Raw genomic sequence first — 56,352 nt, forward strand, 5'->3', positions numbered from 1 at the left:
AACCCGCTCGGAATGTTCAGCCCGACGAACCCGGACGTGAAATGCGACAACTATCCGTTTCCGATGCCTGAGCAGCCGACCAAGATGGTGCCGGGGCCAATGTAATAGCGGCCGGGCTGCGATCCGAGCTTGCGAGGAAAGGCAGCCGGACTTCAATGGCGTTATCCCAGAGGACGCTTCTGGGATAACGTCCAACCAAAAGTCCGTTCCCGGAACTTCGGACTCGTTTTGCCGTTTGGCAACGACGGCACGAGACTGCCGCGAATTCACGAAGGCGTTCCAAGGAGCCGACCCGCGAAACGACGGAGGACCAAGTGAAAAGTCTGATCCAGACAGGATTGTCCGCAGCCGGTTCGGGTACGATCGTCAGCTTCGCCACGACAGCTGCGCTGGCCCTGCTTGCAAGGCGGGAAGGCAAAGGCGCCCTGCAGCCCACGAATGCGACCAGCCACTGGCTCTACGGCGAACAGGCCGCGTCCGTGCGGCGCGGTGACGTGGCGCACACGCTCGTCGGCTATGGCACGCATCACGCTTCCTCCATCTTCTGGGCATTCCTTTTCGAACTATGGCTCGCCTCGAGGCCGCCGCGTCCGTCGCTTCTGATATTTCGCGATGCGTTGGCGGCAGCGGCCATTGCCGCGGCAACAGATTATGGCTTCGTGCCGAAGCGGTTGACGCCAGGTTGGGAGACGGTGCTGCCGAAGCGATCTATCGCGGCGACTTTTGCGGTGATGGCGGTCGGTCTAGCGATGGGCGGCATGATCAACAAGGAATTGCGCCGGCAGCATTAGGGACAGGGATTTGAGACAGATGCTTCGCACGGCGCGTTCACATCATCGCGACGGGCGGATCGTCGCGCTCGTCCCATTCTGCGGCATCTCCACCTCATCGGGAACCTTTCTCAAGGGACATGGTTCCGAATGTGCGGCGAAAGCGTGCTGCTCATTCCTGCTATCGCCAAGGAGATTCGACCATGAAGCTTCGCGAGTTGTTGGATCAAGTAAAGGACCTGCCGCCGGACACCTTGGTCTGTGCCGCCGAAATCGATGAAGCCTTTGCAGTCAACGTTGTTGGCGTTGAAGCTGTCGAGAGCGCCAGAATCCAAAGCCGCAAACCGGATGGCACCGAAGCTGTCGAACTCGCTAACGGGACCGACAAAGTCATCGTGATCCGCTGGTGAAAACCGGGGAAGTTGCGTTCAACAGCATGATGTTCCGCTCCACTGTGGGGTGCTGAATTGCGAATGCTGGCAGCGTATCGATGGCGGCGGTCGCCTATGGCTTGGCGGGCATGGCTTGGACGAAAGCCGCCATCTGGCGTTCGAGCGCTTTGAACGCGCTGCCGCGCCAGCTCTCGGCCATGGAGGCCGATTTCGGATCAGGGAAGATTTCCTCCTCCCCTCGCGCCATGCCGTCCAGGATACCTTTCGCGACGCTCTCCGCGGAGCTCTTCGGTATATCGGCGTCTCTGCTCATGTCGGTGTCTATGGGACCGGACAGGACTGCATGAACGCTCACGCCACGAGCGCCGGCGAGAGCACGCAGCGATTGCGTCATGGAAAACGCGGCGGCCTTCGATAGTGAGTAAGACGGAATAATCGGGAAGGGAACGAGAGCCGCTTCCGACAGGATGTTGACCACGGCGCCGCGCGAATTCGTGAGCAGCGGCAGGAATGCGTGGGTTACGCCATGCACGCCGAGCAGGTTGACGGCGAGGTGTCGCTCGAGCGCAGCACGATCGCCAAGATCGTCGTAGAGCCCGATGCCGGCGTTGTTGATGAGGATATCGAGAGACCCGATCCGCTCGACAGCCGCCCCAATCTGCACCGCATCGGTCACGTCCAGGATCAGCGGCGTGACGCGCCGATCCGCGTGGGCGAGCGGTTTGCGCGCGCCGGCATAGACGCGCTTGGCACCCCGCCTCAATATTTCCTCGACCAGCGCCTTGCCGAGGCCGCGATTGGCCCCGGTCACGAGAACGGCTTTGTTTGTGACTTCCATCGATTTCGGCACGGCGATCTCTCTTCCTCTTGCATGAATGCAAGCCATTCGTTCTTGCATCATGCAAGTAGGCTATGGTTTTCTGTTCCCACGCTTGGACGCCGTCTGCCCCGTTGCATTGCTCCAGGGCAGCCGGCGCCGTGACCGGGCGAACCTTGCAACTAGGACCCGACTTCCAACGTCGTGTAGGAGATCGGCGAAGGCCGCTCCAGGAAGGCGCCGGTTATGGCCGAAACGAAATTCTTCGCGTCCGCCGAGCGTAGAAAAGCGTCGCGCTCCTGCTTCGATGCCCAGCGCTCGACGCAGATGGTAACGTTGGGCTCTGCCTCCGAGCGAAAGACGCTATAGTCGATGCACCCGCTTTGCTTGCGGGCCGCCCCCGCCACGTCCCGCAGGGCATTCCGCACCTTGCTTTCGATGCCGGGCTTCGCCGCTGCCGTCGTCATGACGATCATCTCGGCGCCATCGCCTGCCGCCTTGCGCTCGACGGCGCCGAGGTCCTCGTTTTGCGGCACAACCGTTGGGTTGGCGTTCTCTTCGCCCTTGTTGGGTTGCCCCTTGCCCGTCGAAATCAGGTCGCGGAGACTCGCGACATAGAAGCGCCACGAGTCATGGCAGACATCGTAGCATTCTTCACTCGGCGTCAGCCCGACATGGGTGAAACGCAGCTCGGTCCCCTTTTCGGTCGGCGCGATCTCGAAGACCACGTCCGTGCCGGTCCACTCGGTCGCATCCTTGACGAAGTTGAAGTAGTTCTGGACGACGTGCCAGACGACCTTCTTGCCAGGCACAAGCTCCGTGACCTTGAATGTGCCGCGGTGGATATCCTTGAAATGATAGTAGAATATCGCACCGAGCTTGTTGGTATCGCCATCTATATCTTCCGACCACCAGGCTCGCGGATTGACAACCGCGGCAAAAACCTCTTCGGGGCTTTGCTTAACGACGAATGACGTCGTGTAATCTTCTTCCTTTTTCATAACATATCTCCTGTCTGGATCTGATTGGTTGATGGACACCCGAAATCTCGGGCGATGAAGTGGAGCGACACTCTCTCGACCTCTGTCGCTTGCATCATGCAAGCACAATGCGTACTTGCATGATGCAAGTCAATAGGGTATGTTCACACCATGCTTGGTCGTCTCTATGAAAAACAAAACTGCTCGGCCTCACGCGCCCTGGAACTGGTCGGCGAGCGCTGGAGCCTGTTGATCCTGCGCGACGCGATATTCGGCGGCTGCACGCGCTTTTCGCAATTCCAGAAGAGCCTGGGGATCGCCACCAACATCCTGGCCAAGCGCCTCGAGGATTTCGTCGAGGCCGGCCTGATGGACCGTCGCCCGGGTGCCGCCGGCGAGCAGGCCGACTACGTCCTGACCCGGAAGGGGCTGGAATTCAAAACGGTCATTATCGCGCTGACCGAGTGGGGCGACAAATGGGTGCGGCCCGGACCCATCGTCTACTGCGACCAATCCGACGGCAAGCCGGTCGAGGTGCAATTGCGTCGCGCCGGCAATGGCAAGCGGGCCGACTTCGCCGACGTCGTGGCGGCCCTGCGCTAGGCACGGCGGCGGCTCCGGCCCGCAGCACGATCCAAGACGAAGCTGTTTCGCATCGTGCCATAATGCCCGCATATCTCACCTCCCGAGGTTGCATCCGTGGGCCGGGTCTGGTGGGTAGTTCGCGGGAGGAAACATGTCCGTCGGGCAGCGATCGACTTTGCGGCAACGTCTTCTTGCGGGACCGCGGCACGCCTGATCGCGTGCGGTGAGGAACGCCAGATTGCACTTGGGGCTGGTCCGCGCACCGTTCAGCGGAAGCTTGGGCAGCTTGCGGCAACAGGCAAGACGCAACCATTCGGTGGCCGTCGAGGGCGTCGTGGACGATCCCACCCATGCCATTAGGTTCAATAAGAAGTGGGTGGGAATTTAAAAAGTGGTGCCCCTAGCCAGGATCGAACCAGCACTCCTTGCGGAACTCGATTTTGAGCGACCGGATATGGCCTATCCTAACTTTATCCGGCGGTATCCAATTGTACGATAACCGATTGTAGCCACTAGCTTTTTCGGCCCGTCCAATCATCCATACCTAACCGGACATACGCCACGGTTTGATTTCTGGCTGCACCCATCCTGCACCTGAAATCAATGTCGAGGTCTCTCCATTCGTTTGCCCTTCGATCTTCGATCCAAACCTGCCGATGTCAAAGCACACTTATTACCTGGGGTGGAAGCGCATCCTCGAACGGGCGGGCGTGCCACATACCGGCGGCGCCCGGCCCCTCAGACGCGACACGCGTTAGCTAGGACGCTCGTTGCTCTCGGTCGATTCCCGAAAGCCATGTCATTGGACCTAGCCGCAGCCTCGCTTCGATCGCCGTCGCGAAGCGACATGACATCGCTCTGGCCGACGCTGTCGGCAGGACGTCACGAAGCGGACGCGGCGATTTTGGGGCGTCCGAACTCGACGTCCCAGCTGCGCTCCTGGGGTGCGGCTTCGCCACTCAGGCCGAGTTTGGGGAAAAGCAATTCGGCGACGTTAAACGCCTCTTCCAGATGCGGATAGCCGGACGCGATGATGGTTTCGATGCCGATCGCCTGATACTCGCGAATGCGCGCGGCAACATTGTCGGGATTGCCGACCAAGGCCGTTCCCGCACCTCCGCGCACCAGCCCCGGTCCCGCCCATAGATTCGGGCCGACGACCAGCCGGTCGCGCCGGCCCTGATGGAGCGCCGACATGCGCTTTTGGCCAACGGATTCCGAGATGTGGACAAATCCCTTCTGGGCTTCGGCGATCAGGTCGTCGGTGACGTGGCTGATCAGCCGGTCGGCCGCCGCCCACGCCTCATCCTCCGTTTCGCGTACGATCAGATGAATGCGAAGGCCGAAGCGCATCATGCGGCCTTGCGCCGCTGCGGCTTCCCTGACGCGGGCGATCTTTTCGACAAGCTGGTCCACCGGTTCACCCCAGCTCAGATAGGTGTCCACGTGCTTGGCGGCGATCGCGATGCCGGCATCCGAAGAGCCTCCGAACCAGAGTGGCGGATGCGGCCGCTGAACCGGCGGGAAGGAAATGTCGGTGCCATGGGCGGAAAGATATTTGCCGTCGAAATCCGCCGGCTCACCCGAAAGGATTCGCCGCCAGATCGTCAGGAACTCGTCGGTCTGTGCATAGCGCTCGTCATGACTGAGCTTGTTGCCGTCGCCGGCGAGATCGGCCGGTTCGGCACCGGTGACGACATTGAGCAGGACGCGGCCACCGGAAATGCGGTCCAGAGTGGCCGCATGACGCGCAAACAGCGCCGGTGTTCCGCTGCCCGGCCGAAGTGCCACGAGGAACTTCAGCCGTTCGGTGAGCGGGATCAGCCCGGCCGCCACGATCCAGGCGTCTTCACAACGCGTTCCTGTCGGCAGGAGCACACCCTTGAAGCCAAGCCGGTCCGCAGCCTGGGCGATCTCCCTGAGATAGCCGAAGGTTGCCGGGCGGTGCCGCTCGTCCGTGCCGAGATACGGTCCGTCGCCATGGGTCGGCAGATACCAGTAGAGGTCGAGCGGACGGGTGTTGCTGGACATCGGATTGTTTCCTTCAGCGATTGCGGAATGTCTAGGCAAGCGTCAGATCTTGCCCTTCCAGGGGATGAGGCGATGCTCCAGCCAGCGCATGCCGCTGGTAAAGGCGAAGGCAAGGATGGCGATGACGATGAGGCCGACGAAGACGACGTCGGTGGCGAGGAAATTGGCCGCCGACATGATCATATAGCCAAGGCCCGACTGGGCCGCGATCAGCTCGGCCGCTACCAGCGTGGACAATCCGGCGCCGATGGCAATCTTCAGGCCGGTCATGATTTCCGGCAACGCGGACGGCAGGATGATGCTGGTGAAAAGTTGCAGCCGGCTCGCACCGAGCGACAGCGCGGCATTGATGCGTTCGGCCGGCACCGACCGGACCCCGGCCTGTGCGGCAAAACAGATCGGGGCGAAGGTCGACAGCGACAGGAGCACGATCTTGGAAGTTTCGCCGATGCCCAGCCAGATGATCAGCAGCGGCAGGTAGGCCAAAGGCGGCAGACCCCAGTAGAGATCGATCGGAACGCTGAAGATGCCCTTGACCCACCGATTGAGTCCCATCAGCAGGCCGAGCGGAATGCCCAGGAAAATGCCGACACCGAGCGCCGCGGCGATGCGGCCGAGGCTGGCCAGTGTGTGCTCGAGCAGCGTACCGTTGGCATAGCCATCGGCCCAGACGGCGCTGAACTGGGTCAGTACCTCGGCGGGCGACGGCAGGAACAGCGGCGACGCCCAGCCGAAGCGCGTGGCCAAAAACCACAAGGCGATGAGCGACGCCAGCGTGACCAGGCTGATGCCGAGCGTGCTTGTCGAAGCGGACCGGCGCGTCTTGGGAGACGGCGCGCGCTGAGCTATCGAAGACGAAAAAGAGGTTCCGGAATTGGCGGCGAGCGTCATTGCAAGGTTCCTGTGCGGGCGCCTTCCGGCTGGTGGATGAGCGAGCGGATTTCCTGCCGCAGTTCGATGAAACGCGGGTGGGACTGGATCGGCCCGATGTCGCCGCTCTCAGCGAAGTCGCGAACGAAGTCGGCGTCGAACCGGGCAACGATGCGGCCTGGTCGAGGCGACATCACAACGATGGTGGTGCCGAGCGTGAGGGCTTCCTCGATCGAATGGGTAATGAACAGGATCTGCTTGCCGGTCTTGGCCCAGACCGAGGCCAGAAGCTGCTGCATCGTCTCGCGCGTCAGGCTGTCGAGGGCGCCGAACGGCTCGTCCATCAGCAGGATCTTCGGATCGGTGGCCAGCGCCCGCGCGATGCCGACTCGCTGGCGCATGCCGCCGGACAGTTCATAGGGCGGCTTTTCGGCGAAATCGGCGAGCCCGACCAGTTCCAGCAGACGCCTCGATCGCTCATGGCGTTCGCCGCGCCGCACGCCCCGGTATTTCAGGCCGAGAGCGACATTGTCCAGCACATTGGCCCAGGGCAGCAAGGTATCTTTCTGGAAGACGACGCCACGATCGCCGCCGGGCGCGACAATTTCTTTTCCGTCCAGTGTGATCGTGCCTTCGGTGAGCGGCAGGAAGCCGGCGATCGCGTTGAGCAATGTCGACTTGCCGCATCCGGAAGCACCAACCGCGACAACGATGGAATCTGGAGCGATATCGAGCGAGACGTGATCAAGCGCGTGCACGTCCTGGCCATCCGAGGCCGGAAAGGTCACGCTGGCATCGCGGATTCGAAGCATGGTGGGCCTCCAAGCAGTCTGGCTGGCGAGAATTCCGCCAGCCGGAACCTGAATGTCGTCAGGTGATTTCTAGTTCGAGGCCTTGGCAGCGTCTGCGTATTCCGGATCGGCGAACGCGGCGTAGCTGTCCTTGATGGCGGTGATCTTGTGCTGGTCCTTCAGGAAGCCTGCGGTGTCCTTGAGGATTTTCGCAACGGCGCTCTTGTCGCCACCGCCCAGCCATTTGTCGGACACCTGCTCGTCGAGCGGCGGAACCACAGTCGTCTTCAACTGCTCCGAATTCTCGGCCGCCGTGCCGCCCTGCAGACCGGCGACCAGCTTGGCGCTCTCTGAGTCCGGTCCCCATGCGGCCGGGTTGCTCAGGTAGGCCGTGTTGTAGCCGTCGATCAGCCGGACATACTGGCCGAGGAAGTCGGGATTGGCCTTGGCGAAATCGCCGGTCACGACCAGCGCGCTGAAGGTCGGCGCGCCACGGTCGGCGACCTGGCCGGCTGTGAGCAGAACCTTGCCGTCCTTTTTGAGTTCAGAGAGTGCCGGATCCCAGACGAAGGCCCCGTCAATGTCGCCGCGCTTCCAGGCAGCAACGATTTCGGGCTGCGGAATGGCGATGACCTGGGTTTCCTTCTCCGAAATGCCTTCCTGCTTGAGGACGGCGAGAAGCTGGTAATGATCCGTCGATACCGGCGCGGCCGCGAGCTTCTTGCCCCGCAGGTCGGCCGGCGACTTGATATCGGGCCGCACCACCAGGGCTTCTCCGTCACGGGAGACCGAGGAGATGTAGAAGGCCTTCACGTCGATGCCCCTGCTGACGGCTGCGGCGAACGGGCTTGATCCGACATCGCCGATCTGGACGTCGCCGGATGCGATGGCAGCAAAGATGTCAGCACCGGAATTGAAGCGGCGGTATTCGATGTTCCAGCCGGTTTTCTTGGCAAGATCGCCGTTGGCAATGCCGAGATTGTAGGGATTGGCACCGGTCTGGTAGGCGATGACGACTTTCTTGTCGTCGGCATGCGCTGCAGCGGATGTGGCCGCTATGGCAAGCCCGATAAGGGCGGCGGAAATAAGCTTTCGCATGGAGCCTTAATCCTTTTGAACAGAGGGCAAACCCCTCGACTGCCCGCCCTATTCAAAGAGCGTTGGATTAAAGTCCACTGATATTATAGACTTAGATAGCAATGGAATTCTTAAAATCAGCTCGCGCTTAAAAAAGAATTCGGATTTAGACGGCACGCTGTCGCCCGCGGGATTATTCAGGCGCAAAATGCGGAGTGCTTACGGGCCGCGCCTTGGCTATATATCGCCTATCAGGCACTTGCCTTGGCACTTTATCCGTCAGGCCGAAGCCGCCCGGACCGGTTGGCTCTTCGGCTGGCGCGGTGAAAGCAGGGCAACGAATTGATCCACGGCCTGCCCGGCCCGCGCCAGAACCAGCGAATCTACGAGCTTGCCGTCGGCAAAGTCGCTGTCACTGCCATAGACGGCGCTCGGCACCGTCAGGGCGGAGTAAAAGCCAAACAGCGAGCGAAGCTGATGTTCGACTACCAGCGCGTGGCGCTGGCCACCACCCGTCGCGCCGATCAGGACCGGCCGGTCGACGAGCGCCAGTGGATCGATGAGGTCGAACAGATGCTTGAACAGGCCAGCATAGGAGCCGTTGTAGACCGGCGTCGTGACGATCAGCGCGTCGGCCTGTTCGACCGCGTTTACCACATTCAGCGCCTCCGGCGTCAATTCCTTTCGAGTAAACGCAGCACCCAGACCACGGCCGGCATCGACAAGATCGAGGAAATTTACTGTGACAGACAATCTTTCGCGCAGCGCCTCGCCGAGATGATGCGCCAGCGTCCGGGACTTCGACGGCCTGTGGGTGTTGCCCGAAAGCACGACGATGTTCTGGCGCAGCCGTTCGACGTGGAAATTCATGGGCTCTCTCATCTGTCCAAAGCAATTGGAAACGGGGGCGGGGCGCCGGCCCCGCCATTTCGTCGGCGACCGTCAGGCGGCGCGCAGAGGCCGTGTCAGCGGGATCGGCGCGGCCGGCTCCGAACGCGGCACGCGGCCTTCGACCGGATGGCTCGGATCATTGAACCCATGCGTTGAGGCATGGCCGGCGGTGACGAGGCGGTCGACAAAGGCCTCGTCCTCGGCGCTCAGCCTGAAGTCCAGCGCCTTCGCATAGCTGTCCCACTGTTCCTCGGTGCGCGGGCCGGCGATCGCCGCCGTGATCAGCCGGTTGTTCAACACCCAGGCCAGCGCGAAATCGGCGGCCGAGACGCCGCGTGACTTTGCGTGCGCCGCGATCTGCCTGGCGATCTCAATCGATTCCGGGCGCCACTCGGTCTCGGCGATGCGCTTGTCGCCACGGCCGGCCCGCGTGTCGGCGGCAGGCGCCTGGTTCGGCTCGTATTTGCCGGTCAGCACGCCGCGCGCCAGCGGGCTGTAGGAGACGACGCCAAGACCGTAATAGGCGGCCGCCGGCAGCTGTTCGGCCTCGGCGGTGCGGTTGACGATGTTGTAGAGCGGCTGGCTGGCCACCGGCCGGTCGATGCCAAGTTCATCGGCCAGATGCGCGACTTCGGCGATGCGCCAGCCACGAAAGTTGGACACGCCGAAATAGCGTAGCTTACCTTGGCGGATCAGGTCGGCGATCGCCCGCACCGGCTCCTCCAGCGGCGCATCGAAGACGGCACGATGGAAGTAGAACAGGTCGATATAGTCTGTTCCAAGGCGGCGCAGGCTGTTCTCGACGGTCTGGATCACCCATTTGCGCGAATGGCCGCCGAGATTGGGACCTTTGTCGTGGGAGTTGACGAATTTGGTCGCCACGACCCAATGATCGCGCGTCGCCTTGATGCCGCGACCGACGACTTCCTCGGACTTGCCGTTGTGGTAGACGTCGGCGGTGTCAATGAAGTTGATGCCTTGCTCGCGCGCCTTGTCGATGATGCGATGCGCGACCGTCTCCTCGGTCGGCCCGCCGAACATCATCGTGCCCAGGCTGAGCGGCGAAACCTTCAGGGCGCTGCGGCCAAGATAACGGTAATCGGACATTTTTCTGCTCCGTTGAACTTTCAATTGAGGGTTGGTTCGGCGTAGTGGCAGGCGACGTGGTGTCCGGGCGAGATCGCCCGGAATGCCGGCTCTTGCGAACGGCATAGATCCGTCGCCAGCGGGCAGCGCGTGTGAAAGCGGCAACCGTTCGGGATGTTCTGCGGGCTCGGCAGATCGCCATGGATCGGCGCGGCCTGGCGGCGCCGCGACGGGTCCGGCACGGCATCCATCAGCGCGCGCGTGTAGGGATGCTGGGGCGAGGTCCACAGCGTCGAATTGTCGGCGCTTTCGACGATGCGGCCGAGATACATGACCAGCACCCGGTCGGCGAAATAGCGGACGACTGATAGATCGTGCGAAATGAAGAGATAGGACAGCCCGAGCTGACGTTTCATGTCGACCAACAGGTTGAGGATCTGCGCCTGGATCGAAAGGTCGAGCGCCGACACCGGCTCGTCGCAGACGACCAGTTCCGGATTGAGGATCAGCGCCCGGGCGATGCCGATGCGCTGGCGTTGCCCGCCGGAAAATTCATGCGGGTAGCGGCCGAGAGCATCTACAGGCAATCCTACACGCTGGACTATGTCCTCGACAATTTTCCGCCGCTCGGCCTTGTTGCCAATGCCATGGACCTTCAGGGGTGCTGTCAGGATGTCGCCGATCATGTGGCGCGGATTGAGCGATGCGAACGGATCCTGGAAGATCATCTGGATATTACGGCGCGCCGCCTTCAGCCGGCGCGCGTCGAGAACGGTGATGTCGGTGCCGTTGAACTCGATCCTGCCGCTAGTCGGGTCGACCAGCCGCATGATGGTCTTGCCTAGCGTCGATTTTCCGCAACCGCTTTCGCCGACGAGACCAACCGTCTCGCCGCGTCCGACTTCGAGGGATACACCATCGACGGCGCGCAGCGTGCCGCCCTGGGCGTGGAAATGGGTGGAAAGGTCAGAGACCGAGAGCAGTGCCATGCGCAACCTCCGGAATGAAGCTGTAGGGGCAGGCGACTAGACGATCCTCGCTCACTTCGACGAGGGCGGGTACGAAATGGGCGCAGCTGTCGCGCGCCACCGCGCAGCGCGGGCGGAACGGGCAGCCCTTTTCGCCGGCGGCCGAGACGATACTGCCGGGAATCTCCGTCAGCCTGGCGTCGCGGTAGTGGAGATTGGTCTTCAGCCGCGGCGACGCCGCCAGCAGGCCGCGCGTATAGGGGTGAAGGGGTGTTCTGAACAGCACGCCGGGCAGCGCCTGTTCAACCTTGCGGCCGGCATACATGACGACGACCTTGTCGGCCCATTGTGCGACGACACCAAGATCGTGGGTGATGAGCACGACAGCCATCGACAGTTCGCGGCGCAGCGTATCGAGCAGGTCGAGCACCTGCGCCTGGATGGTCACGTCGAGCGCCGTCGTCGGTTCGTCGGCAATCAGCAGGCGCGGTCGGCAGGCAACGGCGATGGCAATCATGACGCGCTGGCGCATGCCGCCGGAAAGCTGGTGCGGATAGTCGTCGATACGCCGCTGCGGATCGGGAATGCGAACCAGATTGAGAAGCTCGATGGCACGGTTCCCCGCTGCCTTGCCGCGTATGCCTTCGTGCAGCGTCAGCACCTCGGTGATCTGCCGGCCGATGGTCAGCACCGGATTGAGCGACGTCATCGGCTCCTGGAAGATCATGGCGATCTCGCGTCCGCGCAGGTTCCGCATAGCCTTCTGGTCGAGACCGAGCAGGTCCTTGCCGGCGAATTCGATCCTGCCATTGGGGATTTTCGCCGAGCGCGGCAGAAGCTGCATCAGGGCGAGCGCGGTCAGCGACTTGCCGGAGCCTGATTCACCAACGATCGCCAGCGTCTCGCCCTCACCGACCTCGAAGCTCAGCCGGCTGACCGGCTCGGCGGTCGGGAAGCGAACCGTCAGATTGTCGATCCTGAGCAAAGGAGCGGCCATCTCTATCGCTCCTGCGAGAAGCGCGGGTTGAGCGCGTCGTTGAGGCCGTCACCGATCAGGTTCAGCGCCAGCACGGTAAAGACGATCGCCAGTCCCGGAAGCGCTGTCAGATACCAAGCGGTGCGGATCAATTCCCTGCCCGCTCCGATCATCGAGCCCCAGCTGACGACGTTGGGATCGCCGAGGCCCATGAAGGACAGCGCCGATTCCATCAGGATCGCGGTCGCCACCATCACCGACGAGGTCACGATCAACGGCGGCAGCGCATTGGGCAGGATCTCGCGGAAGATAATGCGGACATGGCCGTAGCCGAGGCTGCGGGCGGCCATGACGAAATCCTTCTCGCGGATGGCCCGGAACTCGGCGCGGGTCAACCGCGCCACCGTCGGCCAGGTGATGACGGCGATCGCCACTGTCACGACAGGCGCGGTCGGCTGCGCGATCGCCACCATGACGACCAGCAGCACGAAGCTCGGTATGGTCTGAAAGATCTCGATCAGGCGCACCAGCAGGTCGTCGATCCAGCCGCCGAAGTAGCCGGCGGCGGCGCCGACCAGGATGCCGAAGCTGAGGCCGAGCGCGGTCGCCACCAGGCCGACGAACAGCGAAATCCGCGCGCCATGCAGAATGCCGGAAAGCACATCGCGGCCCATGGAGTCCGTGCCCAGTGGGAAGGCTGGGTTCTGGCCCGGCCACAGGAAGGGCCGCGCCACCATCGATAGCGGATCGGCCGGATAGAGGACTGGTGCTAGCAGTGCGGCCAGCACGACCAACGACAGGAACACCACGCCGAACATGGCGTTGGGATTACTCAGGAAAACCTTCAGCGCACGCCCTCCAACGGCTATCGGCACCGACGCTGCCGAAGCGGAGCGTGCGTCGGGCGCGTGGAGATTGCTCCAGCTCTTTGCCTCGGGCTCAGGCGGTGCCGCGGGCCCGCGGGCATCGGCATGGAGACGGCGGGAACGGGCATCGCCGGCTGCGAAATCGGTGGAAGCCATCAGCGTACTCCGACGCGGGGATCAAGCCAGGCGTGCAGAAGATCGACGGTCGCGTTGGCGACGATGACCAGCAGCGACGACAACAGGAGGATGCCGAGCAGCACCGTGAAATCGCGACCCATGACCGCCTCGAATGCAAGGCGCCCGAGGCCGGGCCAGGAATAGACGGTCTCGACAACCACGGCGCCGCCGAGCATGCCGCCAACATGCATGCCGGCCATGGTGGTGATGGGGATCAGCGCATTGCGCAGGACATGTCTGATGGTGATGACGGTCGGCGACAGGCCCTTGGCGGCTGCGGTGCGCACGTAGTCCTGCGACTGGACCTCCAGCATCGCCGCTCGTGTCAGCCGCGCATAGATCGCCACGTAGAACAGCGCCAGCGACAGTGCCGGCAGGATCATGTAGCGCGCCCTGTCCCAGAGCCCGGCAAGGCCGGTCAGGTTGCTGCCGATGGTTCCCGAGCCGCCGCTCGGCAGCCAGCCGAGCTTGACCGAAAACAACACGATCAGCATCAAGCCGATCCAGAAACCCGGGATTGAATAGAACAGCAGCGAAATAACGGAGAGCAGACGATCCGGCAGGCGCCCGGCAAACACCGCCATCACCGATCCAAGGGCGAGGCCGAGCACAATGGCGACGGCCAGAGCCACCGCCATCAGCACCAGCGTGCCGGGCAGCCGCTGGCCGATCAGGTCGGCGACTGGCATGCCGTAGCGCGGCGAAAAGCCGAGGCTGAAATGCGCCAGATTGTAGAGATAGTTGAACAGCTGGACGAGCAGCGGATTGTCGAGCCCAAAGCGCTGGCGCAGTGCCGCCATGGTCTCCACCGTGGCCGAACCAGCCTCGCCAGCCATGACGTCGGCCGCATCGCCCGGCGCGAGCTGCAGCAGAAAGAAATTCAGGATCACGATGCCCAGAACGGTCGGCACCGCCTGTATCGCGGTGCGTCGAAACGTTCTGCCAATGCGCGTCAGGGTCGACATCGTTTTCGCTATCCCGGCTGTGGCTGACGATGCGGGTTTGCTGTTTCCCGGAAAGTTTCGTGCTTTTTAGTTGACAAAATTTATAGACATTGTCAAACCTGATTTAAGAAATTTTATCCTGCAAATGGCGACTTTGCAGAATAGAATTTTATTTCATGCTACGAAATTAGCGGTTTGAGGCATGAAATCTTAAGCGCGGGAGCGGGTCGGCCAAATCTTTTCGCAAACGGGCCCGCTCTTGGAACAATAGATTTTTAACTCGGTGGCCGAGGATCGGCCGATCGGGGGCGGCAGCAAAAAAGGACTAGGGCGCGATGTCTCATTTCCTCATTCCGAACCGCCGCAGGTTCCTCGGCATCTCGGCAGCCGCACTCGGAGCGACGCTGTTGCCTGCATCGCGCAGCGCCTACGCCGCCGAGCCGAAACAGGGTGGAATGGCGACGCTGGTGCTCTCGGCTGAGCCGCCTGTGCTGACGACCATCGCCCACACGGCATTCAATTCGGTCTACGTCTCGGCAAAGACCACCGAGGGCCTGCTGACCTATGATTTCGATCTCACGCCGCGCCCATCCCTGGCCAGACAATGGTCGGTCAGTGACGATGGGCTGCAATACACCTTCAAGCTGCGCGAAGGCGTGAAGTGGCATGATGGCCAGCCGTTCACCGCCGCCGACGTCGCCTATTCGATCACCACGATCAGAGAGGTTCATCCGCGCGGCCGCAACACCTTCCTCAACCTTGTAGACATCCAGACGCCGGATCCGCTGACGGTGACGCTGGTTCTGTCGAGGCCGGCGCCTTACCTGATCACGGCCTTGGCCGCGGCCGAAACGCCGATCGTGCCGAAGCACCTCTATGACGGCACAAAGGCAGCCGAAAATCCGGTCAACGTCGCTCCGGTCGGCACCGGCCCTTTCGTCTTCAAGGAATGGCTGCGCGGCAGCCACATCGTCTACGAACGTAATCCCGACTATTGGGACGCGCCGCGCCCCTACCTTGACCGGCTGATTGTCCGTTTCATCCCTGACGCTTCGGCGCGCGCATTGGCGCTGGAGACCGGCGAGATCGATCTGGCGCCGGCCACGCCGATTCCGTACAGCGATTTGCAGCGCTTCGAAACGCTGCCGCATATCGGCTTCGAGAAGCAGGGTTATCAGTATTCCAATGGCATCAGCCGGGTCGAGTTCAACCTGGAGAAACCCTATTTCCAGGATGTTCGCGTCCGCCGTGCCTTCGCCCATGTTATCGACCGCAACGTCATCCGCGAGACGATCAACTATGGCTATGGCGCGACCATTCCAGGCCCGATCAACCCCAATCTGAAGAAGTGGTACGTCGCCGACCTGAAGACCTATCCGGTCGACATTGCCACTGCCGAGAAACTGCTCGACGAAGCAGGCTTGCCGCGCGACGCCAACGGTACCCGGCTCAAGCTTGTCCACGACTATGTCCCGAGCGGCGAAACCTACAAGCGCGGCGCCGACTACATCAAGCAGGCATTGGCCGCGGTCGGGATCGAGGTCACCGTGCGCAGCCAGGATTTTGCCACCTACACCAAGCGCATCTACACCGACCGCGATTTCGACTTCACCTTCAACGGCATGAGCAATCTGTTCGACCCGACGGTAGGCGTACAGCGGCTCTACTGGTCGAAGAACTTCAAGCCCGGCGTGCCGTTCTCCAACGGTTCGAAATACAGCAATGCCAAGGTCGACGAACTTCTTGAAGCGGCCGCCGTCGAGGTCGACCACGAAAAGCGCTTCGAGCAATGGGCCGCGATCCAGCAGATCCTTGTCGAGGACCTGCCCGACATCGGCATCGTCAGCCAACCGGAAATCACCCTCTACAACAGGCGCATAGCCGGTCACACGGTGGGCGCCGAGGGCAATGCCGGCTCCCTCGCAACCGCCCATATCGTCGCCTGAGCCTGACCCGTGCGCGGTCCTTCGCACGGGTTCCCTTCCTCCACCCGAGAAAGTTCGCCATGACGCTCGCCCACAAGCCTGGTTCCATCGTCGGCACGCCCTTCTTCAAGGCGCCGACCGACTATCCGGACAGCCCGCTGTCGAAAGCACTTCAGCAGCCGGTGCTGCTCGGGCTGTTCCTGCCGATCCAGGCCGGTGGCTGGACCAACTCGACGCTGCCGCGCTCGACCGACTGGCGCTTCGACTACAATCGCGATCTGACGTTGAAGGCCGAGGAGCTTGGCTTCGACCTCGTCTTCGCGCTCAGTCAATGGCTGCCCAAGGGCGGCTATGGCGGCGTTTTCAACGGCCAGGCGCTGGACAGTTTTGTGTCCGTGGCGGCCATGGCCGCGATCACCAAGAAGATCATGCTGATTTCGACCATGCATGTTCTCTACGGCCCGTGGCATCCGCTGCATCTGGCGAAGTTCGGCGCCACGCTCGACCACATCTCCGGCGGCCGCTGGGGCATCAACGTGGTCACCGGTCATCGCGCTGTCGAACATGAAATGTTCGGCTGGAACCGCATCGAGCATGACCGCCGCTATGAACTCGCCGCCGAATTCGTCGAAGTGCTGCAGCGGCTGTGGCAGGATGATGAGAATTTCTCCTTCTCCGGAGAATCGAGCTGGAAGCTCAATGGCGGCTTCGTCACGCCGAAGCCGAATTACGGCAGGCCGATCCTGGTCAACGCCACTGGCTCCGATGCCGGCATTTCCTTTGCCGGCCGCTATTCCGACATCGTCTTCGTCACCAGCCCGGCCGGCTCCGACATCGCCAGCGCGCTGGAGGCGCTGCCGGCGCATACGGAGAAAGTGAAGGACGCGGCCCTTGGTGTCGGCCGCACCGTGCGCACTCTGCTCAATCCGCTGATCATCAGCCGGCCGACCGAGAAGGAAGCCTGGGCGGTCGCCGATGAGATCGTCGCCCATGCCGACAGCCGCACGCCGAAAGGCTTCCAGACCTTCAACAGCGACGCCCAGGCCTGGAAAGGACGCGAAGGCCGCGAGGACCCCTACGCCAAGGTCGGCGGCAACATCTACCTCATCGGCACGCCCGAACAGATCGTCGACCAGTTCGTCAAGTTGAAGGACGCCGGCATTGACGGCCTGCAGCTGTCCTTCTTCGATTTCAAGCCTGACCTCGAATTCTTCGGCGAGAACATCCTGCCGCTGATGAAGCAGGCTGGCCTGCGCAACACCTAAGGAGCCATCATGACCGCGACTGGGATCTCCGAAATCTGGTACACACGCTGCCCGGTGCCGACGCCTGTCGGGCTCGCCGCACAGCTCGGGCTTCTCCACGAGACCTTTCGCAAGGAGGGGATCGAATTGAAGTCGATCATCGATTCGCCCAATCGCGACATCCGCCAGAGCCATTTCAACCACACGCTCGACTGGTCGTTCCGCCACGGCGGCAACGTGCCGCCGATCCGCGCGCGGTCCGAAGGGCGCAAGACGCGTCTCGTCGGCATCACTTGGACCGACGAATTCCAGGCAATTATCGCCCTGCCCGGTTGCGGCATCAGGACAACCCAGGACCTGAAAGGCCGCCGCTTCGGCATCGCCCGGCGCCCCGAAGGCATCGTCGACTTCATGCGGGCGACGGCGCTGAAGGGCCTGGTCTCGGCCCTCTCGCTCGAAGCCCTCAGCCATGGCGACGTCGAGATCGTCGACATAGCGTTGGCCGACAGCGTTCTCGACAGCCAGGAAGGACCGTCGCTGTTCGGCCTCAAGCGCAAGCAGGCCTATGGCGAGGAAGCCGCAGCCCTGATCCGGGGCGAGGTCGACGCCATCTATGTGAAGGGCACGGCCGGCATCAACGTCGCCAATCTGATCGGCGCCATCCAGGTCGCCGAATTCGGCTTCCACCCCGACCCGAACATCCGCATCAATTCCGGTTCGCCGCGGGTGTTGACCGTCGATGACCTGCTGGCCGAGAAACGCCCCGATCTGGTCGCGCGACTGATCGAGACCATCCTGCGCGCCAGCGCCTGGGCCGAGGCGCATCCGGAAGAGACGAGGCGCTTCGTCGCCCGCGAAGCCGGTGCCACCGAGGAGCAGGTGCTGGCCGCCAACGGCCCGGATGTCCACAAACATCTCGGCCTCGGACTGCAGCCTGAGCTGGTCGGCGCGATTTCCCACTACAAGGATTTCCTGCGCGACTGGGGCTTCCTCGCCGGCGACTTCGACGTCGAGGCCTGGGTCGATCGACGACCCTTCGATCTGGTCGATACGCGCGCCGCCGCCTGAGAGGAAAGCCAGCATCATGACCTCCACGATTTCAGGATTTCCGGAACTCCTCGACAGAGTGGCCAGCCTTGCCGACAATCTCGCGCTGACCGCCGCGCATCACGACGCGACCGGGGAATTCCCATTCGCCAATTTCGACCGGCTTCACCAGGCGGCGCTGCTTGGCCTGGTCACGGCGCGCGAACATGGCGGCTTCGGTGGCGGGCTGACGGAAGCACAGGCGGTGATCGCCGAGATTGGCCGTGGCGAGCCGTCGACGGCGCTGGTGCTGGCCATGCACTACAACAGCCAGTATGCGATGCGGAAATCCGGAAAATGGCCGCGCCATCTGGTTCAGCGGATTGTAGAGGCCGGCCGTCTTGGCCCTGCTTTGATCAACGCCGCGCAAGCCGAGCCGCGGATTGGCTCGCCCGCCCATGGCAAGCCGCCCGAAACCATTGCCCGGCGCGACGGCAATGTCTGGCGGATATCCGGCCACAAGAACTACGTCACCGGCATTCCTATTCTGAAATGGGTGAACTTGCTGGCGCTGACCGACGAGCCGCAGCCGCGTCTGGCTTCATTCCTGGTGCCGACCGACGCGCCCGGATTGCGCGTCGAAAAGACATGGAACGCCGCCGGCATGCGGGCGACGGCCAGCGACGACATCATTCTGGATAATGTTGCGGTTCCTGCCGAAGACATCACCGAGGCGCAGCCGGCATCCGAGCCGCTGAGGCGCGAGGAAGGCGCGACGGCGTTCTTCTTTTCGCTGATCGGCGCTGTCTACCACGGTGCCGCCCGTGCTGCCCGTGACCGGCTTGTCTCCTTTGTCAGCACGCACGCGCCGGCAAGTCTTGGTGCGCCGCTGTCGACCGTGCCGCACATCCAGGCAGGGCTCGGTGAGATCGAGGTCAGGCTTGCGAGCAGCACGCGGCTGCTGCGTTCGCTCGCCGAAGATGTCGACGCCGGCCGGCCTGTGGGCACCGACGGCATGACGGTCAGGCATGTCGTCATCGACAATGCCGTTGCCGTCACCTCGCTGGCGCTGGAGCTTGCCGGCAATCCAGGCCTTAACAGAGATTTCCAGCTTGAGCGCCACCACCGTGATGCGCTGACCGCCCGTTCCCACGCACCGCAGAACCACATGATCCGCACGATCGCCGCCAAGGCGACGCTCAGCCGCCATACCGCCCGGCAGCTGGCCGAGACACCGGCTATTGCCGCTGGCAAGCCCAAGCTCGCGGCGGTCGGTTGAGCGCCATGACAACAGAACATGTCGAAGTCGCCATCATCGGCGGAGGCCCCGGCGGCCTGACACTGGCGCAAGGCCTGAAGAAGAACGGCATCAGTGTCGCGGTCTTCGAGAAGGACCGCGCCCGCACCGACTATGTCCAGGGTTTTCGTCTGCGCATCCGCCAGCGCGGCATCGATTCGCTGATCGCCAATTTGCCGCCGGAACTCTACGACGCTTTTGTCGCCACGCTCGGCCAGGCGCCGGATCGCAACATCCTGCTGGACGAGAATTTCAAGATCCTGGGCGAGGATGCCTGGGGCGGCGGCAACGCGCTGGGCGAGGCCGACGACACGCATATCGAAAAATCGGTAAGCCGTATCACGCTGCGCCAGGTGCTGCTCTCTGGCCTCGACGGCATCATGCGCTATGGCAAGGTCTTTTCACGCTACGACGAGCAGCCGGATGGTTCGGTCGTCGCGCATTTCGAGGACGGTTCGGCAATCCATGCCGATGTGCTGGTCGGAGCCGACGGCGCCCGCTCGCGCGTGCGCCAGCAACTGGTGCCGCATGCGCGAAGCTTCGACACCGGCGTCAGGCGCCTGGCCGGCAAGATGACGCTGCATGCCGCAGCCCTTCACCAGATCTCGCCGCTGCTACTCGACTACAATGCCGGCGTCAGGCCAACCGAAGGTCATGGGCTTATGGTCACCAGCCACAGGGTCAATGTCGACGCATTACGAAAGCATGGACTGATCGGGCTGGACGACGCCACCCACAAGGATTTTTCCGGTTTCCATTTCAACAACACCACCAGCTATGTCTGGTGGAACACCGCCTATGAAAAGGACGAACTTGCCACGGACGACGCGCTGGCAAAGCTCTCCGGTTCAGAACTGATTGACCTGCTGATCTCGAAGATCGCCCACTGGCACCCGGAAATCCTCAACCTCATCCGCTACACCGACCCATCGACGGTGGCGCTGCTTCATGTCCACAGCTCCGAACCTGTCGATCCCTGGCCGACGAAACCGGTGACGCTGCTTGGCGATGCCATCCACGCCATGACCTATTTTCGCGCGCTTGGCGGCAACACCGCGATCTACGACGCCGGGCTGCTGGTGCCAGAGCTGGTGGCCGCCAAACGCGGCGACAAGCCGCTTCTCCAGGCGCTGTCGGAGTATGAGGCCAAGATGCTGGAGCACGGCGCCAAAGCCGTGCGGTCTTCGCTGACGGCGATGCAGAAGAACGTGCTGGCGGGCCGTCGCCGCCAATCGGAAGCCGCCGAATAGTGGCTCCGAAAAAATCGCCTGACAGTGCGCCTGCCCTACGCCGCTTCCACCAGGCTGGCCGACTGGAAGTCATACAAGAGGATCGCGATCTCGAAGCCGCGCCGCTGCAGCCAATGCGCCGTCGTCGCCGCGCGGACACCGAGCAGATCGTCGATCAGCACGACGCGGGCGCCGCGCACGGCGATGGTGCGATAGGCGACACCGAGCAACTGCCCGCCCTCAGACGCGATCGACCCCGGAATATGCGCTTCGGCGAACTCGTCGGGCGTGCGCACGTCAAGCAGGTAGGTCGTCCGCTTTTCGTCCTTCGCCCAGTTCGCGGCCCTGGCCGCATTGATGCGGGGAAAGCTGTCGCCTTCGGCAAGCTTTGCGATGTGCTCCCCGGCGAAACGCTTGGCATCCTCGCTTGCCGGACCATAGATTGCGGTCTTGCCGGTTTCGAGTGCAAGACCGGCCTCGCGCCATGCCTTGGTGCCGTCGTGCAGATAGGCGACCCGGTTGGGCACGCCGGCATCGATCAGTGTCTGCGCCCCGATGATGGCGCGCGGCAGGCCGGCGCAGGAGACGACAACCTGCGTCTCCGGTGACGGCACCAGGTCGGCGAAGCGCAGCACCAGCTCGGCGCCCGGCACGCTGATGGCGCCCGGCACATGGTCCTTTTCGAACTCCGCCACCGTGCGGCTGTCGAGCACCACCACGTCGGCGCCTCGGCCTCTGAGCACCGCGAGCTCTTCAACGCTGACGACCGGGGTCCCCTTCTCGTCGCGGATCGCCAGCGAAAAATCGACGCCCGGCGTATCGAAGGTCGGCAGGCCTTCAACGCCGCTTTGCGTCCATTCCGGAATTCCACCGTTCAGCGAAAACAGCTGGGTACGGCCATACCCCACCAGTCGTTCGACAAGTTGCTCGGCAACGCCGCTGCCGTCGTCCGCCAGCACGGTGCGCACCGATTTGCGCGGGATGAAGCGGTCGATCTCGGCCTCGACCTGAGCCGCGGGCAGGTTGGTGGCGAACAGCGGCGATGCGTATCCGACAGTCGCGCTGTCGCGAATGTCTAGCACCGCCAGTTCTTCGCCATCCGCCAGCCATTGGCGAAACATTTTCGAATCGATCGTCCTGTCGCTCATGATGCTTTCCTCTCTTGCTGTTCAGCGGCGCCACGGATCGGACGCGCAAGGCCGAGGTTCTCGCGCAACGTCCCGCCTTCGTAAGCAGTCCGGAACAGACGCCGCCGCTGCAGCTCCGGAATGACGAGGTCGACAAAATCGGTGAGGCCCGTCGGCAGGATCGGCGGCATGACGTTGAAGCCGTCCGCCGCGCCACCGGCGAACCACTCCTCCATCATGTCGGCCACATCCTTTGGCGTGCCGACGATCTGGAAATGGCCGCGCGCGCCGGCAACGGCGAGATACAATTGGCGGATGGTCAGGTTCCGGCTCGCGGCCAATTCGGAAACGACTTTCAGGCGGCTCTTCACGGCATCGGAACTGCCCAGTTCCGGCAACGGTCCGTCGAGTGAATGGCCGGAAAGATCGACACCGCCGAGCAATCCTGAAACCAGCGCCACACCAACCACAGGATCGACCAGGCGCTGGATCGCATCGAACTTGCCCTCGGCCTCCGTGCGTGTCGGCGCGACGACCGGGAAGACACCGGGCATGATCTTCAAGCTGTCGGCGGAGCGGCCAAACGAGCCCAGCCGGCCTTTCAGTTCGCCGTAAAAGCCGCGCGCCGATTCGATGGTCGGGTGGGCGGTGAAAACCACCTCCGCCGTTCGCGCCGCCAAGTGCTGGCCGGCATCGGACGAGCCCGCCTGGACGATGACGGGATGGCCCTGCGGTGGGCGAGCGACGTTGAGCGGTCCCTTGACGCGGAAATGCCGGCCGGCATGGTCCGGGGCGTGGATGCCGCGCCGGTCGATGGCGATCCCCGAAGCCTTGTCGGCGACGAAGGCATCGTCGTCCCAGCTGTCCCAAAGCTTCTGCGCGACAGCGACGAATTCCTCGGCGCGGGCGTAACGGTCGGCATGAACGGGATGCTGGTCGAGGCTGAAATTCGCCGCCGCCGGCGCATCGGCTGAGGTGACGACATTCCAGCCTGTCCTGCCGCCGCTGAGATGATCGATCGAAGCGAACAGCCGCGCCAAGTGGAACGGCTCCCAATAGGTGGTCGAGGCGGTCGCAACGAGCCCGATCCCTTGCGTGATGGTCGAGAGCGCCGACAAAAGCGTCAGCGGCTCGAAATGCACGACATGGCCGGTGCGCTCGAAGGTCTCGATCGGCTGCTCGCCATTGCGCGCGCTGAGACTGTCGGCCAGAAACACCATGTCGAACAGGCCACGCTCGGCAGTGCGCGCGGCGTCCGCATAGTGCTGAAAGCTCAGGCCCGGATTGGCAGGCACATCGGGATGGCGCCAGGCAGCGACATGATGGCCCGGTCCGCGAACAAAGGCTCCAAGCCTTATCTTTCGATTTTCAGTCATCAGCGGTTCTCGGGCTGGTCGCAAAGGGCGTTCCTATCTAGCGCCTGCCAAACCCGCTGAGTGAAAGAATGCCTTTCGCCAGCTGGCAATTATTGTTTTTTGACATCGGGTTACGGGAAAGCACGATGATCGTTGCCGGGGCGATGGGCTAGAGCCACGACCACCGGCGTCGCAAAGGTTCTTGATGCTTCATACCCCTTCCTCCCCGCTACGCTCGATCCCTCGTTCAATCATCATCGTTGGCGGCGGCTTTGCCGGCGCGGTTACCGCGATCAAGCTGCTCGACCGTTCAACTGAGCCGCTGGCAATCACCATCATCGAGCGCCGGGCCGAGCTCGGTCGCGGCGTTGCCTATAGCACCGTCGATCCACAACACCTCGTCAACGGCGCGGCGCGCATCTTCTCGCTGCATCCGGACGATCCCGATCACCTCGTTCGCTGGCTTATGGCGAATGGGCCGGAGCACGGCTGGACACCGCCCGAGGATGTCCCGGACTCAAGCCCGCCGCGCTGGCTGTTCGGCAGCTATGTCCAGTCCGAACTGACGAGAGCGATCAGAGAAGCAGACGGGCGTTCGTCGCTGCGCCACATCAAGGCATCCGCCGTCGACATGCTGACCGGCCCGTCAGGGGTATGCGTCGGCACCGGCGACGGCCAGCAATTGCTGGCCGATGAGGCCGTGCTGGCAACCGGGGTGTTCCAGAGCCAGCCGTCCACCACGGAAGCAGCCGTCGTCAGCGATCCCCGTTATGTCGCCAATCCCTGGGATTCGGCGGCGCTCGATCGGCTCGCCGGCAGCAAGGAACTGCTGCTGATCGGCTCCAGCCTCAGCATGGTCGACGTCGTCGCCAGCATGGAAGCGCGCGGCTTCAAGGGCGGTTATCGCGTCGTGTCGCGGCGCGGACAGATCGTCGAACCTCGGCGCAACGCGGAAGCGTGGCGCGATTTCCTCACCGGGCGGCCGCTGCCGAAAACCACCAGGGCGCTTCTCGCACTGGTCAAGGCCGAACGCCGGGCAATCGAAACCACCGGCCTGGACTGGCAAGGGCTGCCACTGACGATCCGGCCGTGGATCCTGGCCTTGTGGCAAGGCGCCACCGACAGGGAGCGCTTGAAGTTCGCACGCCATCTGCGCGCCTTCTGGGATGTCACCGCGCACCGCGCGGCGCCACCGAGCTTTGAGCGCGTGGCACTGGCGCGAAGCCAAGGCCGTTGGACGGGTGGAGCGGGACGGGTGCTGGCGCTCAATCCGGAAGCCGACGGCATTGCCGCCGAGATCCGCTGGCGCGATAGCGGCGCGGTCGAACGCCTGCGTTTCGATGGTGTCGTCAACTGCCGCGGCCATCAGGAGCACGACTGGCGGCGGATCGCCGATCCATTCGTCCAAAGCCTGCTCGAGAACGGCATCGTTAGGCCGCATGCGACCAGCTTCGGCATCGATGCCACGCGCGAAGGTCAGGTAATTTCCCGTAACGGCAGGACCCACGGCAATCTGTTTGCCGTCGGCCATCCGCTGCGCGGCGTTGCCTGGGAATCGAGTTCCATCGGCGAACAGCTGGCTCAGGCCATCGCCCTTGCCGACCTTCTGGTCAAGGCCAGCCCAAGGCTGCGTGCTCTGGCCTGAGCATGCTGCACATCAAGGCGACAGAAACACAAAAAGGGGCCGCATCGAGATGCAGCCCTTTCTCATTCCGATTGCCCTGCAGGGTCAGGCGTTCGGATCGATATAGGCGTCGGCGAAACTGGCCGACAGGCCTTCGGCACCCGGTGCGTAGTTCTTGACGGTTTTGCGGGCGATGATGATGGTCGGCGGCGCGATCAGATTGATGATCGGCAACTCATCGGCGATGATCTCCTGGAACTTGAAGAAGAGCTGCTTGCGCTTGGCCTCGTCGAGCTCGACCGATGCGGCTTCCAGCAACCGGTCAACCTCCGGGTTCTCATAGTGCGCGCCGTTGGAGAACGGCAGCCCTTTCTTGATGTTCTTCGACCAGTAGAGCCGCTGCGCGCCGGCGCTCGGATCGAAGATGTTGCCGCAGGATTCCGTCGACAGGTCCCAGGTGCGATCGGTGTAGATGGTTTTGACATAGGTTCCGAAGTCGAATTTTTCGATCTCGGCATCGATGCCTATCTTGGCCAATGCCTGCTTGAGGAAATCGGCATAGCCCCAAGGGTTGTAGGGATTGTTGGTGAGCCTGAGCTTGAAGCGTACGCCGTCCGCTCCCCGCTTGAAGCCGGCCTCGTCGAGCAGTTTTTCCGACAATGCCGTATCGACGGTCGCGGCCTTTACGTCGGGATCGAAATACTTCTTGTTGACGACGCTGATCGGCGTCGGCGAGACTTGGCCATAACCGTAAAACACGATTGCATTGACCGCGTCGAGGTCGATCGCGTGCGCGATTGCTTGGCGGACCTTCTTCTCCTTCAGGATCGGGTTTTCGAGATTGATGATCAACTGGTGCAGCGGGCCGCTGTAGGCGAAGACCGTGCTGTCGACTACGAATTGCGGCAGCGCCTTGAAACGCTCCAGGTCGGCAAACGCCACCGGGTTCGGTCCGATGTCGACCTCGCCGGCCTCCAGTGCCGCGGCGCGTGCACCCGGATCGGTGATGAAGCGGAAAATGATCCGGTCGAGATAGGGTTTAGGCGCATCCCAATAGGTCGGGTTCTTTTCGACGAGGATGTGGCTGCCCTTCACCCATTCCTTCAGCACGAACGGCCCGCTGCCGATGATCTGCTCGAAGGACGGATCGTCAGCCGGCTTCAGTTTCTCGTATACGTGCTTGGGCACGACCGGCGATTCCGTCGCGGCCAGCCCCGAGATCAGCGCGGCGGATGGCTTCGACAATTTGATCTTCACGATATACGGGTCCGACGTGTCGATGTCGGTGACGTTCTGGAAGGTGATGCGCCCGCGCGGATGCGCTTCGCGCAGCCGCGAGATCGAAAAGGCCACGTCCTCGGAGGTCAGATCATGGCCGTCGCTGAACTTCACCCCCTGGCGCAGCTTGAAGACATATTCGAGCCCGTCGTCGCTGATCGACCATTCGGTGGCCAGTTGCGGTCGCGGATTGAGATCGTAGTCGTAGGCGAGCAGGCCGTCGAAAATCTTCGGACCGATGGTGGCCGGTCCGCCGGCGCTGGTGTTGATGGAAACGATCTGGTTGGGCTCGGGATAGTAGACGAAATTGAGCGTGCCGCCGGCCACCGGCCTTGCGTCTTCTGCGAATGCCCCGGCGGGAAGTGCGGCGCTCGCGCCGGCCAGCAGCAGGAACTGGTTGAACAGGCGTCGGTTGATGGTCATGGTCGGTACTCCGCGTTGGCGCGATTTATCCTTTAGTGGAGAAGTCGGGGTCGCCGTTTTCACGCGCCGATCCCAACCAAAGGGACTTGCACTTAGGCGTTTGGCGCGAGCCAGATCTGTGCAAAGCTGTTGTTGATCCCTTGCGCGCCAGGCGCAAAATCCCGGACTTTCTTGTTGGCGACAATCTGCGCGCCGGCCGCCACGAGATCGACCGACACCACGTCGTCATGGATGATGTGCTGGAACTTGTACCAGAGCTCGCGCCGCTTGGTCTCATCGGGCTCGATCGCCGCCGCTTCTAGGATCTGGTCGACCTCGGGGTTTGCATAGTGGCTGGCGTTGGAGAAGACGAGGCCGATCTTGAAGTTCTTCGACCAGTAGGCGCGCTGAACACCGAGCGTCGGATCGAAGGTGTTCGAGAGCGACTCGACCACCAGGTCCCAGGCGCGGTCGGTGTAGACGGTCTTCAGGAACGTCGACAGGTCGAGCTTCAGGATCTCGGCGTCGATGCCGACCACTGCCAGCGACTGCTTGATGAAATCGGCATAGGACGCTGGCAGGAACGCGTTATAGGCGAGCCGCAGCTTGAAGCGCGTGCCATCGGCGCCACGCGGATAGCCGGCGTCGTCGAGCAGTTTCTCCGCCAGTTTGGTATCGGGCTCGCGCGCCTTGATGCTGGGGTCATACCATTTTGGCAGTGCCGTGCTGATCGGACTTGGCGACACCTGCGCATAGCCATAGAGCGCGATGTCGACCAGCTTCTGCAGGTCGATGGCGTGGGCAATGGCTAGGCGCACATCGCGCTTAGTCAGGATTTCGTTTTCGTAATTGAAGAACAATTGCTGCTGCGGGCCGGAATAGGCGTAGGTGTTGGTGTCGACGACCAGAGCTGGGTTTGCCTTCAGCCGCTCGATATCGGCCAGCGGCACGGGATTGGCGCCGATATCGATCTCGCCGGTTTCAAGAGCCGCCGAGCGTGCGGCCGGGTCGAGGATAACATGCAGCACGACACGGTCGAGATAGGGCCTGGGCGCATCCCAATAGTCCGGGTTGCGGTCGAAGATCAGATGGCTGCCGGGCACCCATTCCTTGAGCACGAAGGGACCGGTGCCGATCGTCTGCTCCAGCTTGGGCTGCTCCGCCGGCTTGAACGTTTCATAGACGTGTTTCGGCACGATCGGCGATTCCGAACTGCTCAGCGCCGTGATCAAATAGGGCGCCGGCTTTGAAAGCACGATGATGGCGGTGTGCGGATCAGGCGTCTCTACCGCCGTCACGTTCTGGTAGGTGATGCGGCCTCGCGGATGCGCCTCCTTCAGCCGAAAGATGGTGAAGGCAACGTCCTGCGAGGTGAAATCCTTGCCATCGTGCCATTTGACGCCCTCGCGCAGCTTGAAGGTATAGCGCAGGCCGTCATCGCTGGTCGACCATTCCGTCGCCAGCAGCGGTTTCGGGTTGAGATCATAGTCGAAATCCAGCAGGCCCTCATTGACCTTGGGCCCGATCGCCTGGCCGGTGCCCGACGAGGTGTTGATGGCGATCAGCGACGTGGGGTCGGGATAGTAGGCCCAGTTGAGCGTACCGCCCTGAACCGGCGTGCCTTCGGCGGCAAAGGAAAGACCGGGCAATGCGAAGCTCGCACCGCCAAGCAGCAAGAGCTGGTTGAAATGACGACGATTGACAGACATGGCCTTGAGCTCCGGAAAACGGCTTCGATGGCATCCGGCGGCCGAACACACTCCGGCGCCTCGACGCGATGATCTCTGCCACGCCGCAAAACCGGAAGAATGATTTTCTATCGTCTGCCGAAAGCACCGCTTCGCACGACCGTTTCATTCCAGGATCTGGCAAAGCTGCTCGACGCCCAAATCAGCGCTCCGATCTTATTTCTACAAGAATTGTAGACATTACGATTTTTTAGATTTCCGTTCCCGCTGCCGCGACGCTGCGGCAAACGAAATTTTCCACCGGGCACTTTGGCGCAAAGCCCGCCCTCGTCGCGCCCGGCCTGAACGTGTTGAATGCGCTCCATGGTCGATCTCATTCGCGCAAAATCAAGGAAGCTGCGGCCGACGCTGGCGAGGCTTCCGCCGCTGACGTCGCTTCGCGCTTTTGTCGCAACCGCCCGCCACCTGAGCTTTACGCGGGCGGCCGAAGAACTCCATGTGACGCCTGCCGCCATCGGCCAGCAGATCCGCCTGCTCGAGGATCACCTCGGTCAACCGCTGTTCCATCGAAACCGCGGCGAGCTTCTGCTGACGTCGGCCGGCCAGGCGCTGATGCCCGGCCTCACCGAGGCTTTCGACGTCGTTGTCGAGTCGGTCGCGCGGATTTCCGGCGACGAGGAGGATGCGCCGATCAAAGTGTCGGTCGCGCCCTCCTTCGCCAGCAAATGGCTGATCCCGCGCCTCGACGCACTGCGCGACGCGGTACCCGGCCTAGAAGTGCTGGTCGACGCATCGACCAGACTTGCCGACTTTGCCAGCGAAGACGTCGACTGCGTCATCCGCTACGGGTCGGGCGCCTATAGCGGCCTGCTGACGGAACGGCTTTTTTCGGAAGCGGTGCTCCCCGTCTGCAGCCCGGAATTTGCCCGCATGCACGGTCTCTATCGCGGGCCGGAGGGGCTGCGTGACGCACCGATCCTGCATGAGGACGGTCCGGAACGCGATCCAAGCTGCCCTGACTGGAAGGGCTGGCTGAGATCCAACGGCCTGTCTGGCCGCTTTGTCGAGGGCGGTATACGGCTTAGCCAATCGTCACTGGTGCTCGACGCTGCTGCTGCCGGCAAGGGCATCGGTCTCGGCAAATTCCGGCTGGCCGAGCCTGACCTTGCCGCAGGGCGGCTGGTCAGTCCGTTCGGCTCACCGCAGCCGGTCGAGTTTTCCTATTATTTCGCGACGACACCGCACAAGGCGAAGCTGGCGACAGTCGAGCGCTTCCATGGCTGGCTGAAGGCCGAGGCGCGGAGGCTTGGCGCGCTCGACTTCACGCCGCCGGCGGCGCTGCCGGCGCGCATCGCCATCATCGCCGCCGAATAGCCCCGCCTCGGTCTCGCGAGCAGGCGCGCGCCTATTTGAGCTTGAAGCCCAGGGCCTTCAGCACTTCGCCCAGGCGATCACGGCCTTTCAGCGCTGCTTTGCTGCCGATGCGGTTCGAAAGCAACTCTGTCCAGTCCACCACAGGCATCGCCTGCTCCTGCTGGAATAAACGAAGCCTCTGGTTGTAGGCTGCAAGATCGTCCGGATCGGGCTCTGATCGATAGCGCTCGCGGTGCAGCACCACAGCCTGCGGCAGTCTGGGCTTGATGTCAGTCGCAGCCAGGAGATCGGGATAGCCGACGGTCAGGCCGAACACCGCCACGGTTTCCGGCGGCAGACCGAGTTCGCGTGCCACCTCCTGCGGATGATTGCGCATGGCGCCGATGTAGCAGGAGCCGAGCCCGAGCGCATCGATCGCCACCACGGCATTCTGCGCGGCAAGTGCGGCGTCGATCACGGCCAGCAGAAAACTCTCCTGATAGTCGAGCCCCTCGCCCTCCCGGCCGTTTGCCTCGGCTATGGCGCGCAGCCGCGACAGGTCGGCCAGCCAGACCAGCAGCAGTGGCGCCTGCTCGATATGGCGATTGATCGCCGCCAGTCCGGCAAGCCGCGCCTTGCGCGCCGGATCCTCGACGACGACGACACTCCACGCCTGGAGATTGGACGAGGTCGGTGCCGACTGGGCGGCCGCGATGATCAGTTCGAGCATTCCTTCGGGCAGAGGCCTGGCGAGATAGTTGCGGACCGAGCGATGCGAAAGGATCGCCTCGAGGGCTTCGTTCCAGTTTCCGGTGTGCGTATGTTGCGGCGCCCGGTAACGCCGCCGCAGCGCCGCTTCACCACGCAGGTCGGCGTCGGAAGGGCGGATGCTGAAGGCGGCCGGCTGTGACATCGTCTTCCCTACTTGGCAATCTGGCTTCCCTCGCCGGCCCTTGCCGGTTCAAGAAGCGCGGCTTAGGCCCCATTGCGCAATAGCGGAAGCAACTGATCGCCTTGCCGCTTGATCTCGGAAAGGTACGGCGTGTCCGAGAGCACGAAATGCGTGATGCCCAGATCCCCGTACCTGCCGAGCGAGTGGGCGACGTCGGCGGCCGAGCCGACCAGCCAGGTGGTACCGGCACCGCCGCCGCCATATTTGCCCGGCGCAGTATAGAGGTTGTCGTCCAGCACCTCGCCACGCGCGTGCAGATCAAGCAGACGCTGCTGGCCCACCGCTACCGCCCGACCGTGATCGTTCCAGCCGGCGCCTTGGCCCTTGGCCATCTCCTCGACCTTCGCCTCGGCGTCCGCCCAGGCCTGGCCAGTGGTGTCGCGGACCAGCGTGGTGACCCGCAACCCGAATTCCAGAGGCGGGAGGTCTCGGTCGAGTTCGCTGCTCAAGGCTTTGAGCCGCTCGATCCGCTCCCGGACGCCGTCGAGCGGCTCGCCCCAGAAGAGCTGGACATCCGCCTCGCTGGCCGACACCCGCTCGGCCGCCTCCGACGCGCCGCCGAAATAGAGCTTCGGATGGCGACGATCGCCACGCACAGGAATGCGGGGCATGACGGTAGACCCGGTGACCTGGAAGTGCTCGCCCGCAAAGGTCACGTTCTCTTCGGTCCAAAGTCTGCGGACCAGCCGCATGAACTCTCCGGTGCGGGCATAGCGATGGTTCTGCTCGCCTTCGCTGTCGCCATACGCAGCGAGGTTGTCCTTGCCCGACACTATGTTGATACGCACGCGCCCGGCGATCAGCTGGTCGAGCGTGGCGACCGCGGATGCGAAGTGCGCCGGCTGCCAGTAGCCGGGGCGGATCGCGATGAGCGGTTCGAAGGAGGTGGTCCGCGCGGCGAGCGAGGCGGCGACGGTGAACGTGTCGGGCCGCCCCCAGCCGGTACCGATCAGCGCGCCCTTCCAACCGTGTTCCTCAAGCGCCTTCGCGTGGCTGGTCAGCGTCTCCAGGCTGTTGTGGTCCTCGACGGCCGGCTCGCCGCGATGACCGGGATCGACCTGGTTCGGGATGTACCAAAGAAACTCGGTATCAGCGCTCATTCTCGGGCCTGTATTTTTGTCGGGCATGGAGGTCAATGGCAGGACCTTCCGCTCAGCTGCATTTTGATGATCATTCAAAAGGCTGCCCCTTGCAGCCCTGGCGGCTTGCGCGGCTGCGGTGCAAAGCGGCTTTCGGGCCTGATAAGGCCGAGGTGGTCGCGCAGCGTGCGCGCTTCATATTCGCTGCGGAACAGGCCACGCCGGCGTAGGATCGGCACCACCGTGTCGACAAAGACCTCCAGTCCGGTCGGCAGGACGTCCGGCATCAGGTTGAAACCGTCGGCGGCGCCGGCGACAAACCATCTTTCGATGTCGTCGGCGATCTGCTCGGGCGTGCCGACGATGGTGCGGTGGCCGGTGCTGCCGTTCAGCGCCCGGATCAGCTGGCGAACGGTGAAATCGTTGCTGCGCGCGAGCGCGAGCGTGGCCTTGAAGAAGGTGTGGCCGCCATTGGGAGGCAGTTGAATCCCTTCTGGCAGCTTCTCGTCGAGCTTCAGCCGCTCGCGGTCGATGCCGAGCACGCCGGACAGCCGCCCAAGGCTGTAGTCGAGCGGAATGCGATCCCACAGCTCTTCTTGCCGCCGCTCCGCTTCCGCCTCTGTGCTGCCGATGATGGTGGCTAGGCCGGCGAGGTTGAGCGGCACGCCGCCGGTGCGGCCATAGGCGACGGCACGCGCCTTAAGTTCCCGCGCATAGCCGAGCGCTTCCTCGAAAGATTGCGATGCGGAAAACACGGCTTCGGCGTGGCGGGCGGCGAGGTCCTTGCCGTCATCGGACCCGCCGGCCTGGACGACCACCGGATGCCCTTGCGGCGAACGCGGCACATTGTGCGGCCCGTGCACCGAGAAATGTGCGCCCTTGTGGTCGATGGCGTGAACCTTGGTGGCATCGACGAAGCGCCCGCTGGCGACATCACCGATGAAGGCATCGTCCTCCCAGCTGTCCCACAATGCCTTGACGATGTCAGCGAATTCCGCCGCCCGCTCGTAGCGCCGGCCATGATCGATGGCACCGTTGAGGCCGAAATTGCGGGCCGAGGCGGGATCGGCCGTGGTGACGATGTTCCAGCCGATGCGTCCGCCGCTGACATGGTCGAGCGTCGCGAAGCGCCTGGCGATATTGTAGGGCTCGTTGAAGCTGGTTGAAGCGGTGGCGATCAGGCCGATGCGCTCGGTTGCGGCGGCTACCGTCGCCAGCACGATGGTCGGCTCCAGCGACGTGATCGGACGATAGTCAATGCGGTCCGATATCGCCGCCTGGTCGGCAAGGAATACGGCGTCGAGCTTTGCGCGCTCTGCGATCTTCGCCACCTGTACATAGTGGTCGACGGTGAAGGCGGCATAGGGGTCGACGCCGTCCATCCGCCATGCCGCCGGCGAGAAGCCGGCATGCAGGATGTTGACGTTGAGATGGAGCTGCCGGCCGCTCATCGAAAGACGCCGGGCTCGGGATAAGCGCCGGTCAGATACCAGGTGCCGACAGTGCGGGTCTTGTATTCGGCAGGGTTGTGCAAGGTGTGAATGCGTGCGTTGCGCCAGAAGCGGTCGAAGCCGTATTTGCGCACTGCGGAGCGGGCACCCATCACCTCGAATATCTCGGTCGTGACTTCGAGCGCGACATCGCCTGCCAGCACATTGGCCGCGGCGACGGCAACCGCCGCCTCGCCGCGTTCTTGCTCGGTCAGCGCCTTGCCGCGCGCGATCGCATGATCGATCGCCGCCGCAGCCCGATCGGCCAGCACTGTCGCTGCCCGCGTCTTGACCCAGAGTTCGCCATACTGCCGCTTGATCCATGGATCGTCGATATGGCGCTCGACGCCGGAATACATCCACGGCCGCGAACTATTGAGCGTGTAGTCTCGTGCCGCCAGCAGCGCGCCCTGGGCCGTGCCGATGAAGACATTGAGCAGTACACTTTGCTGCTGCAGCGGGCCGATGGTGCGGATCGGCAGTGACGCGTCGACCCAACCGCGCACCAACTCGCTGTCGTGGATCCTGACGTCCTTGTAGGCGACCTTGCCGCTGCCGGTCTGCGTCTGGCCGATGCCGTCCCAGTCATCGAGAACGGTGATGCCTTCGCGGTTCGCGGGGATCGCCGCGAATTTCCTCTCGCCGCTGACCTCGTCTTCCCACGAGGTCGAAAGATAGTCGGCGACATGCGAGCCGGAGGCGAAGGGTTTGAAGCCGTTGACGATCGTCCACTCGCCATCTTTGCGGCCGAACAGCGTTTTGGAAAAACTGTTGCCGGTGTTGCCCCAGAACCAGTCGCCGGCAGCCGAACGCCGTAGCAGATCGGCTGAGCGCGGTTCGTCCGAATTGAGCCTGGCGGCGATCAGCGCGCTGAAATGGTAGCCGTAGATATGGCCGATCGAGCCGTCGACCTTGGCGAACTCGCGGCCGATCTTCAGCGCCGTCGAATAGGGTTCCCCGGCGCCGCCGAATTCCTTGGGGATCACGATGGTGAGCAGGCCGCTTTGCTTGAGCAGACGGATCTGTTCGGTAGGCCTGCCGCCAAGCTGGTCGCGCTCGACCGCATCGCGGGCAAAGATGTCGCGCAGCTCGACCGCCTTGGCGATCCATGGATTGGACGTATCGGGATCGAAGGTCATCGTCTCACTCATGCAGATGCGGGAAGCCGTGGCGCTCGGCAAGCAGTGCAAGAATGCGCCTGGTGTCATCGGCGAAGACCTTGCCGTTGGCCGTCGGCAAGTCGGCGGGCGGATCGCTGCCGATGATCAGCACCGGCAGCGACTGGTGCCGTTCGCCGAGCGCGTCGATCACCTTGCCCCTCGGCCTTGCGAACGGGACGCGTTCGACGTCTAGTCTGCTGGCGAGATCGGGAAAGGCAGCGAGCAGCCCTTCGACCTGGTTGCAATAGGGACAGACGAAGGCTCGGCCGGGGTGCTTTGGGTCGGCGAAACCCGGCTGAATGAGAAAGAGCGTGTCGCGCACCATTGCCGGCCTATTCCGCAGCCGCCGCGGCATGCCGCGAAAAACGGTTTGCCGGCCGCTTCAGGCCGAGATTGTCGCGCAAGGTCCTGCCCTCGTACTCATCGCGGAATAGCCCACGGCGGCGAAGTTCCGGCACGACCAGCTCGATGAAATCCTTCAAGCCGCCGGGCATGATCGGCGCCATGATGTTGAAGCCGTCGGCGCCGTAATTCTCGAACCGCTCTTCCATGGTGTCGGCGATCTGTTGCGGCGTGCCGACCACCTGCCAGTGGCCGCGGGCGCCTGCGATGCGCAGATAGAGCTGCCGGATCGTCAGTTTCTCGCGCCGCGCCAGATCGATCACCAGCGCTTGCCGGCTCTTGCCGGCATTGGTCTCCGGCAATTCAGGCACGGGCCCATCGAGCGGGTAAGAGCTGAGGTCGAAGCCGCCGGCCAGCGCCGAGACCAAACCGAGGCCGACTTCCGGCTGGATGAGGTCCTGCAGCTGTTCGAACTTCTCCTGCGCCTCGGCTTCGGTCCGGCCGACGACCGGGAAGATGCCAGGCAGGACCTTCAGATCATCCTCCGAGCGGCCGTATTTGCCGAGCCTGCCCTTGACGTCGGCATAGAAGGCGGTTGCTTCGTCGAGCGTGATCTGAGCGGCGAAGATCGCTTCCGCGGTACGAGCCGCCAGCTCTTTGCCCGGATCCGACGCCCCGGCCTGGACCACGACCGGATGGCCTTGCGGCGTTCGCGGCGTGTTCAGGGGACCACGCACCTTGAAGTGCTGGCCCTTGTGGTTCAGCACATGCAGTTTGTCCTTGTCGAAATAGCGCCCGCTTGCTCTGTCGCGCGGGAAGGCGTCATCTTCCCAGCTGTCCCACAGGCCGAGCACGACATCGGCGAATTCCTCGGCGCGGTCGTAGCGCTCGCCATGCTGGATATGCGTCTCGTGACCGAAATTGAACGCTGCCTCCGGATCGGACGAAGTGACCAGATTCCAGCCGGCCCGCCCGCCGCTCAGATGGTCGAGCGACGCGAACTGGCGGGCCAGATTGTAGGGATCGGAAAAACTGGTCGACGCCGTGGCGATGAGGCCGATGTTCCTGGTCACAGCCGACAGTGCCGACAGCAGCGTGATCGGCTCGAACGGATAGACGCCGCTATGCGCCTTGCGGCTGGCGGCCTCCATATCCTTCAGCCGCGCCGCAACGCCGTCGGCGAAGAAGATCGTGTCGAACTTGGCTGCTTCCGCCAGCCGGGCCAGCTCGACATAGTCGTTGAGGCTGGCCCCTTCTCCTGCCTCCGGGTGGCGCCAGGCTGCGACATGGTGGCCGGTGAAGAGAAGAAAGGCTCCAAGCTTGAGCTTGTCCTTGCGGCTGGCCATGTTCCGTGCCTCCTCAGCGATACAATCCGCCGACCGGCAATTCCCCGGTGAGCAACCAGGTGCCGATCGTGCGCTTCTTGTATTCGGCCGGATTGTGCAGCGTGTGCGTGCGCACGTTGCGCCAGAACCTGTCGTAGCCGTTGGCCTTGGTGGCTGAGCGGGCGCCCATCACCTCGAAAACCTCGCTCGACGCATCGAGGCCGATTTGTCCGGCGTAGACATTGGCGGTGGCGAGATCGATCGCCGTCTGCCCGCGCTGCTCCAGGGTCAACGCCTCGCCCTGGCCATAGGCGGCATCGAGGCTGCATGCTGCTATATCGGCCAGTTCGGCCGCGGCGAGCGTGCGGATATAGAGGTCGCCATATTTGCGTTGCACGAACGGATCGTCGGTATGTTTCTCATAGCCGGAATAGACCCAGGGGCGCGATTGCGAGACCGTATAGTCGCGGCCTTCGCTCAGCGCTCCTTGCGCGCTGCCGACGAACAGGTTGAGCAGGACCGCCTGCTGGAACAGTGACGTCAGCGTCTGGAACGGCGTCAGCGGCACCGCTGGCGAGCCGATCAGTTCGTCGTCGCCGACATGCACGTCCTTGAATGTCACCTTGCCGCTGCCGGTCTGCCGCTGGCCGACACCATCCCAGTCATCCTCGATGACGATGCCCTCACGGTCAGCCGGGATTGCGGCTGCCAGCCGGTCCTGACCGTCCTCCCAGGCGACCTGGATATAGTCAGCGATGTGCGAACCGGAAGAGAACGGCCTGAAGCCGCTAAGGATCCAGCCCTTGCCGTTGCGCCTGGCCGTCGACGTCTTCGACATGGCGTTGCCGGAATTGCCCCAGACCCAGTTCTCCCTTGCCGAGCGTGTCAGCAGCCGGTCCTTCTGCGCCTCCGTGCCACGGAACAGCACGCCATTGAGCGGCAGATGATGGTATCCGTAGAGATGGGCGAGCGAGCCGTCGGTGCGGGCGAATTCGCGCACGACGCGCAGCACCGACAGCCAGGGTGCGCCCTTGCCGCCATAGCGCTTGGGAATCTGCGCCGACGGCAGGCCGCTTTCCTTCAAAAGGCGGATTTGCTCGACCGGCCGCCCGCCGGCCTTGTCGCGCGCCACGGCGTCCCGATCGAAGATATCGCGCAGTTCGACCGCCGTGGCGACGAACGGGTCGGAAAGGTCAGGGCTGAAGGTCATCGGCGTTTGTCCATGGAAACGCGTCTATTCCGCCGCGATGGTCTGCGCCGGCCGCCAGACGGAAGCGGCATAGGTGTCTTCGCCGAACTCGGCCGGATGGCTCCCGGTTATGCGGCTCTCATGGCTGTCGAGATCGGCGAGGAAGAGATCGCGGCTAATGCGCGCCACCACGGCCGGTACATCGCGCCTGATCGACGGAACATCGCCGATCGGCAGGCCGAAACTGACGAAGCCGCCGGGATTGAAAACATGGATATTCTTCAGGAACGGTGCTTCGCCCGGCGCCTTCTCGAGGAATTCATGGCCGAGGCCGAGATAGGGATGGGCGCCGAAAAATTCATCCAGCTCTGCTTCCGGCGGCGCGTACTGGTCTCGCCATAGCCGGATGGTGGCGGCGAAATCGGCGAACTCAGGCTTGCGCGTCGGGTCGGCGAAATAGCCGGTGCCGGCGACGACGAAGTCGAACGCAAACGTCTCGCCTGCGATATCGGTGACGACCTTGCCGTCTTCGACATCCGCATTTGTCCAGGGGGCACCGAGATGGAGATGAAAATTCTGGTGCCGCACCGCCCGCTCCACCGCATCGAGCGGCGGCGTTGAACCGGCCTCGCGGAAGCGCAATGCCTGGCGCCAGCGCACCGCATCGGGCAGCCGAGGATAATTGTCATAGGCGCCGGGATAGCCGCGCACGCGGTTGATCGGCACACTGGCAATGCTGTTGCGGCGGGCAAAGAGACGCACCGATTGGGCGCCCGCTTCGAGGGCCGTCCCGGCCGCATCGAATCCCGAAGCCGCGGACCCGACGACAGCGATTGCCTTGCCGATGAGGGAGGCAAAATCGATTGCCGCAGAACTGTGTGCGACAAAGCCCTGCGGCAAGGCGGCAAGTACCGCCGGTATCACTGGACCGCCGCTGCCGCCAAATCCATTGGCCAGAATGATCTTGCGCGCCGTTTCGACCGATGGCGTGCCGTTGGCTTCGAGGTGGAGGCGAAAATGCCCGCCAGCCGGCTCGATGCGAATGAGACGTGTGCCGTAACGAATGCCGATGCCGAGAAAGTCGCGATACCATTTCAGGTAACTCGCCCAATCCGTCCGCGCGATGCGGTCGAAACCGGCATAGGCTTCCACACCATGGCGGGCTTCATACCATGACTGAAAGCTCAGGCCCGGCAAGCCGAGTTCCGGCCCCGGCAAGCCCTTTGGCGTTCGCAGCCGGTTCATCCGTGCATGAGTGAGCCAGATGCCGGCCTTGCCTTCATCCGGTGCCGCGTCGACGACAGTGACCTTGCCAATGCCGGCACGCCTCAACGCGAAGGCAAAGGTCGCCCCCGTCTGCCCACCGCCAACGATGAAGACATTATGGTCGATGCCTTCCCGGTCCGGCACCCAGTTCTGCGGATCAGGGCCGATCAGCCGAAGTGTTTCCCGGGCGTCGTGATCTGGATCGGTCGGTAAGGCCATTTCGGTCCCGGCTGAAGTTGAGCCTCATCAAACTCCGCCTCGGTCGGCAAACAGTCCAGAAATGTTCGCTTTGATTGGCCGGTAGTTTTTTTCACTTGCATTGCAACGACGCGCTTTCACAGCCGACGAATGGGCGGTGCGTGTGGCCTCCCTGAAGCCGGAGCATCTTTTTTGATATTGCAGCGGGCGCAAGCGCACTGGTCATTTTTATTTCTTACGGCTCACGCGCAATACGCCGATGCAGTCGGGCATTGGTGTCGAGCACATCAGCGGCGTCGCGTGGTCAGCGGGATCAAGCTTGATCTTGGTCGACCGACATGTGTGGCGTCCGCCATCTGACAGACGGCAGATCGCGGATACACCAGCAACGGTCCTCGCAGGATAGGACAGCGCAGCTATTCAACAGGCGTCCCAAGAGGCCCGTCGGCTACTCCATCGCAGGAACGAAAACAGAAGAGTAGCGGAACTTTCGTGTGCAGTTTTTGCACACGATCTCTCATAACATATTGATTTTATTTATTGATCTGTCCCATCCATCACCGGACATTGCGGAGTATCTTGGTACAGGTGGGGCGGCAGACACGATTCGAACTACGTGCGACAGTGAAATGATCGCCGTTCTCAAAGTTCGTTGGCCGATAGTTGGTGCGGGTGGTCGGAATCGAACCGACACTCCTTTCGGAACTGGATTTTGAATCCAGCGCGTCTACCAGTTTCACCACACCCGCAAGGCGCTAACTCATTTACCTCTCAACGCTCTCATGCTGCACCTAGGTAGAGGGTGGCAGTTCGAGAATTAAGCGGCCCTTAACTCCTAACCTATTGACCTCCAATCCTATTACCCTGCAGGCTGACGGTAGACGCATCCTGATTTTGAGTCGAGCGCGTCTACCAATTCCGCCATAGGGGCTCAGGCCGGGCGGCCTGGATGCGCGCGGACTATACGGCTGGAGGCCTGTTCGTCAACTGGCCAAATCCTGAGAACCGGTCTCGCTCGACGCGAGCCTTTCGATTTCGTGAAGCAGCTGCCATTGTGCAGCGCGGAAAATCTTTCTAGACAGGCGGCGCATGTCATTGAAGCGCACCTTGTCCGACGAGGTTGATGCGGGGCGCTTCCAAGTCTTGTTTGTACATGTCGTGATCCCAAGACCGCTTCTGGTTTGGGCGTGCATTAGGAGTGCCGATGCTTCGCGGACTTTACGACTGGACCTTGTCGCTGGCGGCGAGCAAATCGGCCGAATGGTGGCTGGCCTTCATCGCCTTCGTCGAGAGCTCGGTGTTCCTGGTGCCGGCCGACGTCCTCTATCTGCCGATGGCGCTGTCGCGGCCGGATCGCGCCTATCGTTACGCGCTGGTCGCCACCGTCGCCTCTGTGCTGGGCGGCATCGCCGGCTGGTTCATCGGCCATTATGCCTATGATGCGGTCGCGCGGCCGATCCTCGAATTTTACGGCAAATATGACGAGTTCGAAGCGATGCGCGTCTCATCGGGTGTCGGCTTCATCATCCTGATGCTGGTCACCTCCGGCCTCGCCCATCTGCCGCCGATCAAGGTTGTGACGATCCTGTCGGGCGTCATCGGTGTTCCTTTGCTGCTGTTCATCGTGCTGGCAATCGTGGCGCGCGGTGCTCGCTTCCTGTTTCTCGCGTGGCTCTTGCGCCGCTATGGCGAGCCGATCCGCCACTTCATCGAAAAGCGCCTTGGCCAGATTGCAGGCGCCGCCGCCGCTGCCCTGATTTTGCTCTATATCGTCGTCAAATACGCCGTCTGAACGACATCGAACCGAATGGACTGAGTCCGATGACAGCGACCGTGAATGCCGATACCGGACGCCAGCGGCTGCGCACCGCCCTGTTTCTCGCTGTCGCCATGGCCGCCACGGTCGGCTCGGCGCTGGCCTTCCAGTATCTCGGCGGCTATATCCCCTGCAAGCTCTGCCTCGAGCAGCGCACGCCTTACTACGTCGGCGTGCCCTTGATGCTGCTGGCGGTGCTTGCGTCGGCTCTTCACGCGCCAGCCTGGGTAAGCCGTGGCCTGCTGGCTATTGGCGGCCTGCTGATGCTCTACGGCGTCTATCTCGGCGTTTATCACTCCGGCGTCGAATGGGCGTGGTGGCCAGGCCCGACCGATTGCACCGCAGCCGCCGGGCCGGTGGACACCGGCGGCAAGGGCGTGCTCGATGCGCTCGACAAATTCGTCCCGCCCTCCTGCGACAAGGCGGCGCTCCGCATCCTCGGCCTGTCGCTGGCCGGCTGGAACGTCATCGCCAGCTTTGTCCTGGCAGTCGTAGCCTTCCGCAGCGCCTTCGCCCGCGACTGATCGGCACAACGCAGAGTTCGTCCAGAAATTCGTCAGGCCGGAGTGCATGACGTGGCTTTCGAGAACCGGAGCGGAGCGTACTAAAGTACGTGAGCACCGGAAGCGCAGAAAGCTGCGTCAGGCGACCGGCATGGCGGATTTCTGCCGAACTCTATGGTTCGAGTTCGACATCCCAGTACAGATAATCCATCCAGCTTTCGTGTAGATGGTTGGGCGGGAACAGCCGGCCGTTATTATGCAAATCATGCACCGTCGGCTGGTAGGGCTTCTGCAGCGGCCACATCTTGGCGTGGGCCGGCATCATGCCGCCCTTCCTCAGATTGCAGGGCGAGCAGGCAGCGACGACATTCTCCCAGGTCGTGGCGCCGCCGCGATGGCGAGGAATGACATGGTCGAACGTCAGATCGTCCGGCGTGCCGCAATATTGGCATTGGAAACGGTCACGCAGGAAGACGTTGAAACGGGTAAACGCCGGATGCCTCGACGGCTTCACGTAAGCCTTCAGGCTGACGACGCTCGGCAGCTTCATCGAAAAGGTCGGTGAAGAGACGGCGTGTTCGTATTCGGCGACGATGTTCACCCTCTCGAGGAACACCGCCTTGATGGCATCCTGCCAGGACCAGAGCGACAGGGGGTAATAGCTGAGCGGACGGTAATCCGCATTCAGCACCAGCGCTGGAAGCCCATCCGGAGATACGGCAACCGTCACGTCGTTGACCTCCTTCACCCTAGAACCGGTCGACGCGGATACTGTAAGCCCGACATGACAGGGATGTGAAGCGGATTGTCGATCATGCCGGGTCTCAAAAACGCATGATTTCAATGCTTTTTTGCGGATTCAGGCCGGAGGCGCGGCATCCCTGCCCTTCAATTCGCGATAATAAGCCCAGAAAAGCCGCGATGCGACACCGCGCCACGGGCTCCATGATTCGGCAAGCCGGATCAGCATTTTCTCCGGCGGACGCGGGTCGATGCCGAGTGCATGGCCGACCGCGCTCTGCAATGCAACGTCGCGCGCCGGAAAGATATCTGGGTGTCCGGCGGCAAACAAAAGGTAGACTTCAGCCGTCCACGGGCCGATCCCCGGCACCCTGGTCATGGCCGCGATCGCCTCGCTTGCATCGAGCCGGCCGAGGTGATCGAGGTCGAGCCCGTCGGCCACCGCCCGGGCGACGGCAACCAGGCCGCCCTGCTTGGGCCGCGACAGCCCGGCCTCGCGAAAGATCGCCTCGTCGGCGGCAAGTATCGCCTGCGGCGTCAGCGGATCGAGCAGTCTCGTCAGCCGGCCGAAGATGGCGTCGGCGCTCGCGCGGGACACTTGTTGCGAAACGACGATGGAAGCAAGGCTCCTGAACCCCGGCTCCGACAGCCTGAGCGGCACCTCGCCGGCCATGCCGCGCACTTTTTCCAGGCGTGGGTCGAGTAAGCATAGCCTATCCAGCCCTTGCGCAATGTCGTCGAGACTGGCGATGCGTTGCATATCTGCTTGTTCCAAAATCAAAAGTGCCGCACGCTTCGTCACGTGTCCCTCTGGACGCACGACGCCACCGGCGCAAAGTAGCAATTGGCGAAAGCGCCACACAACCCGATTGCCGCCGGACAATGACACTGCTGACATTCCGCTTCGCGCCGAGCCCGAACGGCGAACTGCATCTCGGCCATGCCTGTTCGGCGCTGCTCAATCAGAAATTGGCAAAGGCGGCGGGCGGACGCCTGCTGCTGCGCATCGAGGATATCGACACGACGCGCTGCACGCCGGAATTCGAGGCAGGCATTTTTCGCGACCTGAAATGGCTGGGGCTTGGCTGGGAGGAACCGGTGCGCCGCCAGTCCGAGCATTTTGCCGAATATCGGGCGATGCTCGAGCGGCTGATCAAGGAAGAACTTGTCTACCCGGCCTTCATGAGCAGAAGTGAGATCCGCGCCTTTATCGCCGACAGCGAGAAGCATGGCCGCGACTGGCCGCGCGACCCGGACGGCGTGCCGCTCTATCCCGCCGCCGACAAGGCGTTGACGGCGAGCGAACGCAAGCGGCGCGCCGCCGAAAATGTGCCATTTGCCTGGCGGCTGGACGTCGATGCGGCAATAGCGCGCGCCGGCAAGGACCTGTCATGGGCCGAATACACGGACGAGACGCTCTCCGCGACGCGTCGTGTCGAAGCCCATCCGCAGGATTGGGGCGACGTGGTCGTGGCGCGCCGCGAAATCCCGACCAGCTATCACCTCGCCGTCACCATGGACGACGCGCTGCAGGGCGTCAGCCATGTCGTGCGCGGCCAGGATCTCTATTCCGCGACCAGCGTGCAGCGGCTGCTTCAGCAACTGCTTGGCCTGCCGCAGCCGGCCTATTTTCACCATCGCCTGATCCTCGGCCCGGACGGACGAAAACTGTCGAAGAGTCTTGGCGATACCGGCCTTGCCGCCCAGCGTAAGACGGGCGCATCGCCGGGCGAGGTGAGGCGGCTGGTCGGTCTCTAGACTAGACCGGTGAGCTCGGGGCCATCAACGGCGCTCCTTCAATTCAAATGACTCTATGGATCAACCGTTTGGTTTTGCTTGCCGGCCCGAACGGCATTAAGCAGTCGCCGCAGTCGATCCCTCACCCGAATTCATCGCGGCCTCCGGAAATGCACAGCCTCAAGCGGTTCATCCCCGCCTCTTTCGTCGTCCTGTGGGCGACCGGCTTCATCGGCGCGCGCTATGCCATGCCGTGGGCGGAGCCCTTTACGTTCCTGGCCGCGCGCTTTGTCCTGGCCGCAATCCTGCTTGTCGCTTTGATGGCCGCACTTGGTTCGAGCCGCGCCACCCGCGATGAGGCGCTGCACGCGACCGGTGCCGGCATCCTGATGCATGGCATCTATCTCGGCGGCGTGTTCTGGGCAATCCACCGGGGCATGCCCGCCGGACTTTCAGCCCTGATCGTCGGCCTGCAGCCGCTGATCACGGCAGTGCTCGCCGGCCGGCTTCTCGGCGAGGCCATCCTGCCGCGCCACTGGGCCGGTCTCGGCCTCGGGTTGATCGGCGTGGTGATCGTGCTTTGGCCGAAGCTCGGTGCGCTCGGCGGCGGCGTGACGGCCGAGACACTGGGCGCCTCGCTGGTCTCGGTACTCGGCATGAGCGCCGGCACCATCTGGCAGAAGCGCTTTGCTTCCGGCGGCGATCTGGTGGCTGCCACGTTCTGGCAATATGTCGGCGGCGCATCGGTGATGGCTCTGGCCTCGCTCGCCTTCGAGACCCGAACGGTCATCGTCAACGGCGAACTGATCTTCGCCATGGCCTGGCTCGTGCTGGTGCTATCGATCGGCGCCATCTTCCTGTTGATGGTGATGATCCGCGACGGCGAGATGTCGAAGGTCGCCTCGCTGTTTTACCTCGTGCCGGCTGTCACCGCGGTCATCGCCTGGGCATTGTTCGGTGAGCACTTGAGCCCGCTCCAGATCGCCGGCATGGCGATCGCGACGCTCGGCGTCGGGCTGGCGACGGCTCAGCCGCCGACGCGGGCACGCGCCTCTAAATAGCGGCTGATCGCGGCGTTGAGCTCGCCACCGAGGATGAAGATCGCTGAGACGATATAGAGGAACACGACGGCGATCATGATCGAGGCGAGGCCGGCATAGGTCGTCACATAGGACGAGAAATGATCGAGATAGGCGGCGAAGATGGTCGACCCGATGAGCCAGCCGACCAGCGTGAAGATGATGCCAGGCACGATCGAAACGAAGCGGCGCTTGCCGGCCGGCAACCAGAAATGCACGGCGAACAGGCCGCCGATGATGACTACCGAGGCGATGACGTAACGCCACAGCGTGATCGTGCCCATATAGGGTTTTATCCATTCGAAATGCGACTCGGCCAGCCGTGCCAGCAATGGCGCGAAGACCAGCAGCACGCTGATGGCCAAAAACCCGGCCGTCGCGATCAGCACGAAGATGATGCTCTGCACCCGCCGGTAGATGATGCCGCGCGTTTCCGAGACGCGATAGGCCCGGTTGAGCGAGGTGCGCAGCGCCTCGATGCCGTTCGAGGCGAAATATCCGGCAAGCACGATACCGTAGGTCAACAGGTCGCTGCGCCGGACGGTAAGCACGTTGAGCACCTCGCGCGCGATCGGTTTGGCGATCTGCTCGGGCCATGTGTCGAACACAAGGTGCACGGCGGTGTCGGCGAAAGCCTGCGCGCCGAAAAAACTCGCCAGCGTCGTGGCGAAGATCAGGAAAGGAAAAAGCGCCATCAGCGCGGTGATCGCCAGATGGCTGGCCATTGCCCAGCCGTCGTCGGTGTTGAAATGGCCGAGCGCGTCGTAGAGGACGCGTTTGAGGGCTACGATCTTCCGCAACAAGAACCGCGTTCCCTTCGATTGTCCCGACGCCGCGAATATGGGAAGGGTTTGCGGTAAATGACAACCCTAGGTCAAACCATCAGTCCTCCCGGAGAAGAGTTGCGCTCCATCATTGTCACAGGTGCCTCTTCCGGTATAGGCGCCTATTGCGCCCGAGCGCTGAAGGCGGAAGGCTGGCGGGTGTTCGCAACGGCCCGAAAGCCCGAAGATATCGCCGCGCTCGAGGCCGATGGCATCGAGGCCTTTTATCTGGACTACACCGAGCCCGGATCGATCGAGGCGCTGGTAGTGTCGGTGCTGGAACGGACCAGCGGCCGGCTCGATGCGCTCTTCAACAACGGCGCCTACGGGCAGCCCGGCGCCGTCGAGGACCTGCCGGTCGAGGCTTTACGGCAGCAGTTCGAAGCCAATGTCTTTGGCTGGCATGATCTCACTCGCCGCGTCGTACCGGTGATGCGCCGCCAGGGTCATGGCCGTCTCGTTCATTGCTCGTCGATCCTCGGCCTCGCGCCGGTGCCTTTCCGCGGCGCCTACTCGGCATCGAAGCACGCTATCGAAGGGCTGATGCTGTCCCTCTATCAAGAACTCCTGGGCAGCGGCATCAATGTTTCGCTGATCGAGCCGGGGCCGGTGAAATCGAAGATCGCCAGCAACAGCCTCGCATGGTTCCTGGCGAATATCGATCACGAGAATTCCGTTCATCGCCTCGCCTATGCGGCGCAACTCAAACGGCTGCGGGCCGGCGGCAGCACATCGCGGCTGAAGCCCGGGCCGGAGGTGGTTTATGCCGCCTTGCACCATGCGCTTCTGTCGCGGCGCCCACGCCCGCATTATGTGGTAACAGTGCCGGCCAGGATCGGCGCGATCCTTAAACGCATCCTGCCGTCATCGGTACTCTACCGTCTGCTCGCCAAACGCGCCTGAACGCAATCCAACCTGGAACACACCATGGCAACCGTCTTCAACATCCTCGCCGTTCTCGTCATGGTCGCCGTGGTGATCGTGCTGATCCGCGGCCTCATCAACATGATGCGCGGCGGCTCCAGCATGACCTCCAACAAACTGATGCAGACACGCGTGCTCTTGCAGTTCGTGGCCTTGGTGCTGATCATGCTGGCGGTGTATTTCACCCGTAAGTGACGCAGCAGCCGTCAGCCGGGAGGTAACCCGTGGTCAAGCTCAACAAGATCTACACCCGCACTGGCGACGATGGCACCACAGGCCTCGGCTCTGGCGAGCGGCGGCTGAAATCCGACCTTCGCATCGACGCCTACGGCACGGTCGACGAGGCCAATGCCTGCATCGGCATGGCCCGCATTCATACCGCGGCAGTAAATCCGGCGATCGATGCGATGCTCAACCGCATCCAGAACGACCTTTTCGACCTCGGCGCCGATCTGGCAGTCCCCGATAATGGCAAGCCGCTCGACTACGAGCCGTTGCGCATCATCGCCTCGCAGATCGACCGCATCGAACAGGATATCGATCTCCTCAACAAGGACCTTGAGCCGCTCAAATCCTTCGTGCTCAACGGCGGTACGCCGGCAGCGGCTGCCCTTCACCTCGCCCGCACGGTGGCCCGCCGCGCCGAGCGCATCATGGTGGCGCTGTCGCAAGACCCGGACGAGCACGTCAACCGCGAGGCGATAAGATACATCAACCGTGTCTCGGACTTTCTGTTCGTCGCCGCACGCGCGGTCAATGACAACGGAAATGCAGACGTGCTATGGGTTCCCGGCAAGAACCGCTGAATCTGCCGGAAGCGGGAGAGGCCCGATGTTTATCCCGCTTTACGACACCAACCGGCTGCGGCACATCAAGCTGCAATATGTGACGATCAGCCTGATCGCGCTCAACGTGCTGATCTACTTTGTCACCACACTGGGCGGCGAGGATTTCGCCAACGCCGCGGTGCTGGGCCTCGGTTTCATCCCGTCGGTTGTGCATGACAGCGTCGAGCTCGCTCCGCAATTTGTCGTCATTCCGGAGAGCCTGAGCTATCTGACCTATTCCTTCCTGCACGCGGATATCTTCCACCTCGGCGGCAACATGCTGTTCCTGTGGGTGTTCGGCGACAATGTCGAGGATGCACTCGGCCATGTCCGCTACCTCGTCTTCTACCTGCTTTGCGCCATCGCCGGCGCTTTCTTCCAAGGTCTGGTTGCCTGGGATTCGCCGGTGCCGCTGATTGGCGCGTCGGGCGCCATCGCCGGTGTGGTCGCCGCCTATCTGATCCTTTATCCGCGGGTGAAGGTATGGGTGCTGGTCTTCGCGCGCATCCCGTTGCGCATCCCGGCCTTCATCCCGCTGATCCTGTGGATCCTGTTCCAGATCTTCATGTTCGCCCAGGGGGGCGAGGATCAGGTTTCCTGGGCCTGCCATATCGGCGGCATCATCGCTGGAGCCGTGCTGGTGCTTGTCTTGCGCAGCCGCGGCGTACCGCTACTCGCCGGCGCAGACGAGGAGCCGGCCGTGGTCGCCGGTCCGGTGCCTGTAGCCGTGGAGCCGGCGCCAAGCGACCCACAACCTGCGCAGCCGGCGCCGCGCTGGGGCCGGGGGACCGTTTCCGGTCTGGACTGAACCGATTTGAGTGCTTCGCCGAGGATCCGAGTGCGCCCCGGATATTGACGCGCGGGGTCGCCGCAACTACGGAAGCGCCACCCTACTGGCGTGGCGAAGACCAGAATTCCGTCCGGAATGTCGGCTTTCGACAACTCTGAAGAGGTGCACGCTGCTATAGCGCGCCCGACGAGCGTGAAGAGACTATCGTGAAAGAGGTGACAGGCAAATGAAGATCCTTGTGCCCGTGAAGCGGGTTGTGGATGCGAACGTCAAGGTCCGGGTGAAGGCGGACGGTTCGGCGGTGGAACTCGCCAACGTCAAGATGGCGATGAACCCGTTCGACGAGATCGCGGTCGAAGAGGCGATCCGGCTGAAGGAAGCTGGCAAGGCCGAAGAGATCATCGTCGTGTCGATCGGGCCGCAGCAGGCGCAGGAGACCTTGCGCACGGCGCTCGCCATGGGCGCCGACCGCGCCATCCTGGTCAAGACCGACGAGCAGACTGAGCCGCTGGGCGTCGCCAAGGTGCTGAAGGGCGTCGTGGAGGCAGAACAGCCCGGCCTTGTCATTCTCGGCAAGCAGGCGATCGACGACGATTCCAACCAGACCGGCCAGATGCTGGCCGCACTTCTCGGCTGGGCGCAGGGCACCTTCGCCTCCAAGATCGTGCTCGACGGTGACAAGGCCACGGTGACGCGCGAGGTCGATGGCGGCCTGCAGACGCTGGAACTGAAGATGCCGGCGATCGTCACGGCCGATTTGCGGCTGAACCAGCCACGCTACGCGTCTCTGCCCAACATCATGAAGGCCAAGAAGAAGCCGCTCGACGAGAAGAGCCCTGCCGATTACGGCGCCGACGTCAAGCCGCGGCTTAAAGTGATCAAGACCGAGGAGCCGGGCGGCCGCAAGGCGGGCGTCAAGGTCAAGAGCGTCGCCGAACTGTTAGACAAGCTGAAAAACGAAGCCGGCGTGCTGTAAGGCCAGGAAGGGATAAAAAATGACAATTCTTCTGATTGCCGAACACGACAACGCTGCGCTTTCCGACCAGACCGCCAAGGCGCTTTCGGCGGCGCTGCAGATCGCTTCGGACGTGCATGTGCTGGTTGCCGGCAAAGGTGCCAAGCCGGCAGCGGACGCCGCCGCCAAGCTCAAGGGCGTCACCAAGGTGCTGCTCGCCGACGCCGACGAACTGACCGAGCGTCTCGCCGAACCGCTGGCGGCACTCGTCGTTTCGCTTGCTGAGCCATACGAGACGATCATCGCGCCGGCGACCTCGTCGGGCAAGAACGTCGCGCCCCGCGTGGCGGCGCTGCTCGATGTCGCCCAGATATCTGAAATCATCGAAGTCGTGTCGCCCGACACCTTCAAGCGGCCGATCTATGCCGGCAACGCCATCCAGACGGTGCAGTCCAGTGACGCCAAGAAGGTCATCACGGTGCGTACCGCTTCCTTCCAGGCAGCGCCCGAGGGCGGTTCCGCGCCGGTCGAGACGGTCCAGGCGGCGGCCAATCCCGGCCTGTCGAGCTTTGTCGAGAACAAGCTCTCCGAGACCGACCGTCCAGAGCTGACCTCGGCCAAGATCATCATCTCGGGCGGCCGTGCGCTGGGCTCCTCCGAGAAGTTCCAGGAGGTCATCCTGCCGGTCGCCGACAAGCTCGGTGCGGCGGTTGGCGCATCTCGCGCCGCCGTCGATGCCGGCTATGCGCCGAACGACTGGCAGGTCGGCCAGACCGGCAAGGTGGTAGCGCCCGACCTTTATATTGCCGTCGGCATCTCCGGTGCCATCCAGCACCTTGCCGGCATGAAGGATTCGAAGGTGATCGTTGCCATCAACAAGGACGAGGAAGCGCCGATCTTCCAGGTCGCCGACTACGGTCTCGTCGGCGATCTCTTCGTCATTCTGCCGGAACTGCAAAAGGCGCTTTGACGCCTTCTGCCAAAGCGTATTAAATTCTGAGGGGTGGGGTAGACGAAGTCGCCCCGCCCTTTTAGTTTGCACTGCACAAAAAACGGGCCGCAAAGGCCTCGACGGGATCGGGTAATGAGCAAGATCGAGACGATCGGCATCATCGGCGCGGGCCAGATGGGTGGCGGCATCGCCCATGTGTCGGCGCTGGCGGGCTATAAGGTGCTGGTTTACGATATTTCGCCCGACCGCATCGAAAAGGGCATCGCTACGATCAGCGGCAACATGGCCCGTCAGGTCGGCTCCGGCAAACTCGAGGAAAAGCTGCGCAATGAGGCGATGGCGCGCATTTCGTCGGCACCGGCCATGGCCGACCTTGCGGGCGCCGATCTGGTGATCGAAGCAGCGACCGAGGACGAGACGGTCAAGCGCAAGATCTATGCCCAGCTCTGCCCGCAGCTCAACCCCGAGGCCATCCTGGCGACGAACACGTCATCGATCTCGATCACACGGCTGGCTTCGCAGACCGACCGGCCGGAACGCTTCATCGGCATACATTTCATGAATCCGGTTCCGGTGATGAAGCTGGTCGAACTGGTGCGCGGCATCGCCACCGAGGACCAGACCTTCGAGGCGGCAAAAACCTATGTGAAGCAGCTCGACAAGACGATCACCGTCTCGGAGGATTTCCCGGCCTTCATCGTCAACCGCATCCTGCTGCCGATGATCAACGAGGCGATCTACACGCTCTATGAAGGTGTCGGCTCGGTCGACGCCATCGATACCGCCATGAAGCTCGGCGCCAACCATCCGATGGGGCCGCTGCAGCTTGCCGATTTCATCGGGCTCGATACCTGCCTGTCGATCATGCAGGTGCTGCATGACGGGCTGTCGGATTCGAAATACCGCCCCTGCCCGCTGCTGGTCAAATATGTCGAGGCCGGCTGGCTCGGCCGCAAGACCGGGCGCGGCTTCTACGACTATCGCGGCGAGCATCCCGTTCCGACACGCTGATCGCCTCGCTACCAGCGCACAAAAAGTCGTCCGCCGAGCGCCCCGAGCACGGCAAGGATGGCGACTGCGATCGTATACCAGGTGCCGACGAAAAGCGGCGAATCGTCGAAGCAATGCGCCGCATAGAAGGTCGCCGCCAGCCCGCCGGCAAGCAGGCCCGCGGCCGCACCGGCAAGCACCGGCCTTGTCGGCGCGCCATGGCGCAGCAACGCGAGAAAGACGGCAAGCGGGCCGATCCCGATCAACGGAATGAAGGTCAGGCAGATGACCATGTTCGTGCCGACCAGGCGCGTGCCCCAGTCGGACGCAGGCATGGCGAAGAGTTCGAGAATCACAGCCACAATCACCAGCAGCGGCGCGGCGACCATCCAGCGCACCGCCCGGCCGGTCGATGCACCGGGCGTCGACAGCCCACGCACCAGGACAAAGGCGCTGGCGGCAAGAGCAATCGTGAAGACGAATTTGGACAGGAACCGCATCGTGTGCATGGCGATCGCAATGTCGGGGCGCGGGCCGATCGTCAGCCAGAAAACCGCGGCCGCGATCACGATGGCCGCGCCGGCGGCAAGCCACCAGGCGGTGCCTAGCGGCAGCGCCTTGCTGCGGGCATCGGCGTCGAGCGCCTTGATGAAATCTTCGGTCCTCATGTTATTCCCGCCCCGCCCTGAACCGTTTGGCAATGGCGGCAAGCCCGCGGTGCAGTGACACCCGCACAGCCGTCTCGCTGATGCCGAATTTGGCCGCGGTCTCACCGATTGACCGGCCTTCGACCGATACGGCCGAGACGACGGAACGCTGTGCCGGCGACAGGCTGTCGAGCGCCCGGTTGACGTCGCGCTCGCTGACCGTCTCCGATTCCGGCTCGGCAAAGGTCTCGGCGATTTCGTCGATCTCGATCTCGATCCGCCGACCGCGCCGCCGGAACGCATCGATCAGCTTGAAGCGGGCTATTGCATAGACCCAAGGCAGCACCGGCGCATCATGGCGCCAGGTGTGTCGTTTCACATGAATGGCCAGCAAGGTTTCCTGCACGACATCCTCGGGATCCACCCCGCCCTGCACGATCTTGCGCCGGGCAAAGCCACGAACGAGCGCGGCGATCCGGTGCAGAAAGTCGGCATAGGCCCTTTCGTCTCCGGCGATCGCGGCCCGCAGCAGCCGTGAAAGCTCGGCTTCGTCCTTGCCGCTCACAAGAGTTCACTCCCCGATATTCGCGTCTCGGCGCTGATTTGTTACGGGGCCGGCGAAATAATGTCCAAGGCAAATTAGCTGAGCATCACGAAAGTTTGCTCCTTTTGAGCGATTGAGTGGGCCAGCAATGTTGACTGCACCAGTCAGGTATTGGTAGGTGCAGCGTGCCAAGCCAAAGACCATCGAAATCGAGGACGACGCCATGAAATATGCTCTTTCCGCCCTTGCCGGTGCGACAGCACTTGCAATCAGCCTGATCGCCGGCCCGGCAATAGCAGAGGACGAGGGCATCGTCGTCTACAACGCCCAGCACGAAAACCTGACCAAGGCCTGGGCGGAGGGATTTACCAAGGAAACCGGCATCAAGGTTACCGTCCGCAATGGCGGCGACAGCGATTTCTCCAATCAGATCGTTGCGGAAGGCACCGCTTCGCCCGCCGATGTATTCCTGACGGAGAATTCGCCGGCCATGGCATTGGTCGAGGCGGCCGGCCTGTTCGCACCGGTCGACACCGAGACGCTGGCCCAGGTTCCGCAGGAGTACCAGCCGGCGAGCGGCAAATGGGTCGGCGTTGCCGCGCGCAGCACCGTCTTTGCCTACAACAAGACCAAGCTGAGCGCCGACCAGCTGCCCAAATCGCTGCTCGATCTCGCCGATCCGAGCTGGAAGGGCCGCTGGGCCGCTTCGCCCTCCGGCGCCGATTTCCAGGCGATCGTCAGCGCGCTTCTGCAGCTCAAGGGTGAGGCGGCGACGGCCGAATGGCTGAAGGCGATGAAGGAGAATTTTACCGCCTATAAGGGCAACAGCACGGTGATGAAGGCGGTCAATGCCGGCGAGGTCGAAGGCGGCGTGATCTATCACTATTACTACTACGGCGATCAGGCCAAGACCGGCGAGAACAGCAAGAACGTCGAGTTGCACTATTTCAAGCATCAGGATCCCGGTGCTTTCGTCTCGATTTCCGGCGGCGGCGTGCTGGCCTCGAGCAAGCACCCGAAGGAAGCGCAGGCTTTCCTGAAATGGGTCACCGGCAATGGCGGCCAGGACGTGCTGAAAACAGGCGATTCGTTCGAATACGCAGTCGGCAAGGGCGCCGAGTCCAATCCGAAGCTGGTGCCGCTGGCCGATCTGCAGGCGCCGAAAGTCGACCCGACGACGCTGAACTCGAAAAAGGTGACCGACCTGATGACGGCGGCCGGCTTGCTTTAGCCGGCGTTCGTCCTAAAAGGGCAACCGACTGCGCTCCTGTGGGAATTCGCTTTCCACAGGAGCGCTCTGTTTTCAAGATGGCATTTGCCTATGACCACAAGCTACCCGCGAGATTATCCGCCGCCGATCGTTTCCGCCTCCGGGCGGAGCTGGCGCAACGTCTGATCTGATGCAATCCGCGATCGATCTCGCACGCCCAGGCTTGCCGGCCGACGCCACGGCCGTGCGGGCACGTCGTTGGTCGGTCTCATGGATTGCGTTGGCTGCCGTCTTTGTCTCGCTTTTCGCGCTGCTGCCGCTTGCCTTCATCGTCTGGGTGGCGGTGCAGACCGGCTGGGAAACGGTGGCGGCGCTGGTGTTCAGGCCGCGCGTCGGCGAACTTCTGGTCAACACCAGCCTGCTTGTGGTGTTGGCGGTGCCGATCTCGATCGTGCTGTCGGTCATGCTGGCCTGGCTGACCGAGCGCAGCGATCTGCCGGGTGCCCGCCTATGGGCCTGGCTGTCGGTGGCGCCGCTCGCCATTCCGGCCTTCGTCCACAGTTACGCCTGGGTCACCATGGTGCCCAGACTGCACGGCCTGTGGGCCGGCGTGCTTGTGTCGGTCATCGCCTATTTCCCCTTCCTTTATCTGCCGGTGGCGGCGGCATTGCGCCGGCTCGATCCCGCTCTCGAGGATGCAGCGGCAGCCCTTGGTCTCGGCCCGTGGCGTGTGTTCAGGCGTGTCGTGCTGCCGCAGCTCCGGCTCGCCATTTGCGGCGGCTCCCTGCTGGTCGGCCTGCATCTCCTGGCCGAATACGGGCTCTATGTCTTCATCCGCTTCGACACCTTCACCACCGCGATCGTCGACCAGTTTCAGTCGACCTTCAACGGTCCCGCCGCCAACATGCTGGCCGGCGTGCTGGTGACCTGCTGCCTTGTGCTGCTCGGGCTGGAGGTGCTGGTGCGCGGCGAGGAGCGCTATGCCCGCGTCGGTTCGGGTGCTGCGCGCCAGCAGCAGCGCACGGGCCTTGGGCGCGCCACCATTCCTTGCCTGCTGCTGCCTGCCATTACCACGCTGCTGGCGCTCGGCGTGCCGTTCGCCACTATCGGCCGCTGGCTCATGGCCGGCGGCGCCGATGTCTGGCGGCTCGACGAGATCGGCCTGGCGCTTGGCCAAACGCTGTTCCTAGCAATTGCCGGCGCGCTGCTCGCCACCGTCGCGGCAATGCCGATGGCGTGGATTTCGATCCGCGCGCCGGGGCGGCTGCAACGCGTCCTGGAGGGCTGCAACTATATCGTCGGCGCGTTGCCCGGCGTTGTCATCGCCCTGGCGCTGGTCACCATCGCCGTGCGTATCGCCATGCCGCTCTACCAGACCCTGTTCACCATCCTGGTCGCCTATGCGCTGATGTTCCTGCCGCGCGCCCTGATTAGCCTCAGGGCGTCGATCGCACAGGCGCCGGTCGAGCTCGAACGCGCCGCCTCCAGCCTCGGCCGGTCGCCGCTCAAGGCGCTGTGGTCGACGACCATCCGCCTGTCGGCGCCGGGCGCCGCAGCCGGCATGGCGTTGGTCGCGCTGGGTATCATGAACGAATTGACCGCAACCCAGATGCTGGCGCCCAACGGCACCCGCACGCTGGCCATGGCGTTCTGGTCCTATAGCGGCGAGATCGACTATGCGTCGGCGGCGCCTTATGCCCTGATCATGGTGGCGATGTCGCTGCCTTTGACCTGGTTGCTCTACGTCCAGTCGAAGCGGATGGCCGGGCGATGAGCTTTCTCGAGCTGAGCGGCATCCACAAGCACTACGGGCCGGTCGCAGCACTTGCCGGCGTCGACCTCAGCGTGGCCAGCGGCAGCCGTACGGCTGTCGTCGGGCCGTCCGGTTGCGGCAAGACCACCTTGCTGCGGCTGATCGCCGGCTTCGAGGCGCCGGACCAGGGCCGCATCGTGCTTGATGGCGAGGTGCTGGCCGAAGGCGACACGGCCGTGCCGGCGCATCGCCGCGGCATCGGGCTGGTGGCGCAGGACGGCGCTCTATTCCCGCATCTGAGCATCGCCGCCAATATCGGCTTCGGCATGGGGCGTCACGAGGAAAAGCGCAGTGAGCGCATCGCCGAGCTCGCCTATGTCGTCGGGCTGGACAAAGGTATCCTGAAGCGCCGTCCGCACGAACTCTCCGGTGGCCAGCAGCAGCGCGTCGCGCTCGCCCGCGCCATGGCCATGAAGCCGCGGCTGATGCTGCTCGACGAGCCGTTCTCGGCGCTCGACACCGGCCTGCGCGCCTCGATGCGCAAGGCCGTGGCCGAGCTCCTTGAAACCGCCGGCATCACCACCATCCTGGTCACCCACGACCAGGCCGAGGCGCTGTCATTCGCCAGCCAGGTCGCGGTGATGCGCGACGGCAAATTCTCGCAGGTCGGCACGCCGCGCGAGCTCTATTTCAAGCCGAAGGACAGGATGGTCGCCGAGTTCCTTGGCGACGCCATCGTCCTGCCGGCAAGGATCGCCGATGGCTTCGCCATCTCGCCGCTCGGCCGCATCGCTGTCGACAGCTCGGAGCGGCGCGACGTCGCCCGCATCATGCTGCGGCCGGAGCAGGTGTTGCTGAAACGCACATCGCGTGAAGGCATGTCCGGCACGCCGGACATGCTGTTCGGCGAGGTGACGGAATCGGAGTTCGCCGGCTCGATGTGCACCATCGCGGTGCGTCTGTTGAACAGCCCCGATCCGCCCGACGCCGCCGCCATCGGCAATACGCCGTTGATCCTGCGCAAGCCGGGCATGGACGCGCCGGCGATCGGCGAGATCGTCCGGCTGACCGTGTCGGGCAAGGCGCATGTGTTTGCCTGAACGGTTTTGCGCAAGGCCGACTTCAATCGACCCGTTTGCCCGCCTGATCGAACCAATGCAGCTTTTCGGACCTAGCCACGACGCGCAATTGGTCGCCTGGCTTGGCGCTGGCGCGGCCTGAGACGCGCACCACGATGCGGCTGCCGGCTGCCACGCAATGGAGAAAGCTTTCGGCACCGACCGGTTCGAC

General features: G+C 63.2%; 54 protein-coding genes and 1 tRNA gene (1 of these 55 only partly in view). 24 read left to right on the plus strand and 31 right to left on the minus strand.

Features of this window, described 5'->3' with window-relative positions; genetic code table 11:
• Positions 1-314 precede the first annotated feature (314 nt).
• Entirely contained in the window at positions 315-791 is a 477-nt protein-coding gene (locus NKI17_RS23135; RefSeq protein ID WP_352570535.1) for a hypothetical protein, read from the plus strand.
• Between the two features lie 182 nt (positions 792-973).
• Positions 974-1,180: a hypothetical protein gene (locus tag NKI17_RS23140; RefSeq protein ID WP_023677964.1), complete on the plus strand. Its 207-nt coding sequence runs from the start codon at positions 974-976 to the stop codon at positions 1,178-1,180.
• A 94-nt stretch (positions 1,181-1,274) separates the two neighbouring features.
• Here NKI17_RS23140 and NKI17_RS23145 read toward each other — a convergent pair whose 3' ends face one another.
• Both NKI17_RS23145 and NKI17_RS23150 read right to left on the minus strand, forming a co-directional pair.
• Positions 1,275-2,012 carry an SDR family NAD(P)-dependent oxidoreductase gene (locus tag NKI17_RS23145; RefSeq protein ID WP_352570536.1) on the minus strand — a complete coding sequence of 246 codons (738 nt, stop codon included), beginning with the start codon at positions 2,010-2,012 and terminating at the stop codon, positions 1,275-1,277.
• A 149-nt stretch (positions 2,013-2,161) separates the two neighbouring features.
• The gene (locus NKI17_RS23150; RefSeq protein WP_352570538.1) at positions 2,162-2,980 is read right to left on the minus strand and encodes an antibiotic biosynthesis monooxygenase; all 819 of its coding nucleotides are present in this window, start codon (positions 2,978-2,980) and stop codon (positions 2,162-2,164) included.
• Between the two features lie 150 nt (positions 2,981-3,130).
• Here NKI17_RS23150 and NKI17_RS23155 point away from each other — a divergent pair, with 150 nt between their 5' ends.
• Positions 3,131-3,562 carry a winged helix-turn-helix transcriptional regulator gene (locus NKI17_RS23155; RefSeq protein ID WP_352456668.1) on the plus strand — a complete coding sequence of 144 codons (432 nt, stop codon included), beginning with the start codon at positions 3,131-3,133 and terminating at the stop codon, positions 3,560-3,562.
• An 864-nt stretch (positions 3,563-4,426) separates the two neighbouring features.
• On the opposite strand, the gene ssuD is transcribed toward NKI17_RS23155, so the two are convergent.
• The 10 genes from ssuD to NKI17_RS23205 all read right to left on the minus strand — a co-directional run bounded on the left by ssuD (position 4,427) and on the right by NKI17_RS23205 (position 14,242).
• Positions 4,427-5,575 carry an FMNH2-dependent alkanesulfonate monooxygenase gene (gene ssuD / locus NKI17_RS23160; RefSeq protein WP_352906853.1) on the minus strand — a complete coding sequence of 383 codons (1,149 nt, stop codon included), beginning with the start codon at positions 5,573-5,575 and terminating at the stop codon, positions 4,427-4,429.
• Positions 5,576-5,617: 42 nt separating this feature from the next.
• Entirely contained in the window at positions 5,618-6,466 is an 849-nt protein-coding gene (locus tag NKI17_RS23165) for an ABC transporter permease subunit (protein ID WP_352542466.1), read from the minus strand.
• A complete protein-coding gene (locus NKI17_RS23170) occupies positions 6,463-7,257 on the minus strand; it encodes a taurine ABC transporter ATP-binding protein (RefSeq protein ID WP_352471351.1) in 795 nt (264 codons plus the stop codon). Before NKI17_RS23170 ends, NKI17_RS23165 begins: the two co-directional genes overlap by 4 nt.
• Positions 7,258-7,326: 69 nt before the next feature.
• Positions 7,327-8,334 (minus strand): taurine ABC transporter substrate-binding protein, encoded by a 1,008-nt coding sequence (tauA, locus tag NKI17_RS23175; RefSeq protein ID WP_352906854.1) that lies wholly within the window; start codon positions 8,332-8,334, stop codon positions 7,327-7,329.
• A gap of 258 nt (positions 8,335-8,592) precedes the next feature.
• Positions 8,593-9,183, minus strand: a complete 591-nt coding sequence (msuE, locus tag NKI17_RS23180) for an FMN reductase (protein ID WP_352906855.1) — start codon at positions 9,181-9,183, stop codon at positions 8,593-8,595.
• A gap of 72 nt (positions 9,184-9,255) precedes the next feature.
• On the minus strand, positions 9,256-10,311 hold the full coding sequence (locus NKI17_RS23185) for an aldo/keto reductase (protein ID WP_352623097.1): 1,056 nt from the start codon (positions 10,309-10,311) through the stop codon (positions 9,256-9,258).
• A gap of 20 nt (positions 10,312-10,331) precedes the next feature.
• Complete coding sequence (locus NKI17_RS23190) at positions 10,332-11,279, minus strand: ABC transporter ATP-binding protein (protein ID WP_352637683.1); 948 nt, start codon at positions 11,277-11,279, stop codon at positions 10,332-10,334.
• Complete coding sequence (locus NKI17_RS23195) at positions 11,257-12,255, minus strand: ABC transporter ATP-binding protein (RefSeq protein ID WP_352906856.1); 999 nt, start codon at positions 12,253-12,255, stop codon at positions 11,257-11,259. Before NKI17_RS23195 ends, NKI17_RS23190 begins: the two co-directional genes overlap by 23 nt.
• A gap of 2 nt (positions 12,256-12,257) precedes the next feature.
• The gene (locus NKI17_RS23200) at positions 12,258-13,256 is read right to left on the minus strand and encodes an ABC transporter permease (protein ID WP_352906857.1); all 999 of its coding nucleotides are present in this window, start codon (positions 13,254-13,256) and stop codon (positions 12,258-12,260) included.
• A complete protein-coding gene (locus NKI17_RS23205) occupies positions 13,256-14,242 on the minus strand; it encodes an ABC transporter permease (protein WP_352906858.1) in 987 nt (328 codons plus the stop codon). The genes NKI17_RS23200 and NKI17_RS23205 overlap by 1 nt, the downstream gene beginning before the upstream one ends.
• Before the next feature lie 314 nt (positions 14,243-14,556).
• Here NKI17_RS23205 and NKI17_RS23210 point away from each other — a divergent pair, with 314 nt between their 5' ends.
• Genes NKI17_RS23210 through NKI17_RS23230 form a run of 5 tightly spaced genes read left to right on the plus strand, consistent with a single transcriptional unit; the run spans position 14,557 to position 20,963 of the window.
• The gene (locus tag NKI17_RS23210) at positions 14,557-16,167 is read left to right on the plus strand and encodes an ABC transporter substrate-binding protein (RefSeq protein WP_352647917.1); all 1,611 of its coding nucleotides are present in this window, start codon (positions 14,557-14,559) and stop codon (positions 16,165-16,167) included.
• Between the two features lie 59 nt (positions 16,168-16,226).
• The gene (locus tag NKI17_RS23215; protein ID WP_352783412.1) at positions 16,227-17,411 is read left to right on the plus strand and encodes an LLM class flavin-dependent oxidoreductase; all 1,185 of its coding nucleotides are present in this window, start codon (positions 16,227-16,229) and stop codon (positions 17,409-17,411) included.
• 9 nt (positions 17,412-17,420) lie between these two features.
• Positions 17,421-18,458: an ABC transporter substrate-binding protein gene (locus NKI17_RS23220; protein ID WP_352647912.1), complete on the plus strand. Its 1,038-nt coding sequence runs from the start codon at positions 17,421-17,423 to the stop codon at positions 18,456-18,458.
• A 16-nt stretch (positions 18,459-18,474) separates the two neighbouring features.
• Positions 18,475-19,695, plus strand: coding sequence for an acyl-CoA dehydrogenase family protein (locus NKI17_RS23225; RefSeq protein WP_352647909.1), 1,221 nt, complete (start codon positions 18,475-18,477; stop codon positions 19,693-19,695).
• Between the two features lie 5 nt (positions 19,696-19,700).
• Complete coding sequence (locus NKI17_RS23230; protein ID WP_352798027.1) at positions 19,701-20,963, plus strand: FAD-dependent oxidoreductase; 1,263 nt, start codon at positions 19,701-19,703, stop codon at positions 20,961-20,963.
• Positions 20,964-20,998: 35 nt separating this feature from the next.
• Here NKI17_RS23230 and NKI17_RS23235 read toward each other — a convergent pair whose 3' ends face one another.
• Both NKI17_RS23235 and NKI17_RS23240 read right to left on the minus strand, forming a co-directional pair.
• Positions 20,999-22,090 (minus strand): rhodanese-like domain-containing protein, encoded by a 1,092-nt coding sequence (locus NKI17_RS23235; RefSeq protein WP_023679447.1) that lies wholly within the window; start codon positions 22,088-22,090, stop codon positions 20,999-21,001.
• Entirely contained in the window at positions 22,087-23,448 is a 1,362-nt protein-coding gene (locus NKI17_RS23240) for an LLM class flavin-dependent oxidoreductase (protein ID WP_198023630.1), read from the minus strand. Before NKI17_RS23240 ends, NKI17_RS23235 begins: the two co-directional genes overlap by 4 nt.
• A gap of 181 nt (positions 23,449-23,629) precedes the next feature.
• Here NKI17_RS23240 and NKI17_RS23245 point away from each other — a divergent pair, with 181 nt between their 5' ends.
• Positions 23,630-25,069 (plus strand): FAD/NAD(P)-binding protein, encoded by a 1,440-nt coding sequence (locus NKI17_RS23245; RefSeq protein WP_352647904.1) that lies wholly within the window; start codon positions 23,630-23,632, stop codon positions 25,067-25,069.
• Between the two features lie 84 nt (positions 25,070-25,153).
• Here the strand turns inward: NKI17_RS23245 and NKI17_RS23250 are convergent, their stop codons facing one another.
• Positions 25,154-26,749, minus strand: a complete 1,596-nt coding sequence (locus NKI17_RS23250; protein ID WP_352647901.1) for an ABC transporter substrate-binding protein — start codon at positions 26,747-26,749, stop codon at positions 25,154-25,156.
• Positions 26,750-26,841: 92 nt separating this feature from the next.
• The gene (locus tag NKI17_RS23255) at positions 26,842-28,437 is read right to left on the minus strand and encodes an ABC transporter substrate-binding protein (RefSeq protein WP_352783401.1); all 1,596 of its coding nucleotides are present in this window, start codon (positions 28,435-28,437) and stop codon (positions 26,842-26,844) included.
• Between the two features lie 342 nt (positions 28,438-28,779).
• Between NKI17_RS23255 and gcvA the strand changes: the two genes are divergently transcribed.
• Positions 28,780-29,790, plus strand: coding sequence for a transcriptional regulator GcvA (gcvA, locus tag NKI17_RS23260; protein ID WP_352647896.1), 1,011 nt, complete (start codon positions 28,780-28,782; stop codon positions 29,788-29,790).
• A gap of 31 nt (positions 29,791-29,821) precedes the next feature.
• Here the strand turns inward: gcvA and NKI17_RS23265 are convergent, their stop codons facing one another.
• The 9 genes from NKI17_RS23265 to NKI17_RS23305 form a co-directional block, all read right to left on the minus strand.
• The gene (locus tag NKI17_RS23265; protein ID WP_352647894.1) at positions 29,822-30,682 is read right to left on the minus strand and encodes an NADPH-dependent oxidoreductase; all 861 of its coding nucleotides are present in this window, start codon (positions 30,680-30,682) and stop codon (positions 29,822-29,824) included.
• Positions 30,683-30,744: 62 nt separating this feature from the next.
• Entirely contained in the window at positions 30,745-31,821 is a 1,077-nt protein-coding gene (locus tag NKI17_RS23270; protein WP_352906859.1) for an LLM class flavin-dependent oxidoreductase, read from the minus strand.
• 74 nt (positions 31,822-31,895) lie between these two features.
• Entirely contained in the window at positions 31,896-33,251 is a 1,356-nt protein-coding gene (locus NKI17_RS23275; protein ID WP_352906860.1) for an LLM class flavin-dependent oxidoreductase, read from the minus strand.
• A complete protein-coding gene (locus NKI17_RS23280; protein WP_352747522.1) occupies positions 33,248-34,429 on the minus strand; it encodes an acyl-CoA dehydrogenase family protein in 1,182 nt (393 codons plus the stop codon). The genes NKI17_RS23275 and NKI17_RS23280 overlap by 4 nt, the downstream gene beginning before the upstream one ends.
• Positions 34,430-34,433: 4 nt before the next feature.
• The gene (locus NKI17_RS23285) at positions 34,434-34,775 is read right to left on the minus strand and encodes a DUF3088 domain-containing protein (RefSeq protein WP_352906861.1); all 342 of its coding nucleotides are present in this window, start codon (positions 34,773-34,775) and stop codon (positions 34,434-34,436) included.
• A 7-nt stretch (positions 34,776-34,782) separates the two neighbouring features.
• The gene (locus NKI17_RS23290) at positions 34,783-36,138 is read right to left on the minus strand and encodes an LLM class flavin-dependent oxidoreductase (RefSeq protein ID WP_352906862.1); all 1,356 of its coding nucleotides are present in this window, start codon (positions 36,136-36,138) and stop codon (positions 34,783-34,785) included.
• Positions 36,139-36,151: 13 nt separating this feature from the next.
• Positions 36,152-37,327, minus strand: a complete 1,176-nt coding sequence (locus NKI17_RS23295) for an acyl-CoA dehydrogenase family protein (RefSeq protein ID WP_352906863.1) — start codon at positions 37,325-37,327, stop codon at positions 36,152-36,154.
• Between the two features lie 24 nt (positions 37,328-37,351).
• The gene (locus tag NKI17_RS23300; protein ID WP_352906864.1) at positions 37,352-38,791 is read right to left on the minus strand and encodes an FAD-dependent oxidoreductase; all 1,440 of its coding nucleotides are present in this window, start codon (positions 38,789-38,791) and stop codon (positions 37,352-37,354) included.
• A gap of 643 nt (positions 38,792-39,434) precedes the next feature.
• Positions 39,435-39,519: transfer RNA gene (locus NKI17_RS23305), tRNA-Leu, on the minus strand.
• 455 nt (positions 39,520-39,974) lie between these two features.
• On the opposite strand from NKI17_RS23305, the gene NKI17_RS23310 reads away from it, so the two are divergent.
• Together NKI17_RS23310 and NKI17_RS23315 are read left to right on the plus strand one after the other, a co-directional pair.
• Positions 39,975-40,562: a YqaA family protein gene (locus tag NKI17_RS23310; protein WP_023677958.1), complete on the plus strand. Its 588-nt coding sequence runs from the start codon at positions 39,975-39,977 to the stop codon at positions 40,560-40,562.
• Between the two features lie 29 nt (positions 40,563-40,591).
• Positions 40,592-41,110 carry a disulfide bond formation protein B gene (locus tag NKI17_RS23315; protein WP_352783383.1) on the plus strand — a complete coding sequence of 173 codons (519 nt, stop codon included), beginning with the start codon at positions 40,592-40,594 and terminating at the stop codon, positions 41,108-41,110.
• 151 nt (positions 41,111-41,261) lie between these two features.
• On the opposite strand, the gene NKI17_RS23320 is transcribed toward NKI17_RS23315, so the two are convergent.
• A complete protein-coding gene (locus NKI17_RS23320) occupies positions 41,262-41,819 on the minus strand; it encodes an HNH endonuclease (RefSeq protein ID WP_023677956.1) in 558 nt (185 codons plus the stop codon).
• 129 nt (positions 41,820-41,948) lie between these two features.
• A complete protein-coding gene (locus NKI17_RS23325) occupies positions 41,949-42,590 on the minus strand; it encodes a DNA-3-methyladenine glycosylase family protein (RefSeq protein WP_352797029.1) in 642 nt (213 codons plus the stop codon).
• A 122-nt stretch (positions 42,591-42,712) separates the two neighbouring features.
• On the opposite strand from NKI17_RS23325, the gene gluQRS reads away from it, so the two are divergent.
• The gene (gene gluQRS, locus NKI17_RS23330; RefSeq protein WP_352797027.1) at positions 42,713-43,588 is read left to right on the plus strand and encodes a tRNA glutamyl-Q(34) synthetase GluQRS; all 876 of its coding nucleotides are present in this window, start codon (positions 42,713-42,715) and stop codon (positions 43,586-43,588) included.
• 149 nt (positions 43,589-43,737) lie between these two features.
• Positions 43,738-44,628 carry a DMT family transporter gene (locus NKI17_RS23335; RefSeq protein WP_023677953.1) on the plus strand — a complete coding sequence of 297 codons (891 nt, stop codon included), beginning with the start codon at positions 43,738-43,740 and terminating at the stop codon, positions 44,626-44,628.
• Here NKI17_RS23335 and NKI17_RS23340 read toward each other — a convergent pair.
• Positions 44,595-45,449: a YihY/virulence factor BrkB family protein gene (locus NKI17_RS23340; RefSeq protein WP_292656768.1), complete on the minus strand. Its 855-nt coding sequence runs from the start codon at positions 45,447-45,449 to the stop codon at positions 44,595-44,597. The genes NKI17_RS23335 and NKI17_RS23340 overlap by 34 nt on opposite strands.
• A gap of 57 nt (positions 45,450-45,506) precedes the next feature.
• Between NKI17_RS23340 and NKI17_RS23345 the strand changes: the two genes are divergently transcribed.
• The 7 genes from NKI17_RS23345 to NKI17_RS23375 all read left to right on the plus strand — a co-directional run bounded on the left by NKI17_RS23345 (position 45,507) and on the right by NKI17_RS23375 (position 50,929).
• Entirely contained in the window at positions 45,507-46,373 is an 867-nt protein-coding gene (locus tag NKI17_RS23345) for an SDR family oxidoreductase (protein WP_352906865.1), read from the plus strand.
• A gap of 24 nt (positions 46,374-46,397) precedes the next feature.
• On the plus strand, positions 46,398-46,589 hold the full coding sequence (locus NKI17_RS23350; RefSeq protein WP_023677950.1) for a twin transmembrane helix small protein: 192 nt from the start codon (positions 46,398-46,400) through the stop codon (positions 46,587-46,589).
• Between the two features lie 29 nt (positions 46,590-46,618).
• Positions 46,619-47,200, plus strand: a complete 582-nt coding sequence (locus NKI17_RS23355) for a cob(I)yrinic acid a,c-diamide adenosyltransferase (protein WP_352906866.1) — start codon at positions 46,619-46,621, stop codon at positions 47,198-47,200.
• Between the two features lie 25 nt (positions 47,201-47,225).
• Entirely contained in the window at positions 47,226-48,029 is an 804-nt protein-coding gene (locus NKI17_RS23360) for a rhomboid family intramembrane serine protease (RefSeq protein ID WP_352906867.1), read from the plus strand.
• A 208-nt stretch (positions 48,030-48,237) separates the two neighbouring features.
• Positions 48,238-48,987 carry an electron transfer flavoprotein subunit beta/FixA family protein gene (locus tag NKI17_RS23365; protein ID WP_352456678.1) on the plus strand — a complete coding sequence of 250 codons (750 nt, stop codon included), beginning with the start codon at positions 48,238-48,240 and terminating at the stop codon, positions 48,985-48,987.
• A 19-nt stretch (positions 48,988-49,006) separates the two neighbouring features.
• The gene (locus tag NKI17_RS23370; protein ID WP_352677733.1) at positions 49,007-49,936 is read left to right on the plus strand and encodes an electron transfer flavoprotein subunit alpha/FixB family protein; all 930 of its coding nucleotides are present in this window, start codon (positions 49,007-49,009) and stop codon (positions 49,934-49,936) included.
• Positions 49,937-50,050: 114 nt separating this feature from the next.
• Positions 50,051-50,929, plus strand: coding sequence for a 3-hydroxybutyryl-CoA dehydrogenase (locus tag NKI17_RS23375; protein WP_352528900.1), 879 nt, complete (start codon positions 50,051-50,053; stop codon positions 50,927-50,929).
• 8 nt (positions 50,930-50,937) lie between these two features.
• Here the strand turns inward: NKI17_RS23375 and NKI17_RS23380 are convergent, their stop codons facing one another.
• Positions 50,938-51,576 (minus strand): NrsF family protein, encoded by a 639-nt coding sequence (locus NKI17_RS23380; protein ID WP_352906868.1) that lies wholly within the window; start codon positions 51,574-51,576, stop codon positions 50,938-50,940.
• A 1-nt stretch (position 51,577) separates the two neighbouring features.
• Positions 51,578-52,120, minus strand: a complete 543-nt coding sequence (locus NKI17_RS23385; RefSeq protein WP_352489432.1) for a sigma-70 family RNA polymerase sigma factor — start codon at positions 52,118-52,120, stop codon at positions 51,578-51,580.
• A 202-nt stretch (positions 52,121-52,322) separates the two neighbouring features.
• On the opposite strand from NKI17_RS23385, the gene NKI17_RS23390 reads away from it, so the two are divergent.
• The 3 genes from NKI17_RS23390 to NKI17_RS23400 all read left to right on the plus strand — a co-directional run bounded on the left by NKI17_RS23390 (position 52,323) and on the right by NKI17_RS23400 (position 56,162).
• A complete protein-coding gene (locus tag NKI17_RS23390) occupies positions 52,323-53,330 on the plus strand; it encodes an iron ABC transporter substrate-binding protein (protein WP_352452473.1) in 1,008 nt (335 codons plus the stop codon).
• Between the two features lie 169 nt (positions 53,331-53,499).
• Positions 53,500-55,083 carry an ABC transporter permease gene (locus tag NKI17_RS23395; RefSeq protein ID WP_352577202.1) on the plus strand — a complete coding sequence of 528 codons (1,584 nt, stop codon included), beginning with the start codon at positions 53,500-53,502 and terminating at the stop codon, positions 55,081-55,083.
• Positions 55,080-56,162, plus strand: a complete 1,083-nt coding sequence (locus NKI17_RS23400) for an ABC transporter ATP-binding protein (RefSeq protein ID WP_352570553.1) — start codon at positions 55,080-55,082, stop codon at positions 56,160-56,162. Before NKI17_RS23395 ends, NKI17_RS23400 begins: the two co-directional genes overlap by 4 nt.
• Before the next feature lie 22 nt (positions 56,163-56,184).
• Here NKI17_RS23400 and ugpC read toward each other — a convergent pair whose 3' ends face one another.
• Positions 56,185-56,352: the end of a sn-glycerol-3-phosphate ABC transporter ATP-binding protein UgpC gene (gene ugpC / locus NKI17_RS23405; protein WP_352452447.1), read on the minus strand. It continues 900 nt past the right edge of the window; only the last 168 of its 1,068 coding nucleotides appear in the window; the start codon falls outside the window, past its right edge — the gene reads right to left on this strand; the stop codon is at positions 56,185-56,187.

The sequence above is a fragment of the Mesorhizobium sp. M0816 genome, from assembly GCF_040320005.1.
Classification (GTDB): Bacteria; Pseudomonadota; Alphaproteobacteria; order Rhizobiales; family Rhizobiaceae; genus Mesorhizobium.

Bases quoted from the DNA above. Each gene is read 5' to 3' on its own strand.
- NKI17_RS23140 (WP_023677964.1), top strand. From the start codon at position 974: ATGAAGCTTCGCGAGTTGTTGGATCAAGTAAAGGACCTGCCGCCGGAC.
- NKI17_RS23150 (WP_352570538.1), bottom strand. From the start codon at position 2,980: ATGAAAAAGGAAGAAGATTACACGACGTCATTCGTCGTTAAGCAAAGC.
- NKI17_RS23155 (WP_352456668.1), top strand. From the start codon at position 3,131: ATGCTTGGTCGTCTCTATGAAAAACAAAACTGCTCGGCCTCACGCGCC.
- ssuD (WP_352906853.1), bottom strand. From the start codon at position 5,575: ATGTCCAGCAACACCCGTCCGCTCGACCTCTACTGGTATCTGCCGACC.
- NKI17_RS23165 (WP_352542466.1), bottom strand. From the start codon at position 6,466: ATGACGCTCGCCGCCAATTCCGGAACCTCTTTTTCGTCTTCGATAGCT.
- NKI17_RS23170 (WP_352471351.1), bottom strand. From the start codon at position 7,257: ATGCTTCGAATCCGCGATGCCAGCGTGACCTTTCCGGCCTCGGATGGC.
- tauA (WP_352906854.1), bottom strand. From the start codon at position 8,334: ATGCGAAAGCTTATTTCCGCCGCCCTTATCGGGCTTGCCATAGCGGCC.
- msuE (WP_352906855.1), bottom strand. From the start codon at position 9,183: ATGAATTTCCACGTCGAACGGCTGCGCCAGAACATCGTCGTGCTTTCG.
- NKI17_RS23185 (WP_352623097.1), bottom strand. From the start codon at position 10,311: ATGTCCGATTACCGTTATCTTGGCCGCAGCGCCCTGAAGGTTTCGCCG.
- NKI17_RS23190 (WP_352637683.1), bottom strand. From the start codon at position 11,279: ATGGCACTGCTCTCGGTCTCTGACCTTTCCACCCATTTCCACGCCCAG.
- NKI17_RS23195 (WP_352906856.1), bottom strand. From the start codon at position 12,255: ATGGCCGCTCCTTTGCTCAGGATCGACAATCTGACGGTTCGCTTCCCG.
- NKI17_RS23200 (WP_352906857.1), bottom strand. From the start codon at position 13,256: ATGGCTTCCACCGATTTCGCAGCCGGCGATGCCCGTTCCCGCCGTCTC.
- NKI17_RS23205 (WP_352906858.1), bottom strand. From the start codon at position 14,242: ATGTCGACCCTGACGCGCATTGGCAGAACGTTTCGACGCACCGCGATA.
- NKI17_RS23210 (WP_352647917.1), top strand. From the start codon at position 14,557: ATGTCTCATTTCCTCATTCCGAACCGCCGCAGGTTCCTCGGCATCTCG.
- NKI17_RS23215 (WP_352783412.1), top strand. From the start codon at position 16,227: ATGACGCTCGCCCACAAGCCTGGTTCCATCGTCGGCACGCCCTTCTTC.
- NKI17_RS23220 (WP_352647912.1), top strand. From the start codon at position 17,421: ATGACCGCGACTGGGATCTCCGAAATCTGGTACACACGCTGCCCGGTG.
- NKI17_RS23225 (WP_352647909.1), top strand. From the start codon at position 18,475: ATGACCTCCACGATTTCAGGATTTCCGGAACTCCTCGACAGAGTGGCC.
- NKI17_RS23230 (WP_352798027.1), top strand. From the start codon at position 19,701: ATGACAACAGAACATGTCGAAGTCGCCATCATCGGCGGAGGCCCCGGC.
- NKI17_RS23235 (WP_023679447.1), bottom strand. From the start codon at position 22,090: ATGAGCGACAGGACGATCGATTCGAAAATGTTTCGCCAATGGCTGGCG.
- NKI17_RS23245 (WP_352647904.1), top strand. From the start codon at position 23,630: ATGCTTCATACCCCTTCCTCCCCGCTACGCTCGATCCCTCGTTCAATC.
- NKI17_RS23250 (WP_352647901.1), bottom strand. From the start codon at position 26,749: ATGACCATCAACCGACGCCTGTTCAACCAGTTCCTGCTGCTGGCCGGC.
- NKI17_RS23255 (WP_352783401.1), bottom strand. From the start codon at position 28,437: ATGTCTGTCAATCGTCGTCATTTCAACCAGCTCTTGCTGCTTGGCGGT.
- gcvA (WP_352647896.1), top strand. From the start codon at position 28,780: ATGGTCGATCTCATTCGCGCAAAATCAAGGAAGCTGCGGCCGACGCTG.
- NKI17_RS23265 (WP_352647894.1), bottom strand. From the start codon at position 30,682: ATGTCACAGCCGGCCGCCTTCAGCATCCGCCCTTCCGACGCCGACCTG.
- NKI17_RS23270 (WP_352906859.1), bottom strand. From the start codon at position 31,821: ATGAGCGCTGATACCGAGTTTCTTTGGTACATCCCGAACCAGGTCGAT.
- NKI17_RS23275 (WP_352906860.1), bottom strand. From the start codon at position 33,251: ATGAGCGGCCGGCAGCTCCATCTCAACGTCAACATCCTGCATGCCGGC.
- NKI17_RS23280 (WP_352747522.1), bottom strand. From the start codon at position 34,429: ATGACCTTCGATCCCGATACGTCCAATCCATGGATCGCCAAGGCGGTC.
- NKI17_RS23285 (WP_352906861.1), bottom strand. From the start codon at position 34,775: ATGGTGCGCGACACGCTCTTTCTCATTCAGCCGGGTTTCGCCGACCCA.
- NKI17_RS23290 (WP_352906862.1), bottom strand. From the start codon at position 36,138: ATGGCCAGCCGCAAGGACAAGCTCAAGCTTGGAGCCTTTCTTCTCTTC.
- NKI17_RS23295 (WP_352906863.1), bottom strand. From the start codon at position 37,327: ATGACCTTCAGCCCTGACCTTTCCGACCCGTTCGTCGCCACGGCGGTC.
- NKI17_RS23300 (WP_352906864.1), bottom strand. From the start codon at position 38,791: ATGGCCTTACCGACCGATCCAGATCACGACGCCCGGGAAACACTTCGG.
- NKI17_RS23310 (WP_023677958.1), top strand. From the start codon at position 39,975: ATGCTTCGCGGACTTTACGACTGGACCTTGTCGCTGGCGGCGAGCAAA.
- NKI17_RS23315 (WP_352783383.1), top strand. From the start codon at position 40,592: ATGACAGCGACCGTGAATGCCGATACCGGACGCCAGCGGCTGCGCACC.
- NKI17_RS23325 (WP_352797029.1), bottom strand. From the start codon at position 42,590: ATGCAACGCATCGCCAGTCTCGACGACATTGCGCAAGGGCTGGATAGG.
- gluQRS (WP_352797027.1), top strand. From the start codon at position 42,713: ATGACACTGCTGACATTCCGCTTCGCGCCGAGCCCGAACGGCGAACTG.
- NKI17_RS23335 (WP_023677953.1), top strand. From the start codon at position 43,738: ATGCACAGCCTCAAGCGGTTCATCCCCGCCTCTTTCGTCGTCCTGTGG.
- NKI17_RS23345 (WP_352906865.1), top strand. From the start codon at position 45,507: ATGACAACCCTAGGTCAAACCATCAGTCCTCCCGGAGAAGAGTTGCGC.
- NKI17_RS23350 (WP_023677950.1), top strand. From the start codon at position 46,398: ATGGCAACCGTCTTCAACATCCTCGCCGTTCTCGTCATGGTCGCCGTG.
- NKI17_RS23360 (WP_352906867.1), top strand. From the start codon at position 47,226: ATGTTTATCCCGCTTTACGACACCAACCGGCTGCGGCACATCAAGCTG.
- NKI17_RS23365 (WP_352456678.1), top strand. From the start codon at position 48,238: ATGAAGATCCTTGTGCCCGTGAAGCGGGTTGTGGATGCGAACGTCAAG.
- NKI17_RS23370 (WP_352677733.1), top strand. From the start codon at position 49,007: ATGACAATTCTTCTGATTGCCGAACACGACAACGCTGCGCTTTCCGAC.
- NKI17_RS23375 (WP_352528900.1), top strand. From the start codon at position 50,051: ATGAGCAAGATCGAGACGATCGGCATCATCGGCGCGGGCCAGATGGGT.
- NKI17_RS23380 (WP_352906868.1), bottom strand. From the start codon at position 51,576: ATGAGGACCGAAGATTTCATCAAGGCGCTCGACGCCGATGCCCGCAGC.
- NKI17_RS23390 (WP_352452473.1), top strand. From the start codon at position 52,323: ATGAAATATGCTCTTTCCGCCCTTGCCGGTGCGACAGCACTTGCAATC.
- NKI17_RS23395 (WP_352577202.1), top strand. From the start codon at position 53,500: ATGCAATCCGCGATCGATCTCGCACGCCCAGGCTTGCCGGCCGACGCC.
- NKI17_RS23400 (WP_352570553.1), top strand. From the start codon at position 55,080: ATGAGCTTTCTCGAGCTGAGCGGCATCCACAAGCACTACGGGCCGGTC.